At 42.4% G+C, this 57,671-nt stretch carries 28 protein-coding genes (2 of these 28 cut by a window edge); 6 read left to right on the forward strand and 22 right to left on the reverse strand.

Features of this window, described 5'->3' with window-relative positions:
• The 6 genes from ABJF57_RS05215 to ABJF57_RS05240 all read right to left on the reverse strand — a co-directional run.
• A protein-coding gene (locus tag ABJF57_RS05215) for an ABC transporter permease (RefSeq protein WP_462230513.1) crosses the window boundary here: on the reverse strand, positions 1-2,451 show its 5' portion. The gene continues 126 nt to the left of window position 1, outside the view; 2,451 of the gene's 2,577 nt are visible here — the first part of the coding sequence; its start codon is at positions 2,449-2,451; the stop codon falls past the left edge of the window.
• Complete coding sequence (locus ABJF57_RS05220) at positions 2,444-5,044, reverse strand: ABC transporter permease (RefSeq protein WP_462230511.1); 2,601 nt, start codon at positions 5,042-5,044, stop codon at positions 2,444-2,446. The genes ABJF57_RS05215 and ABJF57_RS05220 overlap by 8 nt, the downstream gene beginning before the upstream one ends.
• Positions 5,037-7,775, reverse strand: a complete 2,739-nt coding sequence (locus ABJF57_RS05225) for an ABC transporter permease (protein ID WP_462230510.1) — start codon at positions 7,773-7,775, stop codon at positions 5,037-5,039. Before ABJF57_RS05225 ends, ABJF57_RS05220 begins: the two co-directional genes overlap by 8 nt.
• The gene (locus ABJF57_RS05230) at positions 7,768-10,395 is read right to left on the reverse strand and encodes an ABC transporter permease (protein ID WP_462230508.1); all 2,628 of its coding nucleotides are present in this window, start codon (positions 10,393-10,395) and stop codon (positions 7,768-7,770) included. Before ABJF57_RS05230 ends, ABJF57_RS05225 begins: the two co-directional genes overlap by 8 nt.
• 3 nt (positions 10,396-10,398) lie before the next feature.
• Positions 10,399-10,734, reverse strand: coding sequence for a PadR family transcriptional regulator (locus tag ABJF57_RS05235; RefSeq protein WP_462230506.1), 336 nt, complete (start codon positions 10,732-10,734; stop codon positions 10,399-10,401).
• Positions 10,735-10,834: 100 nt separating this feature from the next.
• Entirely contained in the window at positions 10,835-12,208 is a 1,374-nt protein-coding gene (locus ABJF57_RS05240) for a WD40/YVTN/BNR-like repeat-containing protein (RefSeq protein WP_462230504.1), read from the reverse strand.
• 198 nt (positions 12,209-12,406) lie between these two features.
• Here ABJF57_RS05240 and ABJF57_RS05245 point away from each other — a divergent pair, with 198 nt between their 5' ends.
• Positions 12,407-13,198 (forward strand): DUF6503 family protein, encoded by a 792-nt coding sequence (locus tag ABJF57_RS05245; protein ID WP_462230502.1) that lies wholly within the window; start codon positions 12,407-12,409, stop codon positions 13,196-13,198.
• A gap of 48 nt (positions 13,199-13,246) precedes the next feature.
• On the opposite strand, the gene ABJF57_RS05250 is transcribed toward ABJF57_RS05245, so the two are convergent.
• Positions 13,247-13,696 (reverse strand): nuclear transport factor 2 family protein, encoded by a 450-nt coding sequence (locus ABJF57_RS05250; RefSeq protein WP_462230500.1) that lies wholly within the window; start codon positions 13,694-13,696, stop codon positions 13,247-13,249.
• A 30-nt stretch (positions 13,697-13,726) separates the two neighbouring features.
• On the opposite strand from ABJF57_RS05250, the gene ABJF57_RS05255 reads away from it, so the two are divergent.
• Positions 13,727-14,767, forward strand: coding sequence for a TolB-like translocation protein (locus ABJF57_RS05255; RefSeq protein ID WP_462230498.1), 1,041 nt, complete (start codon positions 13,727-13,729; stop codon positions 14,765-14,767).
• Between the two features lie 34 nt (positions 14,768-14,801).
• On the opposite strand, the gene ABJF57_RS05260 is transcribed toward ABJF57_RS05255, so the two are convergent.
• Positions 14,802-17,924, reverse strand: coding sequence for a CHAT domain-containing protein (locus tag ABJF57_RS05260; RefSeq protein WP_462230496.1), 3,123 nt, complete (start codon positions 17,922-17,924; stop codon positions 14,802-14,804).
• Positions 17,925-18,260: 336 nt separating this feature from the next.
• Here ABJF57_RS05260 and ABJF57_RS05265 point away from each other — a divergent pair, with 336 nt between their 5' ends.
• On the forward strand, positions 18,261-37,355 hold the full coding sequence (locus ABJF57_RS05265) for a LamG-like jellyroll fold domain-containing protein (RefSeq protein WP_462230494.1): 19,095 nt from the start codon (positions 18,261-18,263) through the stop codon (positions 37,353-37,355).
• Positions 37,356-37,401: 46 nt separating this feature from the next.
• Here the strand turns inward: ABJF57_RS05265 and ABJF57_RS05270 are convergent, their stop codons facing one another.
• The 4 genes from ABJF57_RS05270 to rbfA form a co-directional block, all read right to left on the reverse strand.
• Positions 37,402-38,646, reverse strand: a complete 1,245-nt coding sequence (locus tag ABJF57_RS05270; RefSeq protein ID WP_462230492.1) for a PDZ domain-containing protein — start codon at positions 38,644-38,646, stop codon at positions 37,402-37,404.
• 77 nt (positions 38,647-38,723) lie between these two features.
• Entirely contained in the window at positions 38,724-41,636 is a 2,913-nt protein-coding gene (locus ABJF57_RS05275) for a DEAD/DEAH box helicase (RefSeq protein WP_462230490.1), read from the reverse strand.
• Positions 41,637-41,715: 79 nt separating this feature from the next.
• Positions 41,716-42,942 carry an FtsX-like permease family protein gene (locus ABJF57_RS05280; RefSeq protein WP_462230488.1) on the reverse strand — a complete coding sequence of 409 codons (1,227 nt, stop codon included), beginning with the start codon at positions 42,940-42,942 and terminating at the stop codon, positions 41,716-41,718.
• A complete protein-coding gene (gene rbfA, locus ABJF57_RS05285; RefSeq protein WP_462230486.1) occupies positions 42,939-43,301 on the reverse strand; it encodes a 30S ribosome-binding factor RbfA in 363 nt (120 codons plus the stop codon). Before rbfA ends, ABJF57_RS05280 begins: the two co-directional genes overlap by 4 nt.
• A 93-nt stretch (positions 43,302-43,394) precedes the next feature.
• Between rbfA and ABJF57_RS05290 the strand changes: the two genes are divergently transcribed.
• The gene (locus tag ABJF57_RS05290; RefSeq protein WP_462230484.1) at positions 43,395-44,768 is read left to right on the forward strand and encodes a hypothetical protein; all 1,374 of its coding nucleotides are present in this window, start codon (positions 43,395-43,397) and stop codon (positions 44,766-44,768) included.
• Here ABJF57_RS05290 and rpiB read toward each other — a convergent pair.
• The 3 genes from rpiB to glyA are packed head-to-tail and all read right to left on the reverse strand — an operon-like array spanning position 44,758 to position 47,298.
• Positions 44,758-45,186, reverse strand: a complete 429-nt coding sequence (rpiB, locus tag ABJF57_RS05295) for a ribose 5-phosphate isomerase B (RefSeq protein WP_462230482.1) — start codon at positions 45,184-45,186, stop codon at positions 44,758-44,760. The genes ABJF57_RS05290 and rpiB overlap by 11 nt on opposite strands.
• A gap of 3 nt (positions 45,187-45,189) precedes the next feature.
• Positions 45,190-46,017, reverse strand: a complete 828-nt coding sequence (tatC, locus tag ABJF57_RS05300) for a twin-arginine translocase subunit TatC (protein ID WP_462230480.1) — start codon at positions 46,015-46,017, stop codon at positions 45,190-45,192.
• A 6-nt stretch (positions 46,018-46,023) separates the two neighbouring features.
• Positions 46,024-47,298, reverse strand: coding sequence for a serine hydroxymethyltransferase (glyA, locus tag ABJF57_RS05305; RefSeq protein WP_462230478.1), 1,275 nt, complete (start codon positions 47,296-47,298; stop codon positions 46,024-46,026).
• Positions 47,299-47,351: 53 nt separating this feature from the next.
• Between glyA and radA the strand changes: the two genes are divergently transcribed.
• A complete protein-coding gene (gene radA / locus ABJF57_RS05310; RefSeq protein ID WP_462230476.1) occupies positions 47,352-48,707 on the forward strand; it encodes a DNA repair protein RadA in 1,356 nt (451 codons plus the stop codon).
• Positions 48,708-48,719: 12 nt separating this feature from the next.
• On the opposite strand, the gene ABJF57_RS05315 is transcribed toward radA, so the two are convergent.
• Genes ABJF57_RS05315 through ABJF57_RS05325 form a run of 3 tightly spaced genes read right to left on the reverse strand, consistent with a single transcriptional unit; the run spans position 48,720 to position 52,848 of the window.
• On the reverse strand, positions 48,720-50,267 hold the full coding sequence (locus ABJF57_RS05315) for a DUF5723 family protein (protein WP_462230474.1): 1,548 nt from the start codon (positions 50,265-50,267) through the stop codon (positions 48,720-48,722).
• Positions 50,268-51,905 carry a hypothetical protein gene (locus tag ABJF57_RS05320; RefSeq protein ID WP_462230472.1) on the reverse strand — a complete coding sequence of 546 codons (1,638 nt, stop codon included), beginning with the start codon at positions 51,903-51,905 and terminating at the stop codon, positions 50,268-50,270. It abuts the gene before it with no gap.
• Positions 51,906-51,945: 40 nt separating this feature from the next.
• Complete coding sequence (locus ABJF57_RS05325) at positions 51,946-52,848, reverse strand: 1-aminocyclopropane-1-carboxylate deaminase/D-cysteine desulfhydrase (RefSeq protein ID WP_462230470.1); 903 nt, start codon at positions 52,846-52,848, stop codon at positions 51,946-51,948.
• 17 nt (positions 52,849-52,865) lie between these two features.
• Here ABJF57_RS05325 and ABJF57_RS05330 point away from each other — a divergent pair, with 17 nt between their 5' ends.
• Complete coding sequence (locus ABJF57_RS05330; RefSeq protein ID WP_462230468.1) at positions 52,866-53,891, forward strand: RluA family pseudouridine synthase; 1,026 nt, start codon at positions 52,866-52,868, stop codon at positions 53,889-53,891.
• 33 nt (positions 53,892-53,924) lie between these two features.
• On the opposite strand, the gene ABJF57_RS05335 is transcribed toward ABJF57_RS05330, so the two are convergent.
• From ABJF57_RS05335 to lptB, 4 genes are all read right to left on the reverse strand, one after another.
• The gene (locus ABJF57_RS05335; protein ID WP_462230466.1) at positions 53,925-55,517 is read right to left on the reverse strand and encodes a SulP family inorganic anion transporter; all 1,593 of its coding nucleotides are present in this window, start codon (positions 55,515-55,517) and stop codon (positions 53,925-53,927) included.
• Positions 55,518-55,569: 52 nt separating this feature from the next.
• Positions 55,570-55,863 carry a hypothetical protein gene (locus ABJF57_RS05340; RefSeq protein ID WP_462230464.1) on the reverse strand — a complete coding sequence of 98 codons (294 nt, stop codon included), beginning with the start codon at positions 55,861-55,863 and terminating at the stop codon, positions 55,570-55,572.
• Positions 55,864-55,965: 102 nt separating this feature from the next.
• Positions 55,966-57,492, reverse strand: coding sequence for a GH3 auxin-responsive promoter family protein (locus ABJF57_RS05345; protein WP_462230463.1), 1,527 nt, complete (start codon positions 57,490-57,492; stop codon positions 55,966-55,968).
• A gap of 2 nt (positions 57,493-57,494) precedes the next feature.
• Positions 57,495-57,671: the 3' portion of an LPS export ABC transporter ATP-binding protein gene (gene lptB / locus ABJF57_RS05350; RefSeq protein WP_462230461.1), read on the reverse strand. Its footprint extends 555 nt past the window's final position; only the last 177 of its 732 coding nucleotides appear in the window; its start codon lies off the right edge, out of view; it ends in the stop codon at positions 57,495-57,497.

Below are 57,671 nucleotides of genomic sequence, written 5' to 3' on the forward strand. Positions count from 1 at the left end.
TATCCTGTAGACAAAAGAGCTAATCCAGGATCGAACAAGGAAGTAGCTAACGGGTGCTGATATTAATATTGAAATGAAAATTAGTTTCATAAAATCGGCAGACAGAAGCACCATCAATTGACGCACACTCGCACCAAGGACTTTCCGGATACCTATTTCCTTCTGTCGCTTTTCGGCGGTAAAGGTCACTAGTCCAAACAAACCCAGGCAGGAAATGATGATTGCAATGATTGCAAATGATTGTGACAGGTTGGACATCTGCATTTCAGATTTGTACAATGCTTCGTATTCCTGATCGAAGAAGCGGAAATTGAATCCTAGCTCCGGATTGAACTGTAGGTATAATTCTTCAATCTGAGCTATGGTTTCCAGTTGGTTTTGAGGATGAATCCGAATGATGACCGAAGAAAGTTCCGGATAGTACTGCATAAAACAGGGAAGGATTTCATCATGAAGTGATTCCAGATGAAAGTTTTTGACCACACCTATTATTTCCCGATCGCGCCTCCATATTTTGATGGTTTTGCCAATGGGGTCTTCAAGCCCCATTACCTCAATGGCCTTCTCATTCAGGATGATTTTAGCGCTTTCATCTCCAAATGCATTGGAGTAGCTCCTGCCTTGAACCATCTCCATACCGAATGTCTCGATCAGATCATAACCAATCTCCAGGTTGGCGAACCGAATTTTGGCTTCAGGATCTTTACCCTCCCAGCTTAAGCCTGTTGTCATTCCCTTATCTCCTAAAAGATCGTGTCCGAAGAGCGCTGCATTTTCTACTCCTGGTATTTTCTTAAGCTCATGGATAAAGGTTGAGCTATTCTCATCGATGTTGCCATCAGTGTTGAAGTAGATGACCTGCTCTTTGTCATACCCCAAATTTTTATTCATGATGTAATCGATTTGGGAAGTAATGACCAACACGCTGCTGATTAGTAAGGAGGTAGCACAAAACTGGAAAATCACAAGCCCCTTTCTGATCCATAAATCGCTAAGGGAGTTGGTCATTTTACCCTTGAGAATCTGGATAGGTTTGAACCCCGATAAGTAGAGCGCAGGATAGCTGCCTGCAAGGAGTGTAACGGCAAGTAGCACTATACCACAGACAGACAGGAATTGAAGATCAACGTGTAATGTCAGGTTCTTATCTACAATCCGATTAAAGACCGGAAGGAAAAATTGAACAACTGTCAATGCTACAATTAGTGAGAAAAGTGAAAGGAGGAAAGCTTCGAATACAAATTGGATTCCGATTGAGAACCGGCTGACTCCCATGGATTTTTTAACACCAATTTCTTTAAGCCTTCTTGATGCTCTAGCTGTGGATAGATTCATGAAATTGATGCATGCGATTAATAAGATGAAAGCGGCAATTATCGAAAATATTTCCACGTATTGCATCCTCCCTTTTTGTGGCAAGCCGTTTTCGTATGTCCCATACAAATAGATTTCAGAAAATTTTTGGACTAAAAATGAATGCCTGTAGCCTTCCCATTTTTGTTTAATTAGCTTGTTGATTTTGTTATTGATGACAGCAGCATCTGCATTCTCATCGAGTACAATAAAAGTTCTCGGATCACTATTCCCCCAATCACGGATGTGGGGGTATCTGTCGAGGAAATTTTCCAATGAGAAAACAAGGTTAAACTGCAGCGTGGAATTGGCAGGAACATTTTCAAATACACCGGATACAAAATAGGTTTTTGTCTTGCCTCTCTTTTCCCACACGATCTGCTTTCCTATTGGATCTACTTCTTTTCCGAACAACTTTATCGCCAAGTCTTCTGAAAGCACTACGTTTTGCTTGTCTGCTAGCACCTGATGAGGCAATCCTTTTTTGAGCGGAAATGAAAACACCTCGAAGAAAGTCTCGGTAGCAAATTGATCCATCACTTTCAACCTCTTGTCTTCGAACTGGACAATGCCACCTGTGCCATAGGTGCCGTGAGGAATTATAGCGGTTGCATTTTCAACCCCTGGAAGCTCCTCTTTAAGTACTTTGCTTAGCAAGGCAGGCGCAGCATCAATCGTTTCCACCTTATTGATGATATTGATGTTTTGCTTTACCTGATAAAGTCGTTCATCATTCGCATGAAATTTATCAATGGTCATTTCACTGTTGACCCACAGGTAAATAAGAAAAACACAAAGTAATCCGCTGGAGAGCCCAATCAAATTGATTAAAAAGGAGGCCTTGAATCGGAAAAAACCTCGAAGTGCTACTTTAAGATTGTATTTTAACATACCGTAATAATTAAGTTTTTGTGATCCTTCAAAATCTTTAATGATGCCGGGTCTGAAGAGTCTCAGTACATCCAGCGTAAAAAACAACCTGGATTGCCTTTTTTCAAACCGCTCCAAAAGATCGCCTTCTATGTCTTCTACGTAATCCGGATGGCAGAACCACCGGAAGAATCGCAAAGGATATTTTGGTGGATTCACTCTATTCATTTCTTAAAGAATCAACAGGATTGACTCTCGCAGCTTTCAGTGACCTCAATATCGAGACTGTTATGCCCAAGGTCAGTGTGATGAGTCCACCACCGATAAACATCCAAATGGAGATCGAAATGCGATAGTTAAAGGAGTTCAACCATTGGCTCATGAAATAATACACGATCGGAATAGCGATCACGAACCCAGCTACAATGATCATGGCAAAATTTCGGGTGAACATGCGGATGATTTGGCCAACGCTTGCACCTAAAACTTTGCGGACCCCTATTTCTTTGGTCTTTTGAAGTGTGATAAACGATACCAGGCCTAGCAGACCCAGGCAACCAATTAAAATGACGAGTACAGATAAGAATCGAAACCCTTTGAATATCATCTGCTCGATGACGTACTCCTTCGCTATGGAGTCATCCAGAAAGCGATAGCTAAAAATTTGATCTGGGAATACCGATTCCCATGTTTCTTCAACAGCAATTAATCCTTCAAAGGAACTGATTTTGACTGATGCCTGCCATCTCCACGCTTCCCAGTTCATAAGTACCAAAGGTGTCAATTCGTTTTTCAAAGAGTGATTGTGAAAGTCTTCCATAACGCCCACGACTGTTGCTTCACCTTCATTGATGGCTACTTTTTTACCCAGAGCTTCCTCCGGAGACCAACCGAGCGATTTGGCCATTTTCCTATTGATGATGAACTCATCAAAACGTGCTTTATTTTCTCTGAAATTACGTCCGGCGATCAATTCTAAAGAATACAATGAAAGGTAGCTGGGATCAGCAATTTTCATTTCTGCACTCATTCCATCATTTTGCTCCTGATGAGGATGGCGATAAGTAGTCCCCAATGTAAAGTCCTCAACAGCCATGGGTGGACCAGAGCCAATTGAAGCACCACGTACATCACTTTTGTCTTTTAGAAGTGAGCTGAGCAACTCTACTTTGTCGCCACTTGGAACAGGGATCATTACTATTTGATCTGAGTCGAAACCTAAAGTTTTTGAATTGAGGTAATGAAGCTGTGAGCCGACAATTAGGGCAGAAATGATGAAAATTTGGACGAGCGTGAATTGGGTGAACGTGAGACTTTTTCTAAACCCCAAGCCTTTCATACTTCCCTTAATTCCTATGCTGCTGATATGGACAGGCTTGTAAGACGAAAGCACATATGAAGGGTATAGCGCTGATAACAGAATAATGACAAAACAGAGGCCGAGACCAATTAGCATGTCTTCCCATTGAAAGAAAAGGTTCATGCCGATACCTGCTAGCAGCACATTTACCTCGTCGAGCAAGATGACAGAAAGTACCAATGCCAGCCCCATCGAAATTATCACCAAAAGGCTATTTTCTACTAAAAACTGCGAAAGCAAAGCTGTCTTTGACCCACCAATGGCTTTTCGTATGCCGACTTCCTTAGAACGTGTGCTTGCTCTGGCGGTAACTAAATTGACAAAATTTACTACGGCTATGAAGAGGATAAATACTGCTACCACCAACGAAGTATTGAGCATAGCCTTAGAAATCTGATAAGCGCCGGGAGCAACTCCATACTTTGTTTCTGTATGGATTTCTTTGAGAGGTTGCAGTTTGTAGCTAATAATTTCATCATCCTCTGAAGACAAATATTTTTGCTTCCAGCCATTGATCTTGGCAGTTGTGCCTTGCTGATCCAATGAAGGATCCAACACCACGAATGTTGTTCCCCGGTAATTACCTGACCAGTTCCCTGTTGGATAGGGATTATGTTTTTTGAAAAACTGATACGAGACAAGCATGTTGCCCTTTAGAGTTGTATTTCTGGGTGGATTCTTGATGACACCCGTAATGACTAGCGGATCATTGTTATTGAGTAAGAGTGTATGTCCTATAGCTGAGGATGGATTGGAATTGTCACCAAAGCATTTCTTTGCTATTTGCGCTGAAATAACCACCGCATTTGGTGCTTTTAAAGCAGTGGTCTTGTCACCTGCGAGCCATTCAAAATCAAATACCTCAGGATATGTATGATCGACGAAAAGTACATGCTCCTCTTCAAATCGCACCACCTTTTCATCGCCACCTCCCTCGAGTTTAAACAAGCGCTTCATAGGTCCCGCTGTTTGTGTCACTTCAGCAAAATCCGGGAAGTCATTTCTAAGTGCTTCAGCAAGTGGGTAAGCTGTCGTATTCCAATAGAGCTCCTCGTCACCTCTTTGGGTATGCTGAACTACCCGATAGGTTTGGTCTGCGTATTGGTGATAATCATCAAAACTGGTTTCGTAGCGATAAAAGATAAGCGTGACCAGGCAGACCGCTACACCTGTTGAAAGTCCGATAATGTTGATGCTGGAAAAAGATTTATGCTTCAAAATGCTTCTCCAGCCAGATTTTATGTGATGTGTTATCATACCGTAGTAATTGAGTTTTTTCCCGACACTGACAGGCTTTATTAAAGATGGGCGTAGTAGCTTAATTACCTCGAATGCAAACCGCCATCTGGATGGCATTCTATCAAATCGCTCCCGCAAATCACCCTCGATATCTTCTACACAGTCAGGGTGGCAGAACCAGCGAAAGAATCGCAGGAGATATTTTGGTGGTCGCTTACTCATCTTTCAGCGATTCTACCGGATTTCTGTTAGCTGCTCTGAGCGACTGAAAACTAATCGTCGCTATCGCAATAACTAATGCCGCCATCGTCGCTACGGCAAAAACCCAAAGGTCAATGGGTGTTCTATAAGCAAAATTTTCAAGCCAGCCATCCACAAGAAAGTATGCAATTGGTGAAGCAATAAGAATGGCGATAAGGATGAGTTTGGTGAATTCCGTGGAGAATGTAATAACAAGCTCAGAAACTCTGGCGCCCAATACTTTTCTAATTCCCAATTCTTTTGTTCGTTGTTCTGCTGAGAAGGCAGCAAGACCAAACAAGCCTAGGCAGGCAATAATCAAGGCCATGAAAGTAAATAGATTTAATATCTGTCCCATGCGCTGCTCAGAGCGGAACGTATTTTCAAAATCCTGATCCATGAAACTGTACTCGAATGGCACTGAAGCATCCACTTCTGCCATTTCATTTTTTACACTTTCAATGAGTAGTTCAAGATCTTCACTGTTTGTAATCTTTTCAGGATTGATTCTCATGGAATAATAAGACAAGCCTCTGCCATAATCCCACACTCTATCGTTCAGTTGATGGATAATCACCAGAGGGAGAATCTCCTGCTTTACGCTGTTAAAATTGAAATCCTTCACTATACCGATGACCTCAAACTCATCTTCGTCTCCGGATGCCAGAGCTAGTTTTTTTCCGATCGGTGAATCACTGCTGAGAGATTCCGCTGATCCCCAGCCCAATATGCGAACAGCCTCAGCATTGAGGACTACTTTGTATTTGTCATTCGGGCGTGACGGATCAAAATTTCGACCGGCAAGAAACTCCACTCCTAGGAGATCGAGGTAGTCCTCTTCAGTGCGGAGATTCCTCAATTGGAATACGTCACTTTCAGCACCAGGAGTTTTGTACCTATCTCCCGAAGAGACTCGTGGTGGAAGCCCAAATGATTTCCCCACTTTCGTAAAGGCAGGATTGGATTCCAGTTGCACTTTCAGCTTTTCTGTATCAAATCCCATTTGCTCGATGTTGTGTATTTGCAGGACGTTATCTTTTGCAAATCCGACATCCATTGAAGAAGCGTAAGCCAGTTGTTTCTGCACGAAAAACGTACACACGATTAACGCAATTGAAATAGTGAACTGGAAAATAACCAGCCCATTTCTAATTCCTTTACCCTTGAACCCCGCGCTGACTTTTCCTTTTAATGTTTCGATTGGGTTGAATGAAGAGAGGTAGAAAGCAGGATAGCTTCCTGCAAAAGTTCCGATGACCAGAATAAATCCAATGATAATCCCATAAAAAATAGGGTTATTTAAATGCACGGTTAATTCAATGTTTTTGTCGGCCAGTGCATTGAATGCATCAAGGGAGAAGTGGACAGTTACAATGGCCAGCAGGGTGCTTATCGAAGCAAAAAATACAGATTCAAAGATGAACTGATACAACAAGGCCTTTCTTTCTGACCCCAGTACTTTTCTAATGCCTACCTCCTTCGCTCGGTTGGAAGATCTGGCAGTTGAGAGGTTCATGAAATTGATGGTAGATAATAGGAGAACAAGTAAACCAATAGCACTAAATATTTTAATGAATTCTGGATTACCCGTTGGTCCGAAAGCATTTGAAGGAGATCCAGAGATATAGAGTTCGTTCAGTGGCTGAAGATCCAATCTCCATGGATGGCCTCCTGTAAATTCTTCGACCGTCTGATTGAAAATCTGCTCTGTGGTAGGAGCTGCCCACTTTGATGGGATTGCCTGAAGTTTGTTGATGAGGGATGGAATGTCAGTGCCCTCAACGACAAGGCCATAAGTAGCAAACGCATTCCAAATCCATTTCCAACCATGGGCCTGCATCATTTCGGGAAAGCTGCTAAGCGACACAAGCATATCAAATTGCAGGTGCGATTTGGTTGGAACATCAGCTAATATTCCAGTCACGAAATAGGTTGCCCAAGTATTGTCCCAGTCTTTAACCTCTATTGATTTACCAATTGCTTCAGATGGTGTGTAATCTTCACCGAAGTACCTTTTTGCAGTCTCATAGGTAAGTATTATACTCATTGGCTCATTGAGTGCAGTTTTTGCATCTCCTTCAAGCAATTCAAATGAGAACACCTTGAGGAAATTTTCCTCCGCGCCATAAAATTGCAATTCTTTAAACACGGTTGCATGTGAACTTCTTGAGCCAGAGCTTACGGTTTGAGCACCAAGACTTAGTACACGTGTTATTTGTTCAAACTCTGGAGCTTCCTCCCTCAATGCTGTGGCGACATTTGGTCCGGTGGTAGAGATTTGCTCGGTCCAATCTCCCCAGATGTTTGGCTGATTGACTCGGTAGATGCGATCGCCGTTCGCATGGAATTGATCATAAGTACTTTCGTCATAAACGTATAGGCCTATCACAATGCAGGTAGCAATACCAATGGTAAGGCCAAGTACATTCAGTACGGTAAATTGTTTTTGACGAATCGCATTTCTCCATGCGATTTTGAACATTGATTTAAACATGCTGTAATAATTAAGTCCTTTTTTTTCTTCAAAATTTCGGATGATACCTGGCCGAAAAAGCCTCAGTACATCCATCGTAAAAAGCCATTGTGATGGTCTTTTCTCATTGGTCCTTTTTTCAAATCGCTCTAATAAATCACCTTCAATGTCTTCCACATAGTCTGGATTGCAGAACCAGCGGAAGAATCGCAGGGGATATTTTGGGGGCATTTTATTCATCTCTCAAGGATTCTACAGGATTAGCTAGCGCAGCATTCACCGTTTTGAAGCTCATGGTAGCAAAGGCGACGATCAATGTAGCTAATGCGGAGATGGCAAACACCTCAAAACCTAAGGTAATCCGGTAGGCAAACCCATCCAACCAGCTATTCATCACATACCAGGATATTGGTATTGAAATAATGAGTGATACAATAAAAGGTGTCAAGAAGTCTTTTGAAAGCAATGCAATGATTCTTCCGGTGGATGCGCCCAGTACTTTCCTTACCCCAATCTCCTTGTTGCGTTGTGCCGTACTATAAATGGTCAAGCCAAAGAGCCCCAAACATGCAACGAATATTGCAAGACCTGAGAATATGGAGAAGATCATCCCAAAGCGCTCGTCAGCATCGTACTGTGAGTTGAAATTTTGATCAGCAAATCGTGTATCAAAAGGTCTGTGGGGAATGATATCCCTCCAGATCGTTTCTAGCTCTGCGAGTGTTTTGGAGAAGTCCTGACTATTTAGTTTCAGTGAAATAACAGAGACATTAAAGCGGGTTCCAAATCGAATGGAAAGAGGCTCCACATCTTCATGCAATGATACGTAGTTGAAATCTTCGACCACACCAATGACCTTTCCCTCTCTGCCCCATTGTTCGAATGACTTACCAATGATATCTTGAGGATTGGGATATCCGAAAAGTCTGGCAGCTGATTCGTTCAATAGAAGGGCATTGGCGGAATCCAACGGAAAGTCATCTGAGAAATTTCGTCCTGCCACTATATTCATTTGGTAAGTAGGAATGAAATCTTCATCTACTTCAAAGATGGCTGGACCTTTGTAGACAATCTCTCCCGAGATGGGGTCGGCAACTCCTGTTCCGGCATTGGGAAAAAAATCGCCAGGAGTGGCACGTGAAACGGAGACCATCTCAACGTCACCGTGATTTAAAAACTGCTGCTTAATGAACTCGCGCTTCTGCTGAACAAGTGGATCATAGCCAAAATCAACAACCAAAACTTGCTCTGAATCAAAACCCATGTCGTGTTTCTGAAGGAAGTCCAACTGAGACGAAACCACTGCTGCACCGGCCAATAGAATCACCGATAATGCAAATTGGAGTACGACAAGAGATTTTCTTAGCCAGATACCACTGGAAGAAGCTTTAAATGAACCTTTCAAGACAGTGATTGGCTTGAAAGTAGAAAGAACAAATGCAGGGTAGCTTCCTGCCACAATGCCGATGAGTAGGATAGCAAACAAACCGATGAAGATGTTTTGTATGGATAAAAGCCACCCCACGAGTAAGGTTTTACCTGAAACTAACTCCAGCAATAAATGGCCAAAGAAAATAAGGACTCCAGCAAGAATGGATGCAATGAAAGTCACAAGTATTGCTTCGATAAGAAACTGGTAAATCAATGCGCTACGCTGGGAGCCAATGGTCTTTCGAATTGCCACTTCTTTGGCACGCTCCACCGATCGGGCGGTAGAAAGATTCATGAAGTTGATGCAGGCAATCAACAAAATAAAGATAGCGACAGAGGTGAAAATGTAGATGTTTCCTATGCTTCCAACGGGGCCTGGCTGGCGTCCGGCTTCTGAGTGTAGATATGCATCTGATAGCGGTTCAAAAGCGATATTATAGTTGAAGCTATTGGGAAAATTTAGCTCAAGAAATTCAGGTATTTTTTCCGTTAGTTGCTCAATGCTAGTACCAGGCTTCAATGTGAAGTAAGTATAGAAATCTACATACCCCCATGCGTCGAATATGCTTGGTCTGGAGTTTTCGAATGTACTCATTGAGATGAAACCTTTGAAGAAGAAATGAGAGTTAGTAGGAATTTCCATGACACCGGTCACCTCGTATGGGTCTTCATTATCCATAATTACCGTTTTCCCAACCGGATTTTCGTCACCAAAGTATTTTTTAGCCACCGCTTTGGTAAGTACTACCGTGTTGGGTCTTACAAGGGCTGTCTTTGGGTCCCCTGCTAAAAGCGGCCAGTCAAAAACATCGAATGCAGTGGAGTCTGCAAACAGAATATCTGACTCAGAATGCGTGATTCCATTGTACGAAATGAGCCAGGGAGAATCACTTGTAAAGCGAAAAATTTTGTCTACTTCCGGAAAGAAGTTGTTCATAGCCGGAGCGACTGGAGCGTTGCCCCATACCTGATACTCGTTGGTTGGTAGCTTTGTATAGTCTGGCTGTTCGCCTTGCTGACCATAATAATGTATGACTCTGTACGTGTTTTCATAGTTGCTATTGTAGGTGTCATACGATAGCTCATTATTCACGTAAATGAGGATCAGAATACAGCTGGCTATGCCCACACTGAGGCCTGAGATGTTTAGAAATGAGAATGTTTTGTTGCGGAGTATGTTGCGCATACTCACTTTGTAATAATTAGAAATCATGCCGTAGCTATTTAGTTTTTGACCGCTGCGAGCGGGTTTAATTATTCCCGGACGGAAAAGGCGAATTACATCAAGTATAAAAAACCATCTTGATGGTCTTTTTTCAAATCGCTCCAATAAGTCCCCTTCAATGTCTTCTGCACATTCCGGGTCACAAAACCAGTGGAAGAACCGAAGAGCCCACCGAGGTGGAGTTATTGTCTGTCTGCTATTCATTTATTAGTGACTGAATTTCACTACAAACTCAGGTACAGCATTCCATAGTCCCAGTCGCTGTTCTTTGGTTTCTTGCAGAATGTTTTTGCCAGCAGAAGTCAGGTGAAAAAAGCGCTTTCGCTTACCACCACGTACTTTGGTAGCTTCTCCCATTTCCGAGTGTAGGTATCCTTTCTTTTCAAGTCTTCGAAGGACCGTTTGAAGTGCGCCGATGCTCACTTTTCTGTTTAGGCGTTGCTCCATCTCTTCGATGATGGCAAACCCATAAGCATCCTCGGTAAGGATGGCTACCGTAAGCATCACCACTTCTTCAAATTCTCCTAATTGATGTTTTCCCATTTTCTTGATATTTACCTCAAATGTAGTAATAATAAATACCTTATACCTTAATTGTAGTTTTAATGTTTCAAAAGGGCGAAGAAAAATTCTCTTGAACGGCTTAATCTATGAAATTATGGTAGGTATTGGCGAAGTATGAGGAAAGGATGTATTGGTCATCTTGTTTTACATAGATGTAGTCGAATCCGCTTGGAAAGAAAAGACCTTCAATGGACGGGTAGTTTGGTTCTGGACCTTTAATAAACTCCCAAGAACCGGTTTTTTTGTAAAAATCCTGACCACTTAGCAGATATGGAATGCCATCATAGATATACAACCTTGATATATATCCGATTTCTACCGGGGTATCTTCTTCGGTAAGCTGCAGATTAGAAACATTTAAACGATATAATTTGGTAGTTGTACCGCTCGAGAGGAAGCCGGTTTGCGCAGCTACTATCAACAAGTTGCTATTGGCATCCGCATGAATTTCCTGAATCCTGCCCTCAATGGTTCCAGCGAATTTGAGTGACTCCCATGTATTTCCCGAGTCACTTGAGCGATAAATAGAATCTGTGAACTCCGTGTCCAAACCAAACAGGTCACCGTTGCCTGCCCTTAGTAAAGGATAATCGGCAAGAGGTGTTGTCAAAGCTTCCCAATTATTCCCTTTATCGCGAGATCGGTACCAGTTTGAGCTGTAATTAAAATCCGTTTCTGTGTAATTGACATACACTACTGAATCTTCCGCAAGCAATTGCGTAGGAAACTTAAATTCATCGGCTTCTGGCAAGCCATTTACCTTTGCTTCCCAATTGACCCCATCTGTACCAAAAAGAATTTCAGTATTGGTTATTAAAACAAATGTTCCATCACTGAGAATGTCAAAATCAATGATTCGATCACTAAGCGCTGCTGTTCTATTCCAACGTTTATAGTCGGTTGATTTTAAAAATTCTGAAGCACTTTCTCTAGGGAATGGAGCATTGAAGGTATATAGCATCCCATCATATTCTTTAATTTTTCTTCCCCCTGGGAAACCGCACAATCGCTTCCAAGAGGAATTGCTTTTTTCTACAATTGCATTGGCTTCAACACTTGCGACTATGGGACACATCTGCTCGAGAGGACAGGATAAGTCTCTGATAGCGATATTGAATGTTTGAGGTCCTGCTTCACATTTAAGCGAAAAATAAACGCGAGCCTCATAGTTTTCATCCAGAATAAAAGCACGCGCATCCGCATCGTAATTGTCTGCTACTACTGAGCCCGCTCCTATTGCGGCGCCTCGTAGTGCCAGCTGATCGTATGGAAGTTTTGAAATGACTTTAATTACTACGGGCTCACTAAGGTATTCTCCCTGTATCCCACTTTGATTATTGCCTGACAGGATTTCTATGCTTGCGTTGGGGCTTGCATCATCTGACTTGCACGAATAGGTTAGGGACAGTGCTACTAGAGAAATGAAGAAAAGTAGGTGAGATAGCTTTTTCATTTAAGTGGTATTCAATTGCAAACCTAATACAGATTGCCTTGCCCTAACCTTAGTGATGTTTTAGTTGTCCTGATGGTCTCGTGAATCCCTCGTGCAACCAGCTGGTTTTGTATCCTTCCTTACGTTTCAGATGATTCGTCGCGATGTGAAAGTGTATCTCCACAATTCTGAGATACTTTCGTGGAAAATTAGAATCAAATGAAAAACCTCACCTTACTGGGAATACTGGTACTAGCAATTGCGTGCCAGCCAGCAACAAAACAAGAAACTGCAGAGGAATCTGCTCCTGCTTATGAAGCACCTTCGCATCACTCTGCGTCATTGGCAAAAGTGTTTGATGCCCACGGAGGATATGAGCAATGGTCGACCTTCAAATCTCTTTCCTACCTGAAAGGCGAAGAGTCTACCGTTACCAACCTACAAAACAGAAAAATAAGACTTGAATCTCCGAAGCAGACCATTGGTTTTGATGGAAGTGAGGTTTGGGTTACCCCTGATACGGTAGATGTAGGTAGAGCAAGGTTTTATCACAACTTGTTTTTCTATTTTTATGCCATGCCTTTTGTGGTAGGCGATCCGGGGGCTTATTATGAAGATGTTGAGCCGAAAGAGCTTGATGGCAAGACCTACAATGGCATCAAAGTGTCTTACAATGCGGGCATTGGAGATGCTCCGGATGATAATTACATCATTTGGTACGATCAGGAAACAGGTAAAATGGAATGGCTCATGTATACCGTGACATACCGTAGCGGTGAGCCCACAGATCAATTCAAGCTGATCAAGTACGGAGATTGGTCAGAATTCAATGGTATAGTTCTTCCTACTTCCATTCAGTGGTTTCAATACGACGGAGAAACCGTTGGAGAAGCACGTGGAGAGGCTACCATCTTCCAAAACATAACACTTTCTACCGAAGCGCCTGATGAAAGTTTATTTGTGATGCCAGAAGGTGCGCAGATAGCTCCACTAAACAGTGGAGGTAACTAACGAATAAAACGAAATTCTAAAAAGGCCAACTCGAAATAGTTGGCCTTTTTATTTAATCGCAGTGTCATGAAACGCAGCTCTTTGCCAATCGCTTCCATTGTATACCCATAGATTGGTCACGCGAAATACTTTATTGAACTCAACTCCATCTTCTACTCCGCGGCTGCTGATGCGTGCGGTGACAATAGCCGTATTCTCGTGTAATTCAACAGCATATTGATCCATTGTGTAATCACTGACTACTAGCTTGCCTTCGACTAATTTTTCCTTTCTAGAACGCATGTATGACATCCACTTTTCTTTCCCAAAAGACTTCCAGGAGCTGTTGGTGTGCACGTAATTTTCGGTGATCATACGAGCCAATGTTGCGGTGTCTCCCGCAACATAAGCGTCGTTAAACCATTCAATGGAGGCCGATAGTTTTTGCAGTGGAGCTGGTCGTTTTTCCGAACATCCAGCGGCTATTATCAGTAGAACTAATGTGGAGAGCAGTTTCATTTTATCTTTGAGCTAAATCACCCTTATTATATGAAGCATATATACCTCTTTTTGATTCTTTTAGTTGCAGCGTCAACTTCTGCCATTGGCCAAACAGGCACGTCACCGATTGATGATCTTCCTGATTACATCAAGCAGGTCACTTACTTCGGCCAGCGTGCAGACTGGTCACCCGATGGTGAACGAATTTTATTTATAGAGAAGACCTTTGGAGATGTATTCGAAGTGGAAGTTTCTTCAGGAAAAATTCGCCCCATGACGCATCACTTCTTTCATGAGGGTTTTGTTCGCGCATTGTATCTCTCCAATGGTGACATCCTGCTTTCGGGTGCTAAAAACTTCAATTCCGATGATCCTTGGAAAAGCCGAGATGCCAGAAACACAGAACTGTGGGTATTGAAGAGCGATTTGCAATCGAAACCAACCCCTCTGGGAGTTCATTGCAAGGAAGGACCTGCGGTATCCCGAACCAAGATGAACATTGCATGGGCGCTTGGATCCACTATTTACACGGGAGAAATTGCTTATGAAAACGGAAAACCCAAACTGGACAACTGGAAACCGCTCTTCCAATCTTCGGAACTACCATCTCCAGGAAAAGGATGGGATCTGGAAACCCAAAATTTTAGACCAAAAAATGAAAATGAGTTGATCTTTTACGCCTTTGGGGGACAATTTGGATTCCAGGCTGAGGTCTTTGGCTATGACATGGAGAAGAAAGCATTTGTGAACTACTCCAAAAGCGAATCCACGTATGACGAGGCAGAAGGAACCACTCCCGATGGCTTGAGCATAATGATTGAAAGCAATAGACACCGCCCCAAGTACAAAGGAATGAAGGAATTCCTGACGCTGGATATCTATAAGTTGGATCTGGATGAATCAGGAGAAGTGGAGCGTGTGACTTTTTTCAATGATAATCCCGAATACAAGGCCTCAAATCCAGTGGTTAGTGATGATGGCAAGTACATGGCTTTCCACTATGCCCATGCGGAAGATCCGGCAGGTAAAGGACGAGGGATTCTAGTGCTTGATCTGGAAAGATGGGAAAAGAAAAAAGGAAAGCGATAGCCTTCCTTTTTCAGTCTATTTTCTGAGCCGAGGATTACTCGCCAATCATTACAAAAGCTCCCCAGTAATAAGGCTTTTTATATTTCTCTCTCAGCTTTTTCTGAGCAGTGTTGAATGCAAGCTGCTTATCTCCATGTGATAGCCATTCATTGTAGAATGTTGTCATCAACTCTTGTGTGGCATCATCATCCACAGTCCACATAGACATGATGACAGCATCTGCACCAGCGATCTGAAAAGCACGTTGAAGTCCATAAACACCTTCACCATTTTTAATTTCTCCTAGTCCTGTCTCACAGGCCGAAAGCACCACTACATCCGTTTGGTCCAGGTTCATATTCATCGCTTCATAAGCCGTAAGAATTCCATCATCTCCATTGGATTCAGAAACAATCTCACCGGATGATATGAAGTTATTGGCACCTGCTAGGATCAAACCTGATCGTAGCAAAGGGTTCTGAACATATGAATCTGTTGATTGCTCTTCTGTATCGTGTTCCAAGAAAAAACCATGAGTTGCAATGTGCAATATGTTCGGGCTTTTAACCGCCTTCACGGTGCTTTCCAGTGCATCATTTAGAAAGTACGTATCTCTTAGTCGATCATTTTTGTTATACAAACTATCAATGAGTTCCACTTCTTTTTTCGTGCCGGGAAGCATGCCTAGCCCATTGAAAGACCTCATGTAGCGAACAAGATTTCCTCTGACACCCCTGGGAATCGAAGCTCCTCTTGAAAGTTCATCTTTACTTGAGCCACTTCGCATGCCACGGTCGGCACCACGAACCCCTCTGACCCCCCTGTCTTCAGCATTATCCCCACTTAAATCTGAGCCCATGCTGTATTGAGGATATCCAAAAAATACACTTCTTCCACCAGCATCAAATGTGTCACTGTCTTTCAAAATATCTTTTGTATTCGTTACCAATGCAAGATCGATCTCATTCAATAGGTAATCTTTCGATTGAGGGTTTTGCAGGGTATAAATACTGATCTGATTATACACACCATCCGGAGCAAAGTATATCTTATTTATGCCGTTGAGTTTACGCGCGATAGGTTCCCAAAACAACTTATAACTGTAGTTCTCGGAAATTTTGTATTTGATTGCATTTCGATAATTGGCCAAAAACTTCTGCTCCATTTTTGCCCCGTTTCGCAAGACGACCATTTCTGGATGGTCTTCAGTATCGTGGCGCACGATCATTGCTGCATAGTGAACTTCATCTGTAAAGACTCCTGCAGAATCTGTTGTAAAATCTCGATACCTCACGATTTCTACAGCTGCTTCTCCTGGCTTAAGCTTGTTTTTAATGTCCACCCACGAAACAGATTTGTTGGCAAAGTTTTCACCAAAGGCCTGAGAAGATTTGCTCAGCTCTTCTTCAAGCTTGTCAGAAGAATTTGTCAGCGAATCAATGCGATTATTTCTCACATTTATGTCAAGATCAGTGGCACTGAAAAGCTTGGCCAGTTGCTCTTTTTGACTAATCCATGCCTCAAATTTTTCAATGAGGATAGCATCACCACTTGCCAGGATGCTCTCCCGAACTTTCGATGTGGCATACATGATCAGGCCTTTCAGAGACAATTGATAATCATATATCTCACCAAGTAATTCCTTGTCCTCGCTTGACGTCTCTTCGATAAAAGAAACATACTGCTCAAATGCCGGTCGTAGATTTGTATAGTAAAAGGTGGCCTTTTCTTCTTCCGTTAGAACTGGGAAGAGGGTATTTATTTGGTTGAAGTAATTGTCAAAAGTTTCTCTGTAGTACCCCAGTGCCTCTTTCGTTTTTCCTTGTTTCCAGCTTAAGATCGCCAGCTGATTTGCGCTTCGTGCGAAGTATGGGTGGGTATTTCCCAGCGCTTTCTTCCTGATTTCATACGCTCTTTCTGCGAGTGGAATGGCCTTATCTACTTCTTCATACCCCAGGTGTGCATTGGCTAGGTTGAAATAAGGGAACGCTGTTTCTGGGTGATCCTTCCCAAGCGATCCTTCATATGTCTTTATGGCTTTCTGACCGTATGCGATCGCCTCATCTATGTTTCCTTTTTTTGTATACAGCCTGGTCAGATTATTCTCCACTCTGCCATAGTCGATGCTTTCTTTGCCAGCGCTCTCCTCGAAAACCTCAAGTGCTCTTGAATGAAGTTGCTCAGACTCAGCATATTGCTCATCATATAGCAAGGTCAATCCAAGGTTTAAAAGATCCAATCCATAGGTAAAGGAGTCTTCTCCAAAGTAGTTTTTGTCTTGTTCGAGAATTTTACGCTGCAGCGCAATCGTTCGTTCATAATCGCCCAGATTGAAATAAACCAACGCCAGGTTATTCTCAACACCAGCGACGGCATCTTCATTGTCACCTTGCATTCTGTTTACTACGTCAAGTGCTTCCTGCAAAATTTCCTCGGCCTCCGGCAGTTTACCTTTTTCCATGTACAGCACGCCCAGACTGTTGAGCGTTGCAGCATATTCGAAAGTGGCTTCCAGACCATTCTCTTCAAATGTTTTAATTCCTCGTAAGAGGTTCTTTTCTGATTTTTTAAAAGATCCTTCAATGGCATACGAATCGCCAATCCACTTATAGGAAACGGCCTCTTCAACGCTATTTTTTGCGACTTCCTTCTGAATCTCCTTGGAGATATCGAGCCCTTTTTCAACTTGTTCGGTTTGTAAGTACAACTCGATCAACGCCCTAGAAGAGTCAAAATATTCGGCGCTATTTTTCCCATAAGCCGTGGCGTCAGAAGCACGAATCGTCGTAAGAAACTGCTCGGCTTCTTTGTAATACCCTAATTCTTGCTGCAGAGTGGCCATATTGTAAAGCAAATCCTTATGGTCACCTTCAGGCTCAATTTTCCTTCTCAATTCCAACTCCAGACTGTAAAAATCCAGTGCTGTTTGATATTCCGATAGCTCATAATCATAGGCTTCAGCAAGGTAGGAGTACATATTTGCAGCTACAGTATCTTCCTTACTCAGGAAAACCTCCTTGATCTTCTCTTCCTCATCCAGAATGGTTGAGTAGTCATAATCCAGGTAGGCATCATCAAGCTTGTAATAAAGCTTTTCGGCTTTTTTGTCATCAAATGCATATTGAGAAAAAGCGGAAGTACAAATTGCTAGTAATAAAGCTGTTTGAAGAAGTTTCATGTGTGTAATCTTTTGATTTTCACAGGAATTAGTCCCATGAGGGACTCATTTCGTGGTAGTGATTTTAGTACGAAGAAAGCAATGCTTTTGGACATTCAAAAATCGGCTTTCCTATCAGAGGATAAAGATAGTGCATATCAATACCTAAAATAGCGTGTTCATGGTAACAGGGAGATCGTTGGTCGAAATAACAATTTGTTAAAAAAGAAATGAAAGGAGACGATTTATTTTAGTATTCGGAAAAATGCCCAATTACCACATTTTTGGTATTTCAAAGCATTTCGAAACAGGCTAAATTGGCCATTATTTAAAATACTACCACCTAAAGTCAACAACATGCGTCAAAGCACCATTGGAAAGCTTGCCTTAGTTTTCTCATTCCTGATTGCGACACTTTCTTCTTCTGCCCAAAATCAAGCCCTGGATTTATCAGGAGCAGGGAATGAAGTGAATGTTACTTATAACCTGGCTACCGGACCAGGCTTTACGGTCGAACAATGGATATATCTTCCATCTATTACTCAAGTCACTTCATTAGTTAACCAGACCAGTACCTCAATAGCCGCCCCAATGGATGCTTATGTAAATGGCGATGGCAGTGTGACCGCTTGGTTTGGAAATGGTGGTAGTTCTGTACAAGCTCTTACTGCCTCAGGAATAATTACACCGGGTGTCTGGCACCATGTAGCGGTAGTATATGATCCTTCCGCAACGGGTCAAGAGTGCCAAATATTTGTTGATGGTAACACGATACCTGCAGCTACGCAGGCAGAACCAGCGGGTTTTGTCAACACTGGACCTATAAGAATTGGTCGAAGAGGGGATGGAACCGAAGGCGATGATATGTACATCGATGAGGTAAGAATCTGGAGCATACCAAGAGACGGAGCGACAATTGGTGGAGATTATAACCAGCAGTTGATAGGTAATGAAGCAAGCTTAGATGTGTATCTAAGATTTGAAAATGACCTTGATGATGATGCTTTTGTCAACCTTTTTCAAAATGGATCACTTGTAGCAGGAAGCATCAATTATGTAGCCGGAGCTCCAATTCAGGAAAATAACTATGCACTAAGCTTTGATGGTACAGACGACTACTTAACGACTGATAACGGTGTAGCAAAACAACTAAATCAAGGCACGATTGAAGCTTGGGTGAATGCGTCATCAGCCACTGCCGTGGACTGGTCAGGAATAGCTGTGAAACAACTTGCTTATGGCATGTTTGTTCGTTCTGATCTTAACGCAAATTTTGGTGTTTACGATTGGAATGCCTCATTCTATAATAGTTCTGGAGTAAGTATTACGGATGATACCTGGCATCATGTTGCTTTTAGCTTTAATAGTGGAGTGGTTAATGGCAGTCAATTGTATTTAGATGGTGTTGCAGTGGGTCCCGCATTTACCTATACGGTAAATGCTCAAACAAGTGATTTTGTCATGGCTGCAGGAGCACCAGCAGGATCACAACACTTGAACGGAAGTTTGGATGAAGTAAGAATCTGGAATACTGTGCGTTCAGCGTCTCAAATCGCGGCATTTAAAGACGTTGAGTTGAATGGGCCTGAACCTGGTCTTGTGGCTTATTATGATTTTTCTAATGGACCAAACAATGGGAACGTTAGTGATTTAAAGGGGGGTAACCCGGGTCTTCTGACCAATATGAATATTCAGAATGATTGGATTGCTGCCACACACGGAATCGCTGCTGCAGGACCTCTTGACACAACTAACCCGGACGTAACCATTTCATCTACCGAATCTGATCCAACGGCCGCAAACCCAATCCCGATTACCATCACTTTTACTGAAGAAGTGGCTGGGTTTGACCTTGCTGATATTCAGGTCATAAATGGAACTCCGAGCAATCTGAATACTGCAGACAATATCGTATTTACAGCAGATGTCGCCCCCTCTGCCGGAGGTCTTGTTTCTGTAGATGTATTTTCGTTTACCCTTACGGATTTGACTGGCAATGGCAATAATTCTTCACCAACATTTAACATCACTTATGATGTCGATCCGCCTCTTATAGCTGCGACCATTTTGTCATCTGGTAGAAACCTCATTTATGTTGAATTCGAAGAAGATGTTTTTGGCGCGGCTGATGGTAGTACTCCAGTCGATGTGAATGATTTTGACATTACAGTAACTGGTGGAACCGCAACTATTACGAAGAATTCTCTCAATGTTTTAAGCTCTAGAAATGTTGAGTTTGACATTACCATCAATGGGTCTCCCGATGGATCGGAAGTCGTAGAAGTAGTACCTTTTGCTACCTCAGTATATGATGCTGTGGGGAACGTGATGTCAACCACGCAAAGCGCCAATCAGCTCAGCTTAGTTGACAATTCCGTATTGAGTTTTGATGGAGCAGACGATTTTGTTAGAGTACCAACAAATGCGGCTTTCGAGAATCAGAATTACACCGTTGAAGCATGGGTAAACATTCCGGTACTTCCTGTTGGAAGTGACTCATACGCATTCGTTTCAAAAGGTACGCTCATCTCAGATGGAGGCCTGAATAGAAACGGGTTCACACTATTGTATGGTGATTTAGGAGGAGGACTTGCCATCGCCTTGGGGCAGTATAGCTCTTCCGATACCGAAGTGGTGCAACACCCGGTTAGCTTAACTCCAGACACCTGGTATCACATTGCGGCAACATACGACGGAACTACCATGCGCCTATATCTGGATGGAGTGGAAGTAGCAACGAACGGAGCCCTTGGAGCAAACGATGTGATTTATACCGGGGATAACCTTGATTTAAAAATTGGTGCGATGGAAGGAACAGGTTCTAGCACCAATAACCATAGAGGTCTTTTGGATGAGGTTCGCATTTGGAACTATGTCAGAAGCGGCGCACAAATAAGTGCATTGATGGATGAAGAAATTAGTGGAACCCAAAATGGTTTGGTTGCCTATTACGATTTTAACGATGCTGCCGGTTCTACACTAACAGACTTGGTTGCAGGAAGGAACGGAACCCTTGACGCGGCTATGAATTTGGCGGGCGCAACGGGAAACTGGGCATCCGGTGGATCGATACTTGATCCTGTTGACGCAGTAGCACCTACGATCGGTTTTGCGCAAGATCTTCAGACGATTGGAACAACATTCATCGGAGGAACGCATGATGATAACTTTGCGGTAATTGAGGTCTCTTTGGATGGGGGTACCACGCGTACGCAAGCAACAAACAATGGAGACGGCACTTGGGGCTATAATATGGCAGTAGATCCCAATTTTGGTGGCGATGTACCATATACAGTAGATATTTACGCAATTGATGAGGCAGAAAATGAAGGGAGTGTCTCCGGAAACGTTACCATTGACCTTCAAAACACCTTGTCTTTTGATGGGGTAGACGACTATGTGGAAGCACCGGATGCAGCCAGCATTGATATCACCGGAGCCCTCACCTTGGAGACCTGGGTATTTTTGAATACCGCCATCGATGAGGAACATCCATTAATCACGAAATGGAATCCCGATGCTGCTCCAGAGCAGCGATCCTACTTGCTGCAGTTTTCAAATACTTCAGATGTTGTATTTGCTGTTTCTACGGATGGAACAACGGCTGCTGAAGGCACCAACTTTTCGGCAGTGCAGTCACCATATACTTTCCAAACAGGAAGGTGGTATCACATAGCGGCTACCTATGAGCCTTCAACATTTATAAGAATATATGTCAATGGAGAATTGATTGGTGAAAATACGACCAACGTGATGCCTTCCATTTTCAATAGTAATGCATCCTTGGTGTTGGGTGACAATGGCAATCAGACAGAAGTTGGGGTTGGTGGAGTGACTACTGGTGAAGCGATGGAGATGGACGAGGTAAGAATTTGGTCGGAGGCAAAATCACATGCTGATATTCAAGCAGCGATTACTACTGAGTTATCAGGAAGTGAACTCAATTTAGAAGCCTATTACGATTTTAACCTAGCACTTGGAACGGCACTTTCTGATCGAACATCCAATGCAAATAATGCAACACTCAATGACAACAACAATGGTGTAGCTGATGGCACAACTGCAGGACCTATCTGGGGCGCCTCAACAGTTTTTGCTACAGATGTATTAGCTCCATTCTTTGTATCCGGCTATCCCCTCATTGATAACATTGGTGAAACTGGATTTGATATTACGGTTCAACTAAATGAGCAAGGCCAATACTTTTATGTGATTGTTCCAGATGGTGCAACAGCACCAAATGTGGATGATGTACGTGCTGGAACAGGTTTTGGCGGTACCGGACAATTGGACGCAGGAAACATAATTGTTTCCACCGCATTGACAGATTTTACACTAAATGCTACAGGGTTATCTGCAGCAACAGACTATGATCTTTACATCGTTGCTCAGGATGATGAAGGAGGACCTAATGTCCAGGCATTAAATTCTCAATTTGATGTGACAACACTTGCTGGACCAGCACCAGGTGCTGTATCAGCCAACTTGAGTCTTTGGCTTAAAGCCGATCAAGGCGTTACAGGAACAACACAAGTTTCTCAGTGGGATGATCAGGCTGGAGGATTGCGTCACGGGACACAAGGAACTGCAACAAATCAGCCAGCACTAACGGATGTTGCCATCAACTACAATCCAGCGATTTCATTTGATGGAACAGATGATTTCTTTACCTCGGCATTGGATATTAGCCCGACAGGTTCACCTGATCTTACTACCATCATTGTATTCAATAGTGATCAGGATGCAAATAACCCTTATAGAAAACTATTTGGCCATGATAATGGCAATTTTCATAGAACAATAGGACTTGATGACAGGTCAGGAAACAATTTTAACTACTTCGCTGGAAGTAACGGGGTAGGCGGATACTTTAACCTTACTGCTACAACAAATTATATATCCACAACGGAATATACCAGCACAGACTTTACTGGTTTCATAAACGGCAATCAATTAATTACAAATGGAGCTCCAATCACAGGGGGGCTGACAAATCTGACAATTGGTGCCATTAGCCCAAGTGCTTCAGAACCATGGGATGGAAACATTGCAGAAATGATTATGTATTCGGGAACGCTGACCGCTCCAGAGCGCCAGCGAATCGAAACTTACCTAGCTATTAAATACGGTATTTCAATTGATCAAACAGCTGCCACAAACTACGTCGCTTCAGATGGCAATCCTGTCTGGGATGGAACGGCAAATGCCACATTCAATCAAAGCATTGCTGGTATTGGACGAGATGATCAAACGACTCTAGATCAAAAACAGTCAATGAGTGCTGATGGGGTGCTTAGCATTGCCTTAGGAACTTTCGCAGCTTCAAACCAGGCCAATGCCAATGCCTTTGCAAACGATCTGGCCTATTTGGTATGGGGAGACAATGGCTCGGATGTAGCATTCGGAGCTAGAGATATTGCAAATGTTCCGTCAGGTATTGATTCTCGTATCCAGCGAGTATGGAGAGCAAGTGAAGCCAATAGTGATGTAGGCAACGTAACCTTAAGATTTGACTTGAATGGGGAAGGACATCCAGTCACCTATAATCCGGGAAACTTCAAATTACTTCTTGATACCGATGCTGATTTTTCAACTGGCGCAATTGAGCTTACAGCTGATAGTTATGCTGGGGGCATTGTAGAGTTTAATGCTGTAAACATTGCCAATGGTCAATTCTTCACCTTAGGAATCAACGAACCACCGCTACCACCAACGAATTTCGTAGTTTACAACAGTTCCCCTACTGAGATTACTTTTGAGTGGACGGATAATGCAACTAACGAAACAGGCTATCAGATTTTGGAGGCCGATGACTATGCGTTCTCATCAGGTATCAATACTGTTGCAAACATTGGAGCTGATGTTACCTCTCTTACGCATACACCGGTTTCATCAAAATACTACATGGTTTTCCCAACCAATGGTTTTGAAGATGCAACAAGTCAATCCTCGGTAGAGTTTGCCACGACAGAAGTATTCCCGGGACAGGCATTAGATTTTGATGGAACAGGACAATATGTAAGTGTGGCTGACAATGATGCCTTGAGTTTTGGAAATGGGACAACAGACTCACCCATGTCCGTGGAGGCCTGGATTTACTTAGATCAGATCACCTCCCGATCTATTGTATCAAAACGCTCAGGCGAAAACGAATGGCACCTAGTTATTAGTAGTGATGGAAGAGTTTCTGTGACTTTAGCAGATCAGTCTTCTAGTGGATTTTTGTTTGGAGAAAGTCCTGTCATAGGATTCAATACAGGTGAGTGGTATCACATTGCATTTACTTACGATGGGAGTTCTACGGCGGCAGGAATCAATACGTATGTGAATGGTGTTTTACAAACTCAAACTCCTGGCTCGTCCGGTTCTTACACTGCGATGGAAAACACAAATTCTCCTGTAGAAATTGGATCGTTAAACTCGGGAGCCTCTTTTAATTTTGATGGACAAATCGATGAGTTAAAAATCTGGGATTTCGTAAAAATTGACTATTCCGATAGAAATACTTCGTTGGATCTTTCAAATGCGGGCTATCCTGCAGGACTCGTTGCATATTACCCATTAGACGAAGGAGCGGGATCAAATACTGTTGATAGATCTAGGAATACGAATGATGGAACATTTGTCGGTGGCCCTACTTATGTTTCGTCAACAGCCTCATTGACCCCTCCAGCTGCTCCTACAAACCTAATCGCCTATGCTACTTCTACCACAGCTATTACTTTAGAATGGTTGGACAATGCGACAGATGAAACTGGATACAACGTAGAGCGAGATACAGATCCGCTGTTCAGTGCTCCAACTGTAGTTGGAAACGGACTGCCAGCAGACATTCAATCTTTTGTAGATAATGCTGGAGTAGATCAACGCTTCTATTATCGTGTTCAGCCTACGAACGGCACAGAAAATGCATCAAGTTATTCGGCCACAGAATTTGGTTCAACTTTCCCTTTCCCAGGACAAGCATTGAGTTTTGATGGCTCTCTTGATTACATTTCTTTCAATACTCCAGAATCATATTCAAGCATTACAATCGAGGCTTGGATCAATACTGCTGGTGGAGCAAATCAAACCATTTACACCAGCTATGATGGATTCGACGGATTTCAATTTGCTATTAACTCGTCAAACCAACTAACGTTTTCAATTGGTGATGGCGTTGGGGCTGAAACAGTTAATAGCTCTGAGTCAATTGCAACAAGCCAGTGGACGCATATAGCAGTAGCTTTCAATGGCTCTAGCGCAACTTTTTATGAAAATGGGTTGGCACTTACTACATCAGGTTCATTGTCAATAATTCCGAATGATTCTGGGCTCCCGGAGTACATTGGAAGAACGAATAGTGGAACAAACCTTTTCAGTGGTGAACTGGATGAATTAAAAATCTGGGATAATGCAAAATCTGATTTTTCTGACCGGTTTGCCATGCAGCAAGGGAATGAAGTGAATCTGGTTCTTTACTATCCCTTTGATGAAAACGGAGGAAGCACAGTAACAGACAGAACGGTAAATACAAATGATGGTTCGATAAGTGGAACTCCATCATTCAATCCATCTACACTGGCTGACGGGGTAGTTACCAACACCAATGACACAGGAGTAGGTTCACTAAGAGACGCGATCGACTTTGCCAATGTGAACCCAGGAACTACCATAAACTTCAGCATTGGCGAGACCGCTCCATGGGTAATCAACCTTGGATCTGCTCTGCCGCAAATAACAGCTGCCGGTACCATCATTGATGGATTTACACAGCCAGGTTGGGTCTTTGGAGATCCTAACGCCATGGTTCAAATCAATGGATCAGGACTTGGGAATACCAATGGAATTAACATAAATGCAGCAGATGTAGAAGTCTATGGTTTAATCTTAACGGCGTTTAATGGAAATGCGACAAACGGAAATGTATACCTCGCATCTGATGCAGCCGACTATGCAATTATTGGAGCTTCTGGGAAAGGAAATATCTTCCATAATAATGCTGGCGGTAATGCGATATACATCGTGGACGGAGATAGCGCAATTATCCGAGGAAATAGAATTGGAACCCTGGATGGAATTGCAGCTTCTGCCAATGGAGATCATGGTATTTCCACGACAGGAGAAATTGATTACCTAATTATCGGAGGTGACTTTTTTACAGGCGAAGGAAACGTAATCTCTGGTGCTCCTGCAAATAGATACGGACTCAATCTTTTTGGTTCTGGAGGAGGTACAGGCCTTTCGGACGTAACCATTGCAGGTAATAAAATTGGTACAAATGAGGCGGCAGATGGCGCTATTCCCAACGCGCTGGGAGGTATTAATATTTTGGGGACAGTTTCAGCAGTCACAATTGGAGGAGCTTCACCGAGTGATTTAAATATCATTTCCGGTAATGGAGATCATGGAATAATCATTCAAGCAGGAAACACATTCGACATTGAAGGAAACTACATCGGCCTACAATCTGATGGTTCTTCAGCATTGGGGAATGCCGGATCTGGTATACGCATAAATCCTGCGGCAATTAATGTCAATATCGGAACATCCGTTCAAAATATCATTTCAGAAAATGTGGTTTACGGAATCCTGTTTGATGGCAATAACTCATCAAACACAGCATTAGGGAATAACATTTTTAGTTGTAATCAAAATGCAGCTATTGGGTACGGTTCTGCACCACTTACAAATACACCAGTGATACAGAGCATGACCACTTCTGAAGCAAACGTTGATGTTACAGCAGCAGATGGCAGTACTGTAAGAGTATGGCTGGCAGATGATGGGTGTAACAATGATCAAGCATTAACCTTGCTAGGGACGGGTACAGTCGCTAGCAATTCTGCAACAGTAAGCGGTGCTTTCCCATCCGGACAGCACTATACTGCTATTGTGGAGGATCTTAATGGTACATCCGAATTTTCTGCTCCAATCTTTTTTGTTGAACCGTATCCAGTAGCAGAAGGTGCTGGTGAGGCATTGATTTTTGATGGATTAGATGATGATGTCAATTTGGGAGATATTTCACAACTAAACGGTGTTTCTCAGTTTACCGTTGAAGGGTGGTTTTTACAGGATGTACTAGACGTCCGCGGAGGGATGTTCGCGAAAATTTTTGATGGCTCTAATATGATTAGAGCCAGGACATTTGAAGATGGTATGTTATATACCTATGTGGAAAATGGAGTGGATGGACATGCTGCCTTTGATTATTCAACGGTTGTTTCAGCTGGAGAATGGTTTCATTTTGCAATGGTATTTGACGGAACACAGCCTACCGATGATCAAAAGCTTCGGGTTTTTGTAAATGGAGTTCAACAGACATTGACATTTAGTGGACCGGGAGTTATTCCGGCAACAACCTCATCAAGTCTGTCAGGAGTAGATTTCATACTATCTGAAAATGTAAACATCGCAACTGCAAGTGAGTATTGGGATGGACAAATTGACGAATTTAGAATATGGGACTTTGCAATGCCAGAAAGTTCTTTGCGTGAATACCTAGCTCAAAAAGTTACCGACTCACACCCTTCGTATGCCAACTTGATGGCCTATTATCGCATGGATGATTCAGGTGATGTATTAAACCTGCTGGATTTCAAAGGAGCTCACAACGGAACTATCAACGGAGGAGCCGCATACGTAGCTTCAGGAGCACATCTGGGTGACTTTAGCTTCTACGAATACACCTATCCTATTGGTTCAGGAAGAGGTTTGGATGACTTTAGAGTTGATAACCTGGGAATTGCCAACCTCCCGCTGCATGTCTACCGCATCGATCAGACACCGGCTAACACTATCGTTTCTGGATTTGACAACATTGATCGGCCAAATTATTATGGAGTATTTGCGCCTGGGCAAACGTATGATGTACGCGACAGTATCGGAAATCTAACTTCCGACAGGCGCATCCTCTACAGAGCCGATGGAGCTGATCCAACCTGGACAAGCATCAGTGGACCAATAGGGACGAACATTGATGACAATGAACTGTATGCCTTCGGTCAAAACGGAAGTGGTCAATTCACAACAGCCATTGATCAGAACCCGTATCCTACTCCGCCGGATGCAGGATACGCGATGAGTTTTGATGGCGTTGCTAATCAAGTTTCCATTCCTGATAGTGATGAATTAAGTTTTGGAATAGCTACTTCCGATCAGCCATTCACGGCAGAGGCTTGGGTTAATTTGAATGCATTGAATGCCAACCAGGCAATTATATCAAAACGTCAAAATGGCGTAAATAGGGAATATCGCTTGTCAATAACATCTCTAAATGAGATCGAAGTGTTGTTCTATGACGAAGGGAATGGAGGGCAGCTAGAAGCGCAAACAAGTGCACTGACCTTAAACACAAATGAGTGGAATCATATTGCCTTTACCTATGACGGCTCATCATTAGCTACGGGGATTACTATTTATCTGAATGGAGTAACTATTCCATCAACTCCTAGCGACATTACCTATACCGCAATGAGCAATACAGTTGCAGATTTGGAATTAGGCATTGATGCGGGACTTATTCCATTAAATGGACAGCTAGACGAAGTGCGTATTTGGAATATAGCATTGCCTGAAACCAATATTCGCGACAACATGATCGGGAAATTGGATGGCAACTCCGATAGCCTCAATCACCTCGTTGCCTACTACCGATTTGATGAAAACAGTGGAGCCACAGCAGCTAACCTTGCTGGCGATGGTGATGGAACAGTAACAGGAGCAACGCCGATAATTTCAGGTGCACCACAGGGAAGCGGAAGCATTTATGCATATGACGGCACACCTGGAGTGCTAAACACCGCTCAGTTTGGCGAAGACATCAACGTACATTATCAGGATGCAACGGGTGGAATTCATGGGTATTTAGTTGCTGGTGATCCAAATCAACTCCAGGCCAATGGTTTCAACAATTTAGATCAAGGAAAATATTTCGGTGTATTCGCGCCTGGAGGTCAAAAAGTAGAACTCCGAATGGATTACAATAACGGAGGAAGTTATGATCCAGATCGTAGGATTGTGTATCGAACAGATGCAACAGATAATGCTGCTGTAGGTGGTTGGGAAAGGCTGTCCGGTTTATTGAATTCAGATGTTACGAATGATTCAATTTTTGCCTATCAAGTTCCACAAGGAGAGGTTTCGACCGCTACATTGAATCCGCCGAGTTCATACCCAATCTTGGGAGACACAGATCCTGGATCGGCTATGGATTTTGATGGAACGGATGATTACATGTCGGTGCCACATAGCGAATCACTCAATTTAGAGTTTGATGATCCATTTTCAATAGAAGCGTGGGTGAACACGCCTGCTTCTGGAACATATACGCTCTTCTCAAAAATAGCTTCAGGACCAACACGTGGGTATAGAATCACTATTAATTCTCAGATACCGTCATTCCAGTTATTCAATGATGGTGGCGCAAGCAATGAGATTGTTGTTTCAACAGTTGAAACGATACCTCTAGCACAATGGAGCCATCTGGTTGTGACTTATGATGGCAGCAATTCTGCGGCAGGAGTTAGCTTCTATCTTGATGGAGTCTTGTTGACAAATTCGGTAGCCAACGATAACCTTAGTGGTACCATTCAAAATACAGAGAATCTCTTTATAGGTATTAGAAATGATCTTACAAGCCCATTCCAGGGACAGGTCGACGAGTTAAGAATTTGGAATGCAGAGCTTGCCGCAGGAGATATATCTGCTTATGGAAACACGACTGATATAAGTTCACATCCGAACTACACGGATATGTTAGCTTACTACAAGTTTGATGAAGGCACTGGTAGTATCCTGCAGGATGTGTTTGCGAACAATGATGGAACCTGGAATGGACCTTCAGGCGCAAACATTGCCCCTAATTGGGTCCCTTCGGGGGCCCTGGCAAATGCACCACAGCAAAATGCCTTGAACTTTGCCGGCGATGACGATTTTGTGAATATATCTAGAACAACACTTGCAGCCGGACTGACTTATGAAGCATGGATTAATACATCTTCCACAGCTAATACAGCTGTTTACCCTGGTAATCCAGCTCTTACTGTAATTGGAGATCATAACAACAATACCCGAGGAGGCTTTGGGATCCACGATGGAAGAGTGAGATATGCTCATTGGCAGGGTTCGGCGTTGGACTTTGATCAAATAGACGGAACGGCAATAGTGAATGACGGTTTATGGCACCACATAGCAGTATCGCATGACCATGTAGGGGATGTGGTTAGAATTTATGTGGATGGTGTCTTGGATGTAATAGCAACAAGCTCTTCCTACCGTACAGATATGGCGTTTGATCGCTTGGGAGGAGGTTATCTGAATGGAACAGGAACAGGAGCACTATTTAATGGATCAATTGACGAAGTGAGAATTTGGAATGGTGTGATTTCAGAAGGTGAAATCAGGAACCATATGTATACAGATGACTTGTCTGTGCATCCAGATTTAGGAAACCTTGTTCTTCACTATACTATGAATCAAGGTGATGCAGCAAATGACAACACAGGAGACGCGGCAGTCTTTGCTCAATCTGGAGGTTCTCTGGATGGAGCTTTGGTAGGATTTACGCTCAATGGACCGACTTCCAACTTTATCTCTTCTAATGCATTTGATCATGCAGGAGCTGTGGCTTCAACACTTCAAGCAACCAATATTACTCCATCAACCATCCTGGATAATTCAGTGGATATCACCTGGACAAACGGTGATGGGCGAAGGAGAATTGTAGCAATGTTTGAAGGCATTGAAACAGAAATGCCAATTCCTTCAGATAATCAATATTTTCATGCTGATTCTAATTTCGGCGGTGGAGATATTGTGGATGGAGCCTGGTACGCTGTTTACAATGGATATGGAAATTCTGCTACTGTTTTGGGTCTAAATCCTGGAACAGATTACACAATTGCAGTTCTGGAAGTAAATGGGCCTCCAACATTTGAGGCATACAATTCTGGAGCAGATACTAATAATCCTGTGAATTTTACAACTACAGGAGGTGCTTCGAATGCATTCATTACTACCTGGTCTACTTCTGATGGACAGATTACTATTCCAAGGAATAACGGACTGACTTACAACTATGATGTAAGCTGGACCAATGTGACAAATCCAGGAACTGCGGAAGGATCACTCTCCGCTCAAACGGGTAATGCCGTACTGACAGGTCTTGAAAATGGAAGTACCTATGAGATAGCGATAAGTGGCACATTCCCAGCCATCCAATTCGGAGATACCGGAGATAAAGACAAGATTTTAACAATTGAACAATGGGGAGATAATGCATGGGAAAGTATGGTGGATGCCTTTAACGGGTGTTCCAATTTGACATATAATGCAAGTGATTCTCCGGATTTATCTGGGGTAACAACAGTACTCAGAATGTTTAGAAATACGACCTTATTCAATGCAGACTTGAGTAGCTGGAATTTTTCTACCATTACCAACTTCGCTGGAATGTTTGAAAATGCTGCTGCATTCGATCAGGATTTAGGATCGTGGGATGTAAGCAATGCCACTAATATGTCCGGGATGTTAGATAATACTGGATTGACTGTAGCCAGCTATGACAATACGCTAAACGGCTGGTCAGGACAGAGTCTACAATCAAGTGTTCTTCTTACGGCGGTTGGTCTTACATATTCTTCGTCTGGACAAAGCGGAAGAGATGTGCTTACAAATGCTCCCAATAACTGGTTCATCTCAGGAGATGCGCTAATGATTTCAAACTACGCCCTCGATTTTGATGGATTAGATGATCACGTACAAGTGTCTTCTCCTATAGGATTCCCTATCGGATCAGCGCCAAGAACACTTGAGTTCTGGTTCAAGTCAAATGTCGATGTTACTTCGGACACAGATCATGGAATCGTTCAGTACGGTACCGGTGCAAATGATCAAATGTTCGGACTAATAACCACTTCAAATGCACCTGGCAAGCTATACTTCTTCGGTTTTAACAACGATGTTGCTGGAGTTACTGATCTGGTTCAAGATCAATGGTACCACGCGGCGGTGACTTATGATGGCTCGGATATCAATCTGTACTTAGATGGAAATTTGGAAGCTTCAAATACTGCTGCACTTAATACGGTGATGGATGTGAACGGGCTTACTATTGGAAGACGACCTGATAATGGGAATCAATGGGATGGGCAGATAGATGAAGTTAGACTTTGGGATCACGCACGATCGCAAACAGAGATTCAAAATAATATGAACAATACTCTTTTTGGAAGTGAAGGAGGTTTAGTAGCATATTATCCAATGTCTGATGGCACTGGAAGTACGACGGTTGCGGATTTGGTTGGTGGACCAGACGGTACGTTGACTAATATGGACGAAAATACTGATTGGGTGGAAGGACCTTCATTAAGTACTCCAATCCCTGGCTCAACATTTTTTGAAGATTTTACAGATGAGCCACTTCCGGGCACAGCTTCCTCCGGACCATTCTTGTTTGAACCAGGTACCTGGGATGGTGTGGGAGTATTGGAATCAGGAGATATTGATGCAAGAGGGGGAACAGGCAATGCAGCAAGGGTAGAGCCAGCAGGTGGTAACTACATTCAAACGCCACCACTTGATCAAGCCACAACATTTGGTTTCTGGTACAAAGGAGAAAGCACAGGAGGGACATATGATGTATTAGCCTCCAACGATGGCGGGGTTACTTACGGGGTAAATATGGGAAGCATAAATCCCAACCCAACCTATCAGGAGTTTACGCTTGATTTTACCTCTAACTTTGATCCATCATATACAGGAGCAGTAAGAATTGTTTTCAATGCCGGTGCAAACCCGATCTTTATCGATGATGTAAATGCAGATGTCGACATTCTAAGGTCGGATGTCTCCTTGGCCACACTGCCAACCGGAGATGCGAATGTCAACCCAGGTGACATGGATGTACTTATATACAAAGCAAGTGCTACGGTCAGTGTGACTGATGCTTATAGCGAAGGCTTCTTTTTAACCCCAAATGGAGCAGACTCCCTCGATTTTGCAAACACAGCATTTGATTTTTATCAGAATATTGGAACGGATGATTTTGGGTCTGCTACATTGCTTGGCACCAGCTCCTGGAGCCCTGGAGATCCAATACCTAGGAATTCAATAGGGTTGCTGTTTAACCAAACTTATACGGTAGGACAAACAGTTTATTTCTACGTAACTGCGGATATCAGAGCGACTGCTAATGCAGTGACTTTCAACATTGATCAACCGATCGAAGACAATTTTGGATTTGGAGATGCAAATAAAATAGACGGAGGTCTGGCACCGGGCGCTAACATTACCATCAATGGTGGCTCAGTTCCACTTGCCGCAACTGACATTAGCTTCACAGAAGATCCGGATGGATCCATCAACTTGAGCTGGACAGACAATGCCACGGATGAGACGGATTACATCATTGAGCAATCGACAGACAATGCCAGCTGGACACCATTTGGTGGATCGTTGGGTGTAGATGCTGTGTCTTTCAACAGTGGGCCGTTGAGCCCTGAGACAGCATTCTGGTGGAGAGTGGTAGCCGTAGGATCCGGAGGCAATGCTGAGTCAGTAGCTCGCTATGCTGGAAACATAACAGCACCTGGTAATGCACTTGACTTTGATGGTGTGGATGATCATGTAAACGTTGGAGATGTTCATGATTTCTCAAGTCCATTTACATTGGAAGCATGGGTGTCTAGAGCGACAACCGGAAGCTCGGATTGGATAATTTCCAATGGAACCACGCCAACAAACACCAATGAATACCTACATTTCGGATTCCGTGCTGGGGATCAGCTATCACTCGACTTCTTCGGTGATGGGGTATCATCCGTTGAAACGATTACTGATGCAGATTGGCATCACGTTGCAGCCGTTTATGATCCGACAAATGTTGGAAATGAAGTTGCGCTCTATTTGGATGGAGAGGCGCTTACGATAAGTGACGCATCCATTTCACCATTTACAGGAGTAGGAGATTTAAGAATCGGTCAGGCGTTTGATACGGAATTTTTTCAAGGTCAGCTGGATGAGGTGAGAGTTTGGAGCAGAAGTCTGAGTCAAGGAGAAATTCAAACCAATTTGTATAACACGCTTATTGGCAATGAGGCAAACCTAATGGCTTACTACCGATTTGATCATTCAAGTGAGTTTGAGCTAGCGGATTATTCTGACAGCAATATCTCAGGCTTTTTGCAGAGCATGGATGCTGCTGATTGGGTGGCTTCTGGAGCAATGATGCAGGTAATCCCTGACGCAACATTTACCACGATAAATGTTACAGGAGGAAATGTTACGACTGGAACAACTAACAATTTGATTTATAAGTTTAGCATTGCTGCTTCAGGTGGTAACCTTACAAAGCAAGGTTTTGGTTTTGACTTAAGTGGTGACGCTGTAGGAGCAGACTTTTCTGGCAATAGCTGGAGACTGTTTGAAAGTGTAAATGTTGATGTTGGAGATCCTACAACAGCCTCAGAAATTGGTGCAACAAATCTTGGGGATGCTGGACCTGGTCAGGTCGGTTGGACTTTGTCTGGAGATATTTTAGATGGTGATACACACTATTACTACGTGCTTGTTGATATAGATGGTGCTGCCACTAACGGCAATTCTTTCAATGTTACATTATCCACTCCAGATCCTTTAGAAAGCTTTGGCTTAGCAGATCCAAAGAACAAGGTTAATGGAGGGTTTGTAGATGGGCAGTCATTTACGATACAAGCGAGTGATGTTACTTCACCAACTCCAGTCATTTCCAGTACCGAAACCATTGCGACAAACATAAACCCAATACCAATCTCTGTTGATTTTGGGGAAGTGGTTACAGGCTTTGATATTACAGATTTAAATGTTGTAAATGGAACTGCACAAAACTTCGTAGATGTTGATGGACAAAACTTCACTTTTGATATTTTACCAACGATCGATGGAACAGTAACGGTCAATATCGCAGACAATATTGCGCAAGATTTGGCAGGCAATCAAAATGCAGTTGCATTACCATTCTCGATAATATACGATGGCACGGGTCCTGCTATCACGCTTAACCAGGACGCTCAGACTGTCAATGATACAAACCTGAGTGGTACCATTAGTGATCCTTCGGATGCTATTCAATTGTCTGTAGATGGAGGAACAACCTTGACTGGAGCAACGAATAATGGGGATGGTACCTGGACATATGATTTAAGTACAGACCCCAATTTTATAGGAGATGGTGCTTATACCATATACCTTGATGTTGCTGATTCGCTTGGCAATCAAACCATCTCGTCAACAGGGACAGTGACCATCGATCAGACAGCTCCTGTCATTACAATTGATGGTTTTGGCACTTCCATTACCAGTCCGCAATTAACAGGAACGATAGATGACGTAACAGCAACCATTGATATAGCGGTTGATGGGGCCAATTATGCGGCGACAAACAACGGGGATGGAACCTGGGCATTGGTTGCAGGAACAATCACGAGCCTGGCGGATGGCACCTACGATGTGGTTGCCACAGCGACGGACGCTTCAGGGAATACAGCGACGGATGCTTCCAGCGATGAATTGATCATTAGTCAAACAGTACTGACACTTGCTCCGATAGATGTAACCTCAACAGGTTTTACAGCAAGATGGAGTGAAGGGTTAGATGTTCAGACCTATCAAATTGATGTGTCCGATCAGGCTGATTTTTCAACCTTTATCAGTGGTTTCCAAGGTTTCCAGACGGTCGCGACAAGTGTTGTTGTTAGCAACTTGGACTTCTCAAGTCAATACTATTATAGAGTAAGGTTGGTGAATACTTCTCTAGAGGTTTCTGCCAACTCAAATACTACACAGGTGCAGACAATTATTGATCCGGAAACGGAAGCGGATTCGCTTGCACTTGTTCAGATTAGCAATGCAATCGCACCACAAGGTCTTAACTGGGCATCAGCAAGACTGAGAGACTGGGATGGCATAACATTGGATTTAAGTAGAACCAGGGTAGAAGTGGTGAATATAAGCGGTACAAGTGCGGCTGGTAACATGCCGAATCCATTCACAGGCAATGCCCTGACAAATGGAGGCCTTTCAAACATGTTGGAGATGAATGCATCTAACAATCAGATCTCTGGATTGATGGATTATTCCGGAACGGCCATTACAAGCTTGAATGTCAGTGGAAACAACCTCGAGTTTGATGATTTAGAACCCGTTGCAGGTATTGCAACCGTGGATTACTCGAATCAGGCAAGCATACAGTACAATGAATCTACTGGAGGTCAAATAGAGGTGAGATATACCAACGATTATTCGATCTCAATTACAACCGGCGGAACTTCCAATGTGTATACATGGTATCGAAATGATGTAGCAATAAGCTCAAATGCCGACTATTTGATCACGGATGCTACTGGAGTCATTCTTGCAATTGATTATGACAATATGGGTACTTTCCGAACGGAAGTGACGAATGCGCTGGTGCCGGGGCTTACCATAGACGTAGATCCTCAGGACGTATTGGCAATCGCTGATATGCAAGTGTCTGTTGCGGATGGAAGTGGAAATCCACTTACAGCTCCGCTCAATGGATATATGCTGGAGACAACACGAACCGCTACAGGATTTAGCGTGTTGGAAACGTTGGAAAATGTCAATGCATCAACATTCACTTTCCCGGATGTAGTACTTGGTGACTACATCATTTTTGTCGAGTCTGATCTGGAATTATACATCCCGACATATTTTGGAGATGTATTCGAATGGACAGAGGCTGACACGTTATTCTTTAGAAGTGATGATGTGATAGCACTTACGATGACTGAAGTGCCACCGGAACTTACAGCTGCCGATGGAGAAGGTACGCTTGGTGTTTTAATTGAGGAGGACTTTGAGGACGGTTCTGGAAGAATAGATGCCAGAAGAAGAGCAGCTAAGAGAAAATGTGGACTCAGAAGAAAACGATCAGGTGGACGTACAGGTCAAAACGATGATGAGTTTGAACTGATAGCTTATGGCGAAACAGATGACAATGGAGAATTCCAGTTTGGATTCTTGCCACAAGGAACCTATCGCTTCTTTGTTGAGTATCCGGGAATTCCGATAGATGACTCTTCCTTCGTTCAGTTCGAAGTTGGTGAAGCGGGCGTGAGTGATACCGATTTTAAATTGCAAGCGTTTGCCACTGCAGACGGAATTGAGATTTCAATTGAAAAAGTCCTAGGGGTTATTTTAGAATACTTCAAGGATTTGGAGATATATCCTAACCCATCTAGCTCGTATCTCAATATTAGATATCGTCACTTAAAATCAGGAGATGTCACTGCAGAGCTTGTAGATCTTTCAGGAAACAGCAAATGGTCCACAGATCTACGTGATGGCTTTGACGGACAATTAAGAATAGATGTTGAAGGATTTGAGGAAGGGATATACATCCTGAGGTTCTACGATCGCGAAAGCCCGCAAGACAATGTGGTAAGTTTCAGAGTGATTGTTAAAGATTAAACCCTAATCACCTATGGGGAGGGGCGGCGCAAGTTGCCCCTTTTTTTTATATGATCTTTTTGAGTCTAAACCTCACTTTAAACTTTTTGCCATCACGGTTAATTCTGCATTTAATCCTTTTCCCATCCTTTGCTTGGAGCAAAAGGTAGATATCTGAAAGCGAATTATACCGTAAATTCTTTCCGTTGACAGACAGAATGATGTCACCCTTTTTTATATCTGCCTGATATGCAGGGCCATTTTTTTGGACGCTTACAACCTTTAATGTATCTAGCTCAGTGCCTACGGCGTTTAGAGACATACCACTCATATCATACTCAAAAGTATCCCGGTGCCTATTGCTCTCTTTTAAGTAAAATTTTCCATTGATGTAGTCAAAAGTGACGTTGAACCGATTCAAAAGTTCGCCACCAAAAGTTCCAACTCGAGCCCCTCTTTTTATCACTTTATTATATGCGCCATCAAAGGGAGCAGAAACAAGCATTTCCGTGAAATCAAAACAATCAATTTTAACTTGATCAATTCGTCCGACATACCCTGGAATATCCCCGGCTATACCACGACCCAGTCGTGTCACCACTGTCTTATCAGGCATAGAAATGCCTGTTAAATGGTTGTAATCAATGAGTGCTGCATGACTTGCACCTGTGTCTACCATGACATCCAGAGAGGCTTCTTCGTCGCCTTGAGAAATGATGGCCCTCATGAAGGGCTTAGATCCTCTCACCTCTAGCGGGACTTCTATTTCACGCTTATCTTTTTTGTATCTCTGAGGATCGTGAAGGGTCAGAATATTGTTGTCATAATCGATCTCAACAACAAATCGAGAGAAAATATCATAGCCAATTATTCCGTACACATCTTCTCCGATGTTTTCTGATAGTTTCAGATAATCTTCCTTCAAAACGAGCATATTCATGTTTTGCCCAATGATACCTCCTGGCAGACCTAGAGTTACCTCATTTGCAATAAAGGCTTCAACAGAGTCCACCAAACCAGGGCCATCAATGGAAATTTCTCTGACATAATTCAGGTCAAGGATATCGCCGTAAAGCTTCTCAGTTAAGATCGCATTCTCAACTCCGGTATCAAGGATAAATTTGAGCGTGAGGAAACGGTTGATTGTTACCGGAATTAATATCAGGTTACTGTGCTGCTCAAAAGGAATCTCGATTTTCTTGATCCTGCTCGGCATACTGAAGCCAAATTCTTTTTGACCTTTTGCGGTTGAACAAAGGCATGTATTTATTACAAGAATGAATACGATCAGACTTATTATCGGATTTCTCATAGGAAAGTCTCTTATGTAGTGAATTACATTCATCTAACAACATGGATAAAATCCAACCCTTATTTGAGCTATAAAAATTAGTCAAACAGATCCTTAATGTCGCTCTGAGAAAGACTTTTCACGAAACTTTCTTCTACTGAGATTAGATCTGAAGCAAGCTGCTGTTTATGTGCTTGTAGCTTGATGATCTTTTCCTCAATGGTGTCTTTGCTTACAAACTTATAGGCGAAGACCTTTTTTGTTTGCCCTATCCTGTGGGCTCTATCAATCGCTTGAGCTTCTACAGCAGGATTCCACCAGGGATCCAATAAAAATACGTAATCCGCTTTTGTGAGGTTAAGTCCTGTTCCTCCTGCTTTCAACGAGATCAAGAATATGGAAACGTCGGGATCGTTTTGAAAACGTTCAACCTGATGCTGCCGGTCTTTAGTTGAGCCATCCAAATAAGCAAAAGGAAGTTTTTGATTCTCGAGATAATCAGAAACAATTTTTAAATGCTTAACAAACTGGCTGAAAATAAGCACCTTATGGCCGTTAGAAATGGAATCTTCGATCATATAGGTGACAGCTTCTAGCTTGCCAGATCCATTTTCGTATTCAGGATCAATCATTTTTGGATGATTTGCTATTTGCCTAAGCTGCGTAAGACCTTGCAGCAAAATCATGTGTGACTTGGATACACCATCGGTCTCTATCACATCCATGATTTTACTTCTAAAAGCATTTTTCTCTTTTTCGTAAACCTCCCTTTGTTCATCAGACATGTTACAATATCGAACGCTGACTACTTTTTCTGGAAGGTCATCAGCAACCTGACTCTTTTCTCTTCTGAGTAAGAAAGGCTTAATCAGCGAGTTAAGCTTTTTAGTTTTTAACTCATCTTTCTGCTTTTCTATGGGCTTCAAATATTCTTTTTTGAAATATGCCTCATTGCCCAATAAACCAGGGTTTAGGAAGCTCATTTGTGACCAAAGATCTAGCGTGCTGTTTTCGATTGGTGTACCCGTCAGAATAAGCTTACGCCGTGATTTCAATTCTCGAACCTTCTTTGAAATAAGCGAATCTGGGTTTTTTATCGCTTGCGATTCGTCAAGTATTATGTAATTGAAATAAAATGAGGAAAGAAGCTCGGAATCTACACGTGTAGTTCCATAGCTCGTGATGATGACATCATATCCTGCAAATTGAGAAGTATCTTTCACACGGTTGATACCTGTGTAGTTCAGAATCTTCAAGCTTGGAGTGAATTTTTTTGCCTCCATCTCCCAGTTGTACAAGAGCGAGGTGGGCATTACGAGCAAGCTGGTGCTTCCGGGGTTTTCGTTTTTTTGGTGTTGCAAAAGTGACAGTGCTTGTATGGTTTTTCCCAAACCCATGTCATCGGCCAGGCAGCCTCCAAAGTTGTAATCTTCAAGAAACCTTAGCCAGTTGTATCCCGCAAGCTGATAAGGCCTTAGATCACCTTTAAACGACTCAGGAACTTCGTAATCTTCCATTTGCTCAAATGAAAGAAGCTTTTCGAGCTTCCTATCCATCGTGACTTTGGCTAGCTCACCATCTCTGAGTTCCTGTACCAGAGAAACATGAATTTTATTCAAGGTAATTCCATCATCTGTCTGAGATGAAAATGCAAACAAATCTTTGTACCGTAAGATCCACGATTCAGGTATTACACCTATTTCACCGTTGGGTAGTTTGATCTCTGTTTGCCCTTTCAGAATACACTTTCGTATTTCGCTGAAAGGAATTTCAAAATCGCCAAATTTGATTTTTGCTTTCAGATCAAACCAGTCTACTCCCTCACTTACTTCCAAATCAATCGTAGATTCTCCTACAAAAAACTTCTTTCCTTGCTGATTTTGTTTGATGATAAAATCTTGAAGTAAGTCACTATTCCTACCGATCCAATCAAATGCGGTGGTTTTTGGTAGCGTGACGCGAGAGTTTCTTAACTGAAGACCATTACTCGCCAGTTGCTCTATTATGCCTTTTTCACCTTCATGGTCGCGGCTGATTCTGTGAAAAGTATAGTTATCCTCCTGTTTTTCAAGGGAGACACTCACTTTGCTCAACTTGTCAGCATTGAAATTATGCCGACCGTAATCAAAAGAGAGTTCTAGTAAGAGCTTATCATTTTCTACAGCGGGGGCATTTCCTCCATCGTCAAAAAGCGTGGTAGCTCTGCTGGTTTGCAGCTCACTTACAGTAATCTTCGGAGTTGGCTTGGGTTTATGTGTGACAATATCAAAACCCTTGGCATAGACATCAAATTCCGAGATGAGTGGACCAACAAACTTCTGATAGTACGTCTCTTCAATATCTTTAGGGATGAGAATAAATTTCTTTTTAAGAAATGGTTTGAACTTCCCCCCACTTACCGGCTTAGTAAAAGTAAAAAGCTGATCATTGGCAATTAGCCACGCAGGCTCTTTACAGAGGAGGTAGCTTCCATTGTTTAGAAACTCCACTTTTTCTCCTTTTAGCTTAATGGTAGGGAAGTAATGAGTGTTGTCTTCGTTTTTGCGGAAATGAAATAACACCGTTGCTTTCTCATCCACTACCTCAATTTCTTTCCAGGCAGGCTCGCCATCTTTCCCCATCTCAAACAGACGCTTGCCATGAATCAGAGCAAGTATTTGAGACCTCCTACGTTCAATATATGCCTCTATTTCGCCTTGTAAGATCTTGTCGCCTGCTTCTTTGTCGAAAGTTTTTAGGAAAAATTCTTCAGGTTTTTGCTTCTTTTTCTGAAAGTGGTGAGCCACCTGATCTTGTTGGATTTGATCCATGAGTTTGATGATCTCGAAATCATTTTGGTCAAGCCCTGCCTCGAACTCTTCCGCATTTTTAGAAGAAATGTTTTGATGCGAATAGGTTAGTTCTCCCTTTTCGTTTAGCTGAACCACAAAAGACTCAATGAGAAATCCAAGGTACTCGTGATCGTACAGCGAATAGATGAGTTCAAACGGCTTGTCAGGTGATACTTTCACAGATTTTAAGATCAGATAAACTTCGAAAATAGTAAAAATCCAATCCCCAACCCTAGGAAAATGTGAAGAGTTTGTTGCCTTATTGTAAAGTATGTGTTGAGAAAGACTTCCCGGCCTTTATTGCAGGCTTTATTGAAGCAAGTAAGGTGATGATAATAATGGCAATAACAGTGAATAAAACGTCACTAAAGACAATTTCTACAGGATAACTATTGACCACTGCCGAATCCATGCCCATGCCTACAAGCCCAAAGTGTTCCTGCAGTAAGCTCAGTGAAACGCCAAGTACCAATCCAATGGCTGCACCAGTAAATGCAACAATGCATCCTTCGTAAAGAAAAATGTTTCGAATGAGTTGGGTGGATGCTCCTTGTGCAAAAAGCACAGAAATATCTTTTTTCTTCTCAATGACTAGCATCGTTAGCGAAAAGAAAATGTTGATCGAGGCAATACCAATAATAGCTACCAGGATTAGGAAAACGAAAAGTTTTTCAACTTTCAATACTTTGTATAAATCACTATGTAATTCTTCTCCCAGTCGCACATCGAATTTGTCCCCTAAAGACGATTGGATTGCTTTCTTAACCATTTTAGCGTTCGCACCTTCAGTCAGATAAATGTCAAAAGCCGAAAGTCTGTCACCATAATTGAGCAAGTTCTTAGCAAACTCTACCGGCACAAAAACATAGTTATCATCATAGTATTTTTCTATGGCGAAAATACCCCCTGGGATGATGTTGAGTAAGTTGTACATCCGGGTAGGATTCACCACTCCTGGTGCGATATCTTTTGGGTAGTACATCTGGAGCGTATAGAAATCATTTTTTAAGCTCAAGGATAAATCATACTGAACCCCACGCCCGATCAACGCATACCCAATGCTATCTCTAACGAGCGGAAACTGGCCAGATACCATTACGTTTTTGATGCCACTGTACTGGTCAAAATCTCTGCTTACTCCTTTCATGCGCACCAGTCGCTGAGCATCTTTATATTGCACCAATACATTATCCTCTACTACTTCTGATACTCCTGCAACACCTGCTGTTTGCCGGATGTTTTGAACATAGGTAGAATCAAAATCAAAGGATTTGCCAGTATGGGGCGTAACGACAATATCTGGATCAAAATGACCGTACATGGAACGTAGAAGTCCCTCAAGCCCATTAAAAACCGAAAGCGCAATGATTAAGCACATGGTGCCAATTGCCACCACCACCATGGAAATGATGGAAATAACATTAATGAAATTTTTCTTTTTCCCTGATAGGAAATATTTGCGCGCTATGAAAAATGGAAAATTCATTCTTCCGCTGGAGGAATATTCAGTTTGTTGATAAGGTTGTCGATTTTGGAAGCTTTTTCTTCCGTATCATCATGAAAAAAGGCAAGTTCTGGGATGATACGAACACGGCTGCCTATTTTCTTACCTAGTTTAAGTCGGACTTCACTTTTGATCTCATTCAGATGCTCAAACACTTCCTGAGTTTTATTTATAGGAAATATACTTAAGTGAATCCGAGCCAAGCCAAGGTCAGGAGATACAGACACACCTGTGATGGTACCAAGTGAGGATCCAAAATAATGATTGGGATCTTTCTGAAATATTTCAGCAAGATCTTTTTGCAATTGCTTACCGTATTTTATTTGCCGCTTACTTTCCATATATGCAAATATCCGAAGATAATCGGTAAGGGGTTTGACCAAATATTCTAATTTCGAAGATATTCTGATTTACATCTTATTAATCGATACTCATTGCTACGATTTTTTAGAATAAATGATCCATACAGATTAGCCATCATTTTTGTTTTGATGGTGATCATTCGATTCGTTCAGAGTCATTTCATTGCTGGCACCTCTTACTATGAATTGAAATGGTTGCTTTTGGGAGAGTGGGTAAGTGATGGTTTTAGAATGTACAGTGAGACTTTTGACTACACCGGGCCACTCGCTGTTTTTGTCTATAAGTACTTAAGCATGATTTTAGGAAGGAGTGCTTTTATTCACTACGGCTTCAGCTCCTTAATAATCATTTTTCAAGCAGGAATTTTCAACCAGTTGTTATTGAAGAATAAGGCGTATGATGAGAATGGGTACTTGCCTGCTTTTCTTTATATGATACTGATGGTGTCAGTACCGGACTTCATGACACTCTCGCCACAGCTATTAAGCCTCACTTTTATCCTGTTGGCTTTCAGGAACGTACTTAGAAGAATTGATAATCAGGTGACGGATGAGTTATTCCTCAATTCGGGGATCTTCATTGGCATAGCAACGATGATTTACCTCCCGTCAATAGTTTTTTTCCTGGTCTTTCTCTTTGCCTTAATCCTTTTCTCCACTGCTGCCTCCAGAAGGTTGGCGCTTTATCTGTTTACTTTTCTTCTTGTCTTTTCCATGTGTGGGCTTTACTTCTATTGGCGACAGGATTTGGGCCAATTCATTGATAGTTACCTCATTCAGAACTTTTTGATGAATATGAGTTCTGAACTTAGCTTGGTAGAAGCCTTGTTGCTTTCAGCAGGATTTATTGTTGTTTTCTTGCTATCCATTTTTAAAACATGGGGATCGGCAAGGCTGACCAATTACCAGCAAAAAATTCAACAGGTTATCTGGCTGATGTTTTTCGGTGCAATTGCAACATTTTTTCTATCGAACGAAAAGGCCCTTTTCGAATTGGTATTCTTTGTTCCAATCATTGCCTATTTCTGGACGCATTATTTCATCTTGTTACGCAAGCGAATTTTTCAATTTCTGATGCCTGGAGTACTCATTTTCGGGGTGCTCGTGTATGCAGTATTTTCATACCAGACATTTACAGAACCACTTGAGGTAGAAAATGTAGAAGGGGCAAAGGATTCAACTATGATCTTAGGCGGCGATTTGGACTATTATAAAAATGTGCAGATTAACACACCGTACTTCAACGCCCAATTAAGTGAACGTGCGTTTAAAGGATTGGATTATTACGGATCGGCAGGAGATTTATTTCTGCTTTTTAAAAGAGCAAATCCAACCACCGTAATTGATCATGCAGGGGTGATGCCACAGCTGATGCATCGTTTTCCGGAAATTCAGTCTACGTATGTAAAAAGGGGAGGAAACCGCTACGAAAAAATTAGCAATTGATCTTGTTTACTCTTCTTTCGTGACGTCCCCCTTCAAATGCCGTTTCAACAAAAGTATCTACCAGACCTTCTGCATATTCATATGCGAGAAATCTAGCCGCCAGACAAAGGACATTTGCATTGTTGTGTTGTCTTGCTAATGCGGCTAATTCCGTGTTCCAGCAAAGCGCAGCCCGTACGTTTTCATGTTTGTTGGCAGTCATAGCTACGCCATTGCCACTTCCACAAATAAGGATGCCCAAGTCACAATCTTCAGATGCAATGGATGAGGCTAGCGGGTGAACATGATCAGGGTAATCCACTGAATCGCTTGTTTCGGGACCAAAATCCTGAACCTCATGCCCTAGGCCTTCGAGGTGCTTTACAAGTCTTTCTTTGTACTGAAATCCGGCATGATCGCCACCTATTGCTATTTTCATGAGTTATTGGTCTTGGTTTTGTTTGGCTTCTCTTCGCTCTATACGCTTAGCTATGACAATACTCATTTGATAGAGCAGCATCAAAGGCATGGCGATTAATATTTGGCTAAATGGGTCTGGAGGAGTAAACACTGCTCCTAACACTAAAATTACGATGATTGCATGTTTTCTATAAGCCTTCATCAATGATGAGCTCACAATTCCTGCTCGGGTGAGAAAGTAAACGATAACGGGAAGTTGGAATAAAACTCCGCACCCAAAGACAATCATGGTGACCGTGCTGATATAAGAAGAAAGATCAAAAAGGTTTTGCAGCGAAGGATCTACCTGATATGTTGAGAAGAATCGAACGGAGATGGGGGCTATCAGGAAATAGCCAAAAAGTACGCCAAGCATGAAGAGGACGGTGACCGAAAAGGTAGCACCACGAGAAGCTTTTCTTTCTCGGCTTTTTAAACCAGGCTTTATGAATCGCCAGATTTCCCAAAAGAGATAAGGAAACCCAACAATGAGTCCAGCAAAAAATGAAACGGAGACGTGCGTCATAAATTGACTGCTCATCTTTCTGCTCACCAGTTCAAACGAAAGCGTGTCGATACAAAGAGCAGGTGTTCCAATTAAATCGGCAAGTTCGCAGAGTTTTTGATAGGTCCAGAAATCAGTACGAGAAGGACCCAGTATGACCGTCCCGATTACAAAATCCTTAGCCACAAAGGCGGCAATAGCAAATACAACAATTGCAATCAGGGAGCGAATGATGTGCCACCTCAACTCTTCGAGATGATCCAAAAAGGACATCTCTTTTTCTTCTGGTATCTGGTCTAAAGGCATGTATAATTAAGCCTTAAATAACGGAAACCCGGACATCCAGCTATTTACCTCAGTTTTCACCTCAGCGATTTTGCTGTCATTCTCTTTGTTGGTAACTACTGCATCAATCAAATCTACAATTTTCACCATATCACTCTCTACCATCCCTCTGGTGGTCACCGCAGGCGTCCCTATGCGCATTCCAGAAGTCACAAATGGACTCTTGTCATCATATGGAACCATGTTTTTGTTTACTGTGATGTCTGCTTTGATCAATGCATTTTCAGCATCTTTTCCTGTGATATCTTTTGAGCGAAGATCAATCAGCATCAAATGGTTATCGGTGCCGCCTGATATCACGTTATAACCTTTGTTAACAAAAGCGTCAGCCATCACAGCAGCATTTTTCTTTACCTGTACCAGGTATTTCAAGTAATCATCCGAGAGCGCCTCACCAAAGGCCACCGCTTTTGCGGCTATGATATGTTCGAGTGGACCACCCTGGGTGCCAGGGAAGACTCCTGAATCTAACAGAGAACTGAGTTTTCTGACTACCCCTTTTGGTGTGGTGATTCCCCACGGATTTTCTATGTCATCGCGAACGAGAATCAACCCGCCTCTGGGCCCTCGTAGCGTCTTATGTGTAGTAGTGGTTACTATGTGGCAATACTCCAAAGGATCGTTCAGAAAGCCTCGAGCAATTAGTCCGGATGGGTGCGAAACATCTGCGAGCAGGATAGCACCAACTTCGTCAGCTATTGCCCTAAATCGTTCGTAATCCCAATCCCTGCTGTAGGCAGAAGCACCGCAAATAATCATTTTTGGCTGCTTCTCTCGTGCTACTTTTTCAAGTTGATCATAATCGATCAATCCGGTTTCTTTATCAACACCATAAAAGTTAGGCTTGTAGAGCTTACCAGAAAAATTCACTCCTGAGCCATGCGTAAGATGTCCTCCATGGGATAAATCAAAACCTAAGATTTCATCGCCAGCATTTAAGCATGCTAGCATTACAGCTGCATTGGCTTGGGCACCAGAGTGTGGCTGAACATTTGCCCAGGTCGCACCGAAAAGTTCTTTTGCTCGTTCTCTTGCAAGATCTTCTATTTCGTCCACGACTTCACAACCACCATAATACCTTTTCCCGGGGAGGCCCTCGGCATATTTGTTGGTAAGCACACTACCCGCAGCTTCTTGTACTTGTGGTGAAACAATATTCTCCGAGGCTATCAGCTCTATTCCTTCTATCTGTCTCTTTTCTTCAGCCTTGATTAGGTCAAAAATTTTCTGATCTTTTTGCATGCCGTAAAATTATATGAGACAGTTTATATCTTCGCCTTAATCCTCATCTAAATATGGCTAAAACAAAAACCGTCTTTTATTGTCAATCTTGCGGAACAGAATCTGCCAAATGGGTTGGAAAATGCCCGTCATGCAATGAGTGGAATACCTATGTAGAGGAGGTGGTTTCTAAATCCACAGCAACAGCGGTAGACTTCACGGTAGAAAAAAGTAAGCCAATTAATATCAAGGAAGCTGGGGAAGTGGCTTCAAAGCAACGATTGAAGACAGGAATCGAGGAATTGGATCGTGTTTTGGGTGGCGGGATAGTAGATGGGTCATTGGTGCTAGTGGGTGGAGAGCCGGGCATTGGCAAGTCTACAATCATGCTGCAGATGGCCATTCGGTTGCCACAAAAAACACTATACGTTTCTGGCGAAGAAAGCGCGGAACAAATAAAAATGCGCGCCGAAAGAATTGGTACTACAGCGGAGCACTGTTTTTTGTATGCCGAGACGAGTCTTTCTCAGGTGATCAAACAAGCAGAGAGCTTGGCTCCAGATATCTTAATCATTGATTCAATTCAGACGCTGCATTCTGATCGGATTGAAGCTGCGATTGGATCCATTTCTCAAGTGAAAGAATGCACGGGTCAGCTCATGAAATTTGCTAAGCAGAAGGGAGTCCCAATATTCTTAATTGGGCATGTCAACAAGGATGGAGCAATCGCGGGTCCAAAAGTACTCGAACACATGGTAGATACGGTTTTACAGTTTGAAGGGGATAGACATCTATCTTACCGCATCCTGCGAACCATCAAAAATAGATTTGGGTCCACCTCTGAGCTTGGCATGTTCGAAATGAATGCAAATGGCCTCAGAGAAGTAACAAATCCATCTGAGATACTCATCTCACCACGTGATCCGGGACTGAGTGGGATTGCTTTGGGAGCCACATTAGAAGGTAATCGACCGCTTATTTTAGAATCGCAAGCGCTTGTCAGCCCCACAAGCTATGGCAACCCACAGCGAAGTACTACGGGCTATGATTACAAGAGACTTACCATGCTTTTAGCGGTGATGGAAAAACGACTTGGGATTCGACTGAGTACCCAGGATGTTTTTCTAAATATTGCCGGAGGCTTAAAGGTTCAAGACACAGCGATTGATCTTGCCATTTGCTCGGCGATATTCTCCTCATTTGAGGATGCACCAATAGGGGATGACGTATGCTTTGCTGCAGAAGTAGGGCTTGGGGGAGAAATCCGTCCAGTCAATAGAATTGAGAATCGAATCAACGAGGCTGAGAAGTTAGGCTTCAAAGAGATTTATATATCGAAGCACAACTTGAAAGCAAAGGATCTAGACCAATTCAAGATTAAAGTCCACTCCTTTTCAAAATTGAGTGATGCGTTCAGGCAATTGTTTTAGTGAGTGCGATTGCTACTCAGTACCATTTGCGTTTTTCTTGCCACTTCTTCCGTTTAGACTCTTCTTCTGCACATCACCCTCTCGTTTGCTGCGCTTATTCTTAACGTCTCTCTTTTTCTGACGCTTAATGATTGAATAGATGCCATCGCGTTTCTTGGTTTTGACTTTCTTACCCAAGAATACATTGGTGTCCAATCCCCGCGCACCACTATTCGTAGATCTTGTAAGGCTACTTTTATCTTCTTTTTCCTTATTATTTCCAAAGGCGAAGCTCATGCCAAATCGGAAATCAAATGCTTTAGCATCAGGAACCGAGAAATTAATGACCTGATCAGCAGCCATATACATTTGCACCGGGCCGCCTTTTACAGCAATAGCGGCTCCTACATTAAAGAACTGTTGCGGTAATTTGGTAACGCTGATGGAACCAGTAAATGCCTTTCCGAATTTTTGCGTAATTCCACCGCCATACATCATTTTGAATTGACGCTGTACCCATCGAGATCCAACCGTAACATAGATGTCTGTTTTTGGACTGTAGTGATATATCCAACTACCATAAGCAGTAGCAGGTAGCCAACTCTTGTATGGATCGAAGGTATCAGTAGTTTCAAATTTGCTAAAAAGCGAGTCTTCTAATGTTTGCTCGATATCATCCAGATTCTCTAAGTCTACTCCACTATAGTTGAAGGTAGTATCGGCAAGCGTGTAACTTTTAATATTTTCCTTCCAATTAATGAAGCCAACATCTACAAGTGAACCAGTAATGGTGTAATACCTGTTGAGTTCATAAGTACCACCAATATCAAGTGCAAACCCCGTATTCCCATTCATAACCAGATGTGAATTAATATCTCCGACTGTCTCATCATAGATATCAAATCCAGAGGTACGTAGGGTGGCATTTTTCCATTCGGCATCAATTTGAAATGCCTCCCCGTTGGAATTGAGTGTGGCGGTTGTATTCCCTGGAAGGCTAGCATTGCCAAAACCGACTAAGAATTTTCCTCTTAGACCGACAGTCAACTGATCATTTACTGGTGCTGCAATCCCCAACCCAAATTCCCTGAAGTGAGATGCAGTCAGGCCAATTCTGGAAATCTTAATGTCCTGGTTTAAGAAAGCACTGTTGCCATCGGTAAACACATACTGTACAAGTTCTTTTGAATAAAGAAAGTCTGCTTCCACACGCTCATTCGCAACAAAACTCAGCAAAACTCCTGATTTCAATTTGTACCCAAGATGGAGAAGGTTTACTCCTACCTTAGTTGAAACCATGTTTTGTCCTTGAAGATTGCCAATGATCTTAGGAACATCAATCAATGTACGGGTGCTTTCTACAGTGAAACCTTCATTGTAGCTAAACTTGTTATTCACATTGGCATGCACCCCTGATAAAACAGGTAATCCCAGAAAGAACTTGCCTTCAGGTATCAAGGATGGGTTAATCAGATTGTTTTGAAAAGTCGCATTACCTAAATGTTGAAATGACAGACTGGTCTGTGCATTTAGACTTAACAGAGAGGCTAGAAATAGTATGGTGGCAGTGATTTTCCTCATCTATAATTCCAAATTGAACTTACCTCCAATTCCAACTTTTAAATTCAGGGTATAGTTAGCAAGTATTTTCACATAGATATCTCTTGAGGTTTGACTTACAGGAGTATTCAAAACCATGGTGATGACTACATGCGAAGCGCCGCTTAGAAGTTCCACTTCTTGTGGGGTAAGCGCGATGTCTTGGGTAGCTCCACTCGGATCAGTGACCTCCCCGTTGATGTTGATCAATGGTGCCTTGATGACTGGAATATTTGTAAATCGGTCAAACTGCTCTTGACTAAATAGCGGGTCTGTTGTATCCGTAATTGGAAATAACGTTACACTATCGGCATCTTTGACCTCAAGGTTCACAGTTCCATTAAATGGAAGCTCATTGTTTGTTACCAGACGGATGAACGCTGAATCAACATTGCTCAAGTCTAATCCATCACCTAACCCGAAGGTTCCCGATTCTGAGAAGTTTTCCAACTGAATTTCCATAGGGACCTCTACCGCTACATAAGCACTTATGGAACTCGTGGGTTGAAGATAATTGCCCTCTGTCAGGCTTTCAGGATTGGATATACCAGCTACATCAAAAACTAAACGTTGAGGGGATTTTGACAACAGATTTACCAAATTGGAATTGCCGCGATTGATTTCTACGATGGTTTGAGCGGTTTCGCCAGGGGTAGCCGGAGTTGGAGTATCTAATCCGGATCCGGTTATCACAGGGTCGCTTGTAATGACACTTCCGGTTAAAAATGTCTGATCTCCATTACCATCTTCACCATAGACACTGGCAAAATCTACGCCTATCGGAATTCCAAAAGTGTTTCTGAAATCAAATGAAATACTAGGATTACCAAAAGTGATGCCCTCTCTGGCTGTTTGAGTGAAGAAATCGATTTCTATGGACTGGTTCCCAACCTGAATGGTATCTCTTCCGAACTTGCCATAGATCAAACTAAATGTTTGGTTGCCATACGTAAGATCAAATGAAAGAGTCTCTGTTCCAGCAAGCGATTGAGCTCCGTTGAGAGTTACTACCGCGTTCAGATCAATATCAAAAACATTGCTTCCACTGGGGTCTGATAGGACGGTTTTGTGATTGATCAGGGACCTGGTTTGCATATCAGATCCTCCTCCGGAGATATTTCCAGCTATTGTCATAGCTGTCCCGGTATTGACGTTGGTGGTGTTTGCAATCGTAAATGTGTAACTCAAATCTCCATTTATCGTGGAGGTGGTTGTTATAGTCAGGTCACCAGACTCATAAAAGACAGAATCAAGCTGCTCGCTGCTTTGCGGATTGTATTCTGTTTGAAAGGACTCGATGAGGTTAACGCTTGCCGGACCGACTGCAATCGGAATTGATGTCAAAGACCCATTGAAGTTGATGTCATTTATTTGAACAATATCATCAGGGGCACTATACGTGATTGTATCATAGTATAGGAGCGTATACAAAGAAGTAGAATCTTCCTGGAAACTCAGTGAATCCCCCGTCTGGTTGCTCACCAGATCGCGCATGAGATACGTCGTTTGTCCCAAAGGAAAACTAAACACGCCAGATATAGGCGTCACCTCTAAATCATCAAACTCCAACTCACCTACGTTGCAGGATGCAAATAAAGATGCGGAGATTATTATGAACACAAATTTTTTCACCGCTGACAAATTGTTTTAAAATTAAGTCTTATTGTATAATATTCTCATTTTTTCGATTAAAGCCTTCAATACCTTGAAGTCCACCCGTGTGTAATAGTACTATTCTAAGATTTTTTTCAAATTTATGGCTTTTAATCATATCCCAAACGGCAAAAAATGACTTTCCCGTATAAATCGGGTCAAGTGATATCCCAAAATTTTCTTTAAACCAATTAATAAAATCGATCAATTTTTGATTTGTCTTTCCATATCCACCGAAATGGTACGCGTCCATTATCTCATAATTTGGATTACTTATTGAGTGATTTTTGAGTAAAGTACTCACTTCCTCATGAATGAAATTGCCTTTTAAACTACTTACTCCAATAACTTTTTGTTCCTGAAGAGCAGATTTAAGTATTCCAGCGAAGGTGCCACCTGTCCCAATTGGTGCAACGACAACATCAAATTCTTGATCAATCTCGGATAGTATTTCTGTACACCCTTCAATCGCTAATTCATTTGTTCCACCTTCTGGTAAAAAATAATGATTGGAATATTTAGTTTTCAGCATTGCAGGGTTTTCACGCCATTCTCTAAACGTTTTCCGATCCACAAAGCAAAGTTCCATCCCTTTTGCATGAGCGGCGCGAAGTGTCTGATTGCTTTCTTTGTTAAGCTCATTTCCTCTAATGATGCCAACAGATTTTAAATGATGCTCAGCTGCAGCCGCAGCTGTTGCAGCAATGTGGTTGCTGTAGGCTCCTCCCATTGTGATGATGGACTCCAAGTTTTGATCGCGAATGGCTTTGAGATTATGCTTAAGCTTTCGCCACTTGTTGCCCATTATTTCAGGATGAATTAGATCATCTCTTTTTACATAAAGTTTAATGGCTCTTTTTTCTAAAAGCTCGTGCGATATTTCCTGAAGTGGTGTAGGAAGGCTAACCATCCCTTAAATTTACAGCCATGAGCGATGAACCTGACGAAAACGAAGAAGACTTATATGAGCACCATCACATCAAGGTGGATGCGGGGCAAGAATTACTCCGTATTGATAAGTTTTTGATGGATCGATTGCCTAACGTCACACGAAACAAGGTTCAGGCAGGCATCAAGGAAGGATTTGTGAAAGTGAATGGAAGCGATGTGAAACCAAACTACAAAGTGCATCCGGAAGACGAAATTTCTGTGATGCTACCGGAACCACCTCGCGATGAAGAATTAGTTGCAGAAGACATTCCGCTTGATATCGTTTTTGAAGATGAGCACTTACTCGTAGTAAATAAACCTGCAGGAATGGTGGTGCACCCAGCATACCAAAACTGGTCAAGAACCTTGGTAAATGCGCTGGCTTTCCATTTTCAAAACTTGCCGGAAATGAAGGGGAATGATGGTCGCCCTGGACTTGTACATAGAATAGATAAGGACACCTCCGGATTGTTAGTGATTGCTAAAACGGAAAAGTCCATGAATGGTCTGGCCAAACAGTTTTTTGATCATTCGATAGAGCGAACCTACTACGCACTAGCATGGGGGGTTCCTGAAGAGACGAAAGGAACCATCAATGTCAATGTAGGTAGAAGTTTGAAAGACCGAAGAATCACCAGAGCTTTTCCTGAAGGAGATTTTGGAAAGCATGCGATTACACACTACGAAGTTCTGGAAGATTTAAGATATGTGTCTCTTTTAAAATGCAATTTGGAGACAGGAAGAACACATCAGATTAGGGCACATATGCGCTATGTAGGTCATCCGTTGTTCAACGATGCAACCTATGGCGGAAATGAAATTGTAAAAGGGACGGTTTTCACTAAATACAAGCAATTTGTTCAAAACTGTTTTAAAATGATGCCCAGGCAAGCTTTACATGCGAAAACACTTGGATTCATTCATCCAATTACCAAGAAAAAAGTGTTTGTAGATTCAGATCTTCCAGAAGACTTTGCTTCAGTACTGACAAAGTGGAAAAGCTATATTGATCATACAGATTAAAAAAAAGGCCTTCCATTTAGAAAGGCCTTTTATCTAGATTTCTTTAGCTACTTTCTTTAGCTCTTGAAGGGGATTGTCATGCTCCTTATCTAAACCGTATATATGAAGGTTAATGTTGCGATACATGGCGTTTTGCTTGAAGTCCTCCAGAATTTCGATAATATCCGGATGAATAAAATGAGAGCGCGATGCATCAATGGTTACATCCGAATCATCAGGAATATGAGAAATTGTTTCGATAATACTGGCCTTATTCAAAAAGGTCAGATTCTCTGACAGTTCCAATTGGAGTTTCTTATTTCCATTTTCGCTGATTGTTTGGACCACATACGGTTTTCTGAAATTGTTATACAAAATCTGAAATATACCTACAGTAAGTCCAAGAAGAATACCAATCAAAAGGTCGGTGAAAATGATACCAAGAAGTGTCACCATGAAAGGCACGAATTCTGACCTGCCAGCTTTAAACATCGTTTTAAAAACAGAAGGTTTAGCGAGTTTATATCCCACAACTATAAGAATAGCCGCGAGACTTGATAGTGGAATTAAATTCAGCACGTTTGGAATAAATACCGCCGAAATAAGCAGAAGTAAACCATGAAAAATTGCCGATATTTTAGTTCTTCCACCAGACTGGATATTGGCAGAGCTTCGAACAATTACCTGTGTGATGGGGAGGCCTCCAATCATTCCCGACAAGATATTACCTGAACCCTGAGCGATGAGTTCTCGATTGGTCGGTGTAATTCTTTTTTGAGGATCTAATTTGTCTGTGGCTTCTACACACAATAAAGTTTCCAACGACCCCACTACGGCAATGGTGGCACCAAGTATCAAGACATCTTTTCTCAACAAGGCGGAAGGATCAAAGAAAGTAAATTGGCCAATGAATTCACTAAAGGTTGCTGCTACTGGTAAACTCACCATGTGAGTTTCGTCAATGTACAGTGACGATCCTTTGAATAAGATGTTGAGTATGATTCCGGTGGTCACGACGATCAAGGGCCCCTGAACGATCTGGAATACTTTGATGCGCTTCATGAATGGTCGCTCCCAGAGAATAAGAACGAACATTGATATCACGAAGATGATGAGGGCTCCCTCCTTAATGTAGTCCATCATTGTGAAAAGCTCTGAAAAAGTATTCTCACCATCAGGTTGGAAGAATTCAAGATCACCTTCAGGATCTGCATCATATCCTACGGCATGAGGGATCTGCTTTAGGAAGATGATAATGCCAATGGCAGATAACATGCCTTTAATGACTGATGAAGGGAAATAATAACCAATGATACCAGCCCTGGCAAACCCAAGGATAATTTGGATGATTCCACTTACTACGACTGCTGCAAGGAAAATAGGGAATGACTCCAAGTCTTGTATTCCTGCTAAAACAATGACTGCAAGCCCAGCTGCAGGCCCACTCACGCCAACGGCGGAACCACTGATCACGCCGACAATGATGCCACCGATGATCCCTGAGATAATGCCGGCAAAAAGAGGAGCCCCAGAAGCCAGAGCAATGCCCAAGCAGAGAGGTACGGCCACTAAAAATACGACTAAGGAAGCTGAAAGGTCTGTTTTAAAATTGCTGAATAAGCCAATATTATTACTATTGTTTTCCATTTAAGTAAAACTGATAAGTTGTTGTTGAGTAAAAAGTTAAGTACGTATGAAATTACGGCAACAACTTCGGCGGGGGGGTCTGAAAATCAATGGATGGAGTGTTCCAAAATCTATCTTGATGTCTTGCCAGACCGGTTCGACTAATAATTGAATTCTCCGCCAGCATGATAGACTCAAGTCTATTTGTCGTTTTTTCTTTCTCCTTCTCTTTGCCCTCCTCATGCTCCATTTCAGCATCTGTTTCCGCAGAGATAACATCCACAGTTTCTGCGAGTGCAGAAGCCTCACAGATCATTGCCGAGCAAAGTACGAAGGCTAGAAGTCGAATGTAAAATATATTCCGCATGAAAGGCTAATAACCACTGAATACTGTTTTTTGTTCAAAACAGTGAATTGGCATACGTAAATATAAGTGAGGAGGTTTTGTGCAAAAAGTGTAGACTCATCTTTATGATGAATGGCTCTTAAATGTCAGCAATTGATCTAAATATTCGCGATTATTTGCCAGACGAGGTACTTTGTGTTGCCCACCTAATTTTCCGCGAGATTTCATCCAATGATAAAAAGTGTTCTGAGGAACCACATGGATGATTGGTTCCTGCAATGCAATGTCTTTGTATCGTTTGGCATCATAGTCGGAGTTTACTTCGCGCAGCTTTTCATCCAATAGCTTTGTGAATCTTTCCATATCATTGGGATCTCGTGTAAACTCAATGACCCATTCATGACCACCTTTGTTTCCCTCTCCTAAATACAAAGGCCCTGCGGTGAAGTTGTCAATGGCAGCATCCGTTTTTTTGCAAGCTTCGGCTATGGCTACTTCTGCATTATCTATGATTAATTCTTCACCAAAGGCATTTATAAAGTGCTTGGTACGGCCTGAAATTTTGATTCGATATGGATCTATGCTAGTAAAAATTACGGTATCACCAATGCGATATCGCCAGAGACCAGCATTGGTTGTTATGAGTATCGCATAATTCTTACCTACTTCAACTTCATCAAGGGTCAAAGTTGTTGGGTTGTCTCTGTCAAGTTCGTTGAAGGGGATAAATTCATAGAAAATTCCATAATCCAGCATGAGGAGCATTTCCTTGCTGTCGACCTGATCCGTGATTCCAAAAAATCCTTCAGAGGCGTTGTACGTCTCCATGTAGCGCATCGTTGGCGATGGAATTAGTTTTTTGAATAACTCCTCATACGGGGTAAACGAAACGGCACCATGAAAAAACACTTCCAAGTTTGGCCAAACCTCTAGAATGTTGCTTGCATTATTTCGTTCGAGCATCTTCTCGATAAGCACAATCATCCAGGTAGGAACGCCGGAAATATTGGTGACATTCTCATTCGAGGTAATGTCAACCATCTTATCAATTTTTTCTTCCCACTCATCCATCAGCGCAATATCCAGACTGGGAGTGCGTACCATCTGAGCCCACCAGGGAAGGTTTTTGAGCAATACAGCAGAGACATCACCGTAGTAAGAATTTGAGTTTTTGTCAAATTGATTGATCTGATGGCTGCCGCCAATCACCAGTCCTTTCCCAGCAAACATTTTAGCTTCTGGATAATTGTTGAAATAGATGCTGAGTAAGTCTTTCCCTCCTTTGTAATGGCAATCGTCAAGGGCTTCCTGAGAGACAGGGATGAATTTGCTTCGTGCATTGGTCGTTCCCGAAGACTTTGCAAACCATCGAATATCGGAAGGCCACAAGATGTTTTGCTCTCCCTTCATCAATCGCTCGATATAAGGAAACAAGTCTTCGTAATCTACGATTGGGACTTTGTTCTTGAAGTGCTCATAGTTTTCTATGGTGCCGAATCCATACTTTTTGCCGTATTCGGTCTTTGAAGATTTTTTGACCATCTCCTCCAAAAGCTCATTTTGGACTTCATGAGGATATTTCATAAACAGCTCAATCTGATGAATTCGCTTTTTCATCACCCAAGACAATATGGAGTTGAGCAGTTCCATGCTTATACCTTTCGCTTTAGCTCGAAATGCTTACCAAGATAAACCTTCCTTACTTGTTCATCATTGGCGAGTTCTTCGGCGGTACCAGCTTTCAACAACTTACCTTCAAACATGAGGTAAGCTCTATCTGTGATCGAAAGCGTTTCATTCACATTATGATCCGTAATAAGGATGCCAAT

The sequence above is a fragment of the Ekhidna sp. genome, from assembly GCF_039940915.1.
Classification (GTDB): domain Bacteria; phylum Bacteroidota; class Bacteroidia; order Cytophagales; family Cyclobacteriaceae; genus Ekhidna.

Excerpts from the sequence above, each read along its gene's own strand:
- ABJF57_RS05220 (WP_462230511.1), bottom strand. The coding sequence starts at position 5,044 with ATGAGTAAGCGACCACCAAAATATCTCCTGCGATTCTTTCGCTGGTTC.
- ABJF57_RS05225 (WP_462230510.1), bottom strand. The coding sequence starts at position 7,775 with ATGAATAAAATGCCCCCAAAATATCCCCTGCGATTCTTCCGCTGGTTC.
- ABJF57_RS05230 (WP_462230508.1), bottom strand. The coding sequence starts at position 10,395 with ATGAATAGCAGACAGACAATAACTCCACCTCGGTGGGCTCTTCGGTTC.
- ABJF57_RS05235 (WP_462230506.1), bottom strand. The coding sequence starts at position 10,734 with ATGGGAAAACATCAATTAGGAGAATTTGAAGAAGTGGTGATGCTTACG.
- ABJF57_RS05240 (WP_462230504.1), bottom strand. The coding sequence starts at position 12,208 with ATGAAAAAGCTATCTCACCTACTTTTCTTCATTTCTCTAGTAGCACTG.
- ABJF57_RS05245 (WP_462230502.1), top strand. The coding sequence starts at position 12,407 with ATGAAAAACCTCACCTTACTGGGAATACTGGTACTAGCAATTGCGTGC.
- ABJF57_RS05250 (WP_462230500.1), bottom strand. The coding sequence starts at position 13,696 with ATGAAACTGCTCTCCACATTAGTTCTACTGATAATAGCCGCTGGATGT.
- ABJF57_RS05255 (WP_462230498.1), top strand. The coding sequence starts at position 13,727 with ATGAAGCATATATACCTCTTTTTGATTCTTTTAGTTGCAGCGTCAACT.
- ABJF57_RS05260 (WP_462230496.1), bottom strand. The coding sequence starts at position 17,924 with ATGAAACTTCTTCAAACAGCTTTATTACTAGCAATTTGTACTTCCGCT.
- ABJF57_RS05265 (WP_462230494.1), top strand. The coding sequence starts at position 18,261 with ATGCGTCAAAGCACCATTGGAAAGCTTGCCTTAGTTTTCTCATTCCTG.
- ABJF57_RS05270 (WP_462230492.1), bottom strand. The coding sequence starts at position 38,646 with ATGAGAAATCCGATAATAAGTCTGATCGTATTCATTCTTGTAATAAAT.
- ABJF57_RS05280 (WP_462230488.1), bottom strand. The coding sequence starts at position 42,942 with ATGAATTTTCCATTTTTCATAGCGCGCAAATATTTCCTATCAGGGAAA.
- rbfA (WP_462230486.1), bottom strand. The coding sequence starts at position 43,301 with ATGGAAAGTAAGCGGCAAATAAAATACGGTAAGCAATTGCAAAAAGAT.
- rpiB (WP_462230482.1), bottom strand. The coding sequence starts at position 45,186 with ATGAAAATAGCAATAGGTGGCGATCATGCCGGATTTCAGTACAAAGAA.
- tatC (WP_462230480.1), bottom strand. The coding sequence starts at position 46,017 with ATGCCTTTAGACCAGATACCAGAAGAAAAAGAGATGTCCTTTTTGGAT.
- glyA (WP_462230478.1), bottom strand. The coding sequence starts at position 47,298 with ATGCAAAAAGATCAGAAAATTTTTGACCTAATCAAGGCTGAAGAAAAG.
- radA (WP_462230476.1), top strand. The coding sequence starts at position 47,352 with ATGGCTAAAACAAAAACCGTCTTTTATTGTCAATCTTGCGGAACAGAA.
- ABJF57_RS05315 (WP_462230474.1), bottom strand. The coding sequence starts at position 50,267 with ATGAGGAAAATCACTGCCACCATACTATTTCTAGCCTCTCTGTTAAGT.
- ABJF57_RS05325 (WP_462230470.1), bottom strand. The coding sequence starts at position 52,848 with ATGGTTAGCCTTCCTACACCACTTCAGGAAATATCGCACGAGCTTTTA.
- ABJF57_RS05330 (WP_462230468.1), top strand. The coding sequence starts at position 52,866 with ATGAGCGATGAACCTGACGAAAACGAAGAAGACTTATATGAGCACCAT.
- ABJF57_RS05335 (WP_462230466.1), bottom strand. The coding sequence starts at position 55,517 with ATGGAAAACAATAGTAATAATATTGGCTTATTCAGCAATTTTAAAACA.
- ABJF57_RS05340 (WP_462230464.1), bottom strand. The coding sequence starts at position 55,863 with ATGCGGAATATATTTTACATTCGACTTCTAGCCTTCGTACTTTGCTCG.
- ABJF57_RS05345 (WP_462230463.1), bottom strand. The coding sequence starts at position 57,492 with ATGGAACTGCTCAACTCCATATTGTCTTGGGTGATGAAAAAGCGAATT.